Annotated in this window: 48 protein-coding genes, 1 tRNA gene, 1 pseudogene and 1 riboswitch (2 of these 51 running past the window's edge); of the genes and pseudogenes, 30 read left to right on the forward strand and 20 right to left on the reverse strand. The window is 68.9% G+C overall.

Annotation, left to right across the window (positions count from 1 at the left end; genetic code table 11):
* Positions 1 to 2,969: the 5' portion of a methionine synthase gene (metH, locus tag RHA1_RS04100; RefSeq protein ID WP_011594083.1), read on the reverse strand. It extends 601 nt beyond the left edge of the window; 2,969 of the gene's 3,570 nt are visible here — the first part of the coding sequence; it begins with the start codon at positions 2,967 to 2,969; the stop codon falls past the left edge of the window.
* Between the two features lie 51 nt (positions 2,970 to 3,020).
* On the opposite strand from metH, the gene RHA1_RS04105 reads away from it, so the two are divergent.
* The 6 genes and pseudogenes from RHA1_RS04105 to RHA1_RS04130 all read left to right on the forward strand — a co-directional run bounded on the left by RHA1_RS04105 (position 3,021) and on the right by RHA1_RS04130 (position 10,805).
* Positions 3,021 to 3,962 (forward strand): PAC2 family protein, encoded by a 942-nt coding sequence (locus tag RHA1_RS04105; RefSeq protein WP_009473532.1) that lies wholly within the window; start codon positions 3,021 to 3,023, stop codon positions 3,960 to 3,962.
* Positions 3,959 to 5,110, forward strand: coding sequence for an MFS transporter (locus tag RHA1_RS04110; RefSeq protein ID WP_011594084.1), 1,152 nt, complete (start codon positions 3,959 to 3,961; stop codon positions 5,108 to 5,110). The genes RHA1_RS04105 and RHA1_RS04110 overlap by 4 nt, the downstream gene beginning before the upstream one ends.
* 90 nt (positions 5,111 to 5,200) lie before the next feature.
* Positions 5,201 to 7,696 carry a nitrite reductase large subunit NirB gene (gene nirB / locus RHA1_RS04115; protein WP_011594085.1) on the forward strand — a complete coding sequence of 832 codons (2,496 nt, stop codon included), beginning with the start codon at positions 5,201 to 5,203 and terminating at the stop codon, positions 7,694 to 7,696.
* On the forward strand, positions 7,693 to 8,019 hold the full coding sequence (locus RHA1_RS04120; protein ID WP_011594086.1) for a Rieske (2Fe-2S) protein: 327 nt from the start codon (positions 7,693 to 7,695) through the stop codon (positions 8,017 to 8,019). Before nirB ends, RHA1_RS04120 begins: the two co-directional genes overlap by 4 nt.
* 124 nt (positions 8,020 to 8,143) lie before the next feature.
* A complete protein-coding gene (locus RHA1_RS04125) occupies positions 8,144 to 10,330 on the forward strand; it encodes an acyltransferase family protein (RefSeq protein WP_011594087.1) in 2,187 nt (728 codons plus the stop codon).
* Between the two features lie 165 nt (positions 10,331 to 10,495).
* Positions 10,496 to 10,805, forward strand: a pseudogene (locus tag RHA1_RS04130) (carboxymuconolactone decarboxylase family protein).
* A 14-nt stretch (positions 10,806 to 10,819) separates the two neighbouring features.
* Here RHA1_RS04130 and RHA1_RS04135 read toward each other — a convergent pair.
* Positions 10,820 to 11,260 carry a DUF3224 domain-containing protein gene (locus RHA1_RS04135; RefSeq protein ID WP_050787242.1) on the reverse strand — a complete coding sequence of 147 codons (441 nt, stop codon included), beginning with the start codon at positions 11,258 to 11,260 and terminating at the stop codon, positions 10,820 to 10,822.
* Between the two features lie 65 nt (positions 11,261 to 11,325).
* Here RHA1_RS04135 and RHA1_RS04140 point away from each other — a divergent pair, with 65 nt between their 5' ends.
* Positions 11,326 to 12,126 (forward strand): helix-turn-helix domain-containing protein, encoded by an 801-nt coding sequence (locus RHA1_RS04140; RefSeq protein ID WP_011594090.1) that lies wholly within the window; start codon positions 11,326 to 11,328, stop codon positions 12,124 to 12,126.
* A gap of 16 nt (positions 12,127 to 12,142) precedes the next feature.
* On the opposite strand, the gene RHA1_RS04145 is transcribed toward RHA1_RS04140, so the two are convergent.
* Together RHA1_RS04145 and RHA1_RS04150 are read right to left on the reverse strand one after the other, a co-directional pair.
* On the reverse strand, positions 12,143 to 12,355 hold the full coding sequence (locus tag RHA1_RS04145; RefSeq protein WP_009473542.1) for a helix-hairpin-helix domain-containing protein: 213 nt from the start codon (positions 12,353 to 12,355) through the stop codon (positions 12,143 to 12,145).
* 11 nt (positions 12,356 to 12,366) lie between these two features.
* Positions 12,367 to 12,948, reverse strand: a complete 582-nt coding sequence (locus RHA1_RS04150) for a helix-turn-helix domain-containing protein (protein ID WP_041811067.1) — start codon at positions 12,946 to 12,948, stop codon at positions 12,367 to 12,369.
* Between the two features lie 47 nt (positions 12,949 to 12,995).
* On the opposite strand from RHA1_RS04150, the gene RHA1_RS04155 reads away from it, so the two are divergent.
* The 6 genes from RHA1_RS04155 to RHA1_RS04180 all read left to right on the forward strand — a co-directional run bounded on the left by RHA1_RS04155 (position 12,996) and on the right by RHA1_RS04180 (position 23,785).
* Positions 12,996 to 13,847 carry a class I SAM-dependent methyltransferase gene (locus RHA1_RS04155; protein ID WP_009473544.1) on the forward strand — a complete coding sequence of 284 codons (852 nt, stop codon included), beginning with the start codon at positions 12,996 to 12,998 and terminating at the stop codon, positions 13,845 to 13,847.
* Positions 13,848 to 14,018: 171 nt separating this feature from the next.
* Complete coding sequence (locus RHA1_RS04160; protein ID WP_011594092.1) at positions 14,019 to 15,140, forward strand: helix-turn-helix domain-containing protein; 1,122 nt, start codon at positions 14,019 to 14,021, stop codon at positions 15,138 to 15,140.
* Positions 15,141 to 15,322: 182 nt separating this feature from the next.
* Positions 15,323 to 16,486: a hypothetical protein gene (locus RHA1_RS04165; protein ID WP_011594093.1), complete on the forward strand. Its 1,164-nt coding sequence runs from the start codon at positions 15,323 to 15,325 to the stop codon at positions 16,484 to 16,486.
* 302 nt (positions 16,487 to 16,788) lie between these two features.
* The gene (locus tag RHA1_RS04170) at positions 16,789 to 18,240 is read left to right on the forward strand and encodes a TIGR02677 family protein (protein WP_011594094.1); all 1,452 of its coding nucleotides are present in this window, start codon (positions 16,789 to 16,791) and stop codon (positions 18,238 to 18,240) included.
* A complete protein-coding gene (locus RHA1_RS04175) occupies positions 18,237 to 19,631 on the forward strand; it encodes a TIGR02678 family protein (protein ID WP_011594095.1) in 1,395 nt (464 codons plus the stop codon). Before RHA1_RS04170 ends, RHA1_RS04175 begins: the two co-directional genes overlap by 4 nt.
* Positions 19,628 to 23,785, forward strand: coding sequence for a TIGR02680 family protein (locus tag RHA1_RS04180; RefSeq protein WP_011594096.1), 4,158 nt, complete (start codon positions 19,628 to 19,630; stop codon positions 23,783 to 23,785). Before RHA1_RS04175 ends, RHA1_RS04180 begins: the two co-directional genes overlap by 4 nt.
* 112 nt (positions 23,786 to 23,897) lie before the next feature.
* Here RHA1_RS04180 and RHA1_RS04185 read toward each other — a convergent pair whose 3' ends face one another.
* The 6 genes from RHA1_RS04185 to RHA1_RS04210 all read right to left on the reverse strand — a co-directional run bounded on the left by RHA1_RS04185 (position 23,898) and on the right by RHA1_RS04210 (position 30,195).
* Positions 23,898 to 25,526, reverse strand: a complete 1,629-nt coding sequence (locus RHA1_RS04185) for a transposase (protein WP_423816273.1) — start codon at positions 25,524 to 25,526, stop codon at positions 23,898 to 23,900.
* Between the two features lie 90 nt (positions 25,527 to 25,616).
* Positions 25,617 to 26,864, reverse strand: coding sequence for a cysteine--1-D-myo-inosityl 2-amino-2-deoxy-alpha-D-glucopyranoside ligase (gene mshC / locus RHA1_RS04190; protein WP_011594098.1), 1,248 nt, complete (start codon positions 26,862 to 26,864; stop codon positions 25,617 to 25,619).
* A gap of 73 nt (positions 26,865 to 26,937) precedes the next feature.
* Positions 26,938 to 27,741, reverse strand: coding sequence for an Rv2133c family protein (locus RHA1_RS04195; RefSeq protein WP_011594099.1), 804 nt, complete (start codon positions 27,739 to 27,741; stop codon positions 26,938 to 26,940).
* 3 nt (positions 27,742 to 27,744) lie between these two features.
* Complete coding sequence (locus RHA1_RS04200; protein ID WP_005243068.1) at positions 27,745 to 28,338, reverse strand: Rv2134c family protein; 594 nt, start codon at positions 28,336 to 28,338, stop codon at positions 27,745 to 27,747.
* Positions 28,339 to 28,610: 272 nt separating this feature from the next.
* Positions 28,611 to 29,309 carry a histidine phosphatase family protein gene (locus tag RHA1_RS04205; RefSeq protein ID WP_011594100.1) on the reverse strand — a complete coding sequence of 233 codons (699 nt, stop codon included), beginning with the start codon at positions 29,307 to 29,309 and terminating at the stop codon, positions 28,611 to 28,613.
* A 40-nt stretch (positions 29,310 to 29,349) separates the two neighbouring features.
* Entirely contained in the window at positions 29,350 to 30,195 is an 846-nt protein-coding gene (locus tag RHA1_RS04210; RefSeq protein ID WP_009473554.1) for an undecaprenyl-diphosphate phosphatase, read from the reverse strand.
* Between the two features lie 234 nt (positions 30,196 to 30,429).
* Here RHA1_RS04210 and RHA1_RS04215 point away from each other — a divergent pair, with 234 nt between their 5' ends.
* The 5 genes from RHA1_RS04215 (at position 30,430) to RHA1_RS04235 (ending at position 35,126) form a co-directional block, all read left to right on the forward strand.
* Positions 30,430 to 31,359 carry an aldo/keto reductase gene (locus tag RHA1_RS04215; protein ID WP_009473556.1) on the forward strand — a complete coding sequence of 310 codons (930 nt, stop codon included), beginning with the start codon at positions 30,430 to 30,432 and terminating at the stop codon, positions 31,357 to 31,359.
* A 98-nt stretch (positions 31,360 to 31,457) separates the two neighbouring features.
* On the forward strand, positions 31,458 to 32,144 hold the full coding sequence (locus RHA1_RS04220) for a biliverdin-producing heme oxygenase (RefSeq protein WP_011594102.1): 687 nt from the start codon (positions 31,458 to 31,460) through the stop codon (positions 32,142 to 32,144).
* Complete coding sequence (locus tag RHA1_RS04225; RefSeq protein ID WP_041811072.1) at positions 32,141 to 33,181, forward strand: heme/hemin ABC transporter substrate-binding protein; 1,041 nt, start codon at positions 32,141 to 32,143, stop codon at positions 33,179 to 33,181. The genes RHA1_RS04220 and RHA1_RS04225 overlap by 4 nt, the downstream gene beginning before the upstream one ends.
* Positions 33,178 to 34,251: a FecCD family ABC transporter permease gene (locus RHA1_RS04230; RefSeq protein WP_009473559.1), complete on the forward strand. Its 1,074-nt coding sequence runs from the start codon at positions 33,178 to 33,180 to the stop codon at positions 34,249 to 34,251. Before RHA1_RS04225 ends, RHA1_RS04230 begins: the two co-directional genes overlap by 4 nt.
* Entirely contained in the window at positions 34,248 to 35,126 is an 879-nt protein-coding gene (locus RHA1_RS04235; protein ID WP_011594104.1) for a heme ABC transporter ATP-binding protein, read from the forward strand. The genes RHA1_RS04230 and RHA1_RS04235 overlap by 4 nt, the downstream gene beginning before the upstream one ends.
* Before the next feature lie 10 nt (positions 35,127 to 35,136).
* Here RHA1_RS04235 and RHA1_RS04240 read toward each other — a convergent pair whose 3' ends face one another.
* Positions 35,137 to 35,490: a hypothetical protein gene (locus tag RHA1_RS04240; protein WP_011594105.1), complete on the reverse strand. Its 354-nt coding sequence runs from the start codon at positions 35,488 to 35,490 to the stop codon at positions 35,137 to 35,139.
* Positions 35,491 to 35,674: 184 nt separating this feature from the next.
* Here RHA1_RS04240 and RHA1_RS04245 point away from each other — a divergent pair, with 184 nt between their 5' ends.
* Genes RHA1_RS04245 through RHA1_RS04255 form a run of 3 tightly spaced genes read left to right on the forward strand, consistent with a single transcriptional unit; the run spans position 35,675 to position 38,006 of the window.
* Positions 35,675 to 36,685, forward strand: a complete 1,011-nt coding sequence (locus tag RHA1_RS04245) for an NHL repeat-containing protein (protein WP_011594106.1) — start codon at positions 35,675 to 35,677, stop codon at positions 36,683 to 36,685.
* Positions 36,686 to 36,925, forward strand: a complete 240-nt coding sequence (locus RHA1_RS04250) for a DUF5703 family protein (protein ID WP_009473563.1) — start codon at positions 36,686 to 36,688, stop codon at positions 36,923 to 36,925. It abuts the gene before it with no gap.
* A gap of 10 nt (positions 36,926 to 36,935) precedes the next feature.
* Positions 36,936 to 38,006 carry a quinone-dependent dihydroorotate dehydrogenase gene (locus RHA1_RS04255; protein WP_009473564.1) on the forward strand — a complete coding sequence of 357 codons (1,071 nt, stop codon included), beginning with the start codon at positions 36,936 to 36,938 and terminating at the stop codon, positions 38,004 to 38,006.
* 77 nt (positions 38,007 to 38,083) lie between these two features.
* On the opposite strand, the gene RHA1_RS04260 is transcribed toward RHA1_RS04255, so the two are convergent.
* Both RHA1_RS04260 and RHA1_RS04265 read right to left on the reverse strand, forming a co-directional pair.
* The gene (locus tag RHA1_RS04260) at positions 38,084 to 38,614 is read right to left on the reverse strand and encodes a YbhB/YbcL family Raf kinase inhibitor-like protein (protein ID WP_009473565.1); all 531 of its coding nucleotides are present in this window, start codon (positions 38,612 to 38,614) and stop codon (positions 38,084 to 38,086) included.
* Positions 38,615 to 38,648: 34 nt separating this feature from the next.
* On the reverse strand, positions 38,649 to 40,001 hold the full coding sequence (locus RHA1_RS04265) for a M20/M25/M40 family metallo-hydrolase (RefSeq protein ID WP_011594108.1): 1,353 nt from the start codon (positions 39,999 to 40,001) through the stop codon (positions 38,649 to 38,651).
* 111 nt (positions 40,002 to 40,112) lie between these two features.
* On the opposite strand from RHA1_RS04265, the gene RHA1_RS04270 reads away from it, so the two are divergent.
* The 9 genes from RHA1_RS04270 to RHA1_RS04310 all read left to right on the forward strand — a co-directional run bounded on the left by RHA1_RS04270 (position 40,113) and on the right by RHA1_RS04310 (position 50,621).
* Positions 40,113 to 40,198, forward strand: a tRNA-Leu gene (locus tag RHA1_RS04270).
* A gap of 72 nt (positions 40,199 to 40,270) precedes the next feature.
* The gene (locus RHA1_RS04275; protein ID WP_009473567.1) at positions 40,271 to 41,725 is read left to right on the forward strand and encodes an SDR family NAD(P)-dependent oxidoreductase; all 1,455 of its coding nucleotides are present in this window, start codon (positions 40,271 to 40,273) and stop codon (positions 41,723 to 41,725) included.
* Positions 41,726 to 41,829: 104 nt separating this feature from the next.
* Positions 41,830 to 42,246 (forward strand): universal stress protein, encoded by a 417-nt coding sequence (locus RHA1_RS04280; protein ID WP_009473568.1) that lies wholly within the window; start codon positions 41,830 to 41,832, stop codon positions 42,244 to 42,246.
* Positions 42,247 to 42,323: 77 nt separating this feature from the next.
* A complete protein-coding gene (locus tag RHA1_RS04285; RefSeq protein WP_011594109.1) occupies positions 42,324 to 42,731 on the forward strand; it encodes a DUF2784 domain-containing protein in 408 nt (135 codons plus the stop codon).
* 36 nt (positions 42,732 to 42,767) lie between these two features.
* Positions 42,768 to 44,012 carry a saccharopine dehydrogenase family protein gene (locus tag RHA1_RS04290; RefSeq protein WP_011594110.1) on the forward strand — a complete coding sequence of 415 codons (1,245 nt, stop codon included), beginning with the start codon at positions 42,768 to 42,770 and terminating at the stop codon, positions 44,010 to 44,012.
* 262 nt (positions 44,013 to 44,274) lie between these two features.
* On the forward strand, positions 44,275 to 45,240 hold the full coding sequence (locus tag RHA1_RS04295; protein WP_011594111.1) for a sulfite exporter TauE/SafE family protein: 966 nt from the start codon (positions 44,275 to 44,277) through the stop codon (positions 45,238 to 45,240).
* Between the two features lie 122 nt (positions 45,241 to 45,362).
* A complete protein-coding gene (locus RHA1_RS04300) occupies positions 45,363 to 47,546 on the forward strand; it encodes a malate synthase G (RefSeq protein ID WP_011594112.1) in 2,184 nt (727 codons plus the stop codon).
* Between the two features lie 193 nt (positions 47,547 to 47,739).
* Positions 47,740 to 49,470, forward strand: a complete 1,731-nt coding sequence (locus RHA1_RS04305; RefSeq protein WP_237727002.1) for a substrate-binding domain-containing protein — start codon at positions 47,740 to 47,742, stop codon at positions 49,468 to 49,470.
* A complete protein-coding gene (locus RHA1_RS04310; RefSeq protein ID WP_011594114.1) occupies positions 49,467 to 50,621 on the forward strand; it encodes a metallophosphoesterase in 1,155 nt (384 codons plus the stop codon). Before RHA1_RS04305 ends, RHA1_RS04310 begins: the two co-directional genes overlap by 4 nt.
* A gap of 42 nt (positions 50,622 to 50,663) precedes the next feature.
* Here RHA1_RS04310 and gcvP read toward each other — a convergent pair whose 3' ends face one another.
* The 7 genes from gcvP to RHA1_RS04345 all read right to left on the reverse strand — a co-directional run.
* On the reverse strand, positions 50,664 to 53,516 hold the full coding sequence (gene gcvP, locus RHA1_RS04315) for an aminomethyl-transferring glycine dehydrogenase (RefSeq protein ID WP_011594115.1): 2,853 nt from the start codon (positions 53,514 to 53,516) through the stop codon (positions 50,664 to 50,666).
* A gap of 174 nt (positions 53,517 to 53,690) precedes the next feature.
* Positions 53,691 to 53,814, reverse strand: a riboswitch (glycine riboswitch).
* Positions 53,815 to 53,883: 69 nt separating this feature from the next.
* A complete protein-coding gene (locus RHA1_RS04320) occupies positions 53,884 to 54,504 on the reverse strand; it encodes a MerR family transcriptional regulator (protein WP_005243116.1) in 621 nt (206 codons plus the stop codon).
* Positions 54,505 to 54,788: 284 nt separating this feature from the next.
* The gene (locus RHA1_RS04325; protein ID WP_011594116.1) at positions 54,789 to 55,262 is read right to left on the reverse strand and encodes a bifunctional nuclease family protein; all 474 of its coding nucleotides are present in this window, start codon (positions 55,260 to 55,262) and stop codon (positions 54,789 to 54,791) included.
* A 142-nt stretch (positions 55,263 to 55,404) separates the two neighbouring features.
* Positions 55,405 to 56,145 (reverse strand): transcriptional regulator FtsR, encoded by a 741-nt coding sequence (ftsR, locus tag RHA1_RS04330; RefSeq protein WP_009473578.1) that lies wholly within the window; start codon positions 56,143 to 56,145, stop codon positions 55,405 to 55,407.
* Complete coding sequence (gene garA / locus RHA1_RS04335) at positions 56,142 to 56,642, reverse strand: glycogen accumulation regulator GarA (protein ID WP_009473579.1); 501 nt, start codon at positions 56,640 to 56,642, stop codon at positions 56,142 to 56,144. The genes ftsR and garA overlap by 4 nt, the downstream gene beginning before the upstream one ends.
* Positions 56,643 to 56,962: 320 nt before the next feature.
* A complete protein-coding gene (gcvH, locus tag RHA1_RS04340) occupies positions 56,963 to 57,367 on the reverse strand; it encodes a glycine cleavage system protein GcvH (RefSeq protein WP_005562897.1) in 405 nt (134 codons plus the stop codon).
* Between the two features lie 42 nt (positions 57,368 to 57,409).
* Positions 57,410 to 57,671, reverse strand: the 3' end of a protein-coding gene (locus tag RHA1_RS04345) for a DUF881 domain-containing protein (protein WP_005264198.1). It continues 485 nt past the right edge of the window; only the last 262 of its 747 coding nucleotides appear in the window; its start codon lies off the right edge, out of view — the gene reads right to left on this strand; the stop codon is at positions 57,410 to 57,412.

Here is a 57,671-nt window from a genome sequence, read left to right on the forward strand (position 1 = left end):
ACGACGGCGGCGTGCGCGAGGATTCCCTCGGTGCTCAGCCGGTCCAGCCAGTACCGCAGGCGGGGGCGGCCTTCCGTCTCCACCAGTTCCTCGTACGTGGGACCGTCGCCGGAACGTTGCCCGCGCAGACCCCACTGCCCGAGGAACAGGGCCCGCTCGTCCAGCAGCCCCGAGTAGTCCGACAGCGACACACCCTTGACGATCCGGTTGCCCCAGAACGGCGGGGTCGGGACCACGATGTCGGTGGCCACGTCGGATCGCTCGGGCACCTCGATCGGGGTCTCGGCGGCCTTGCGCTTCTCCGCGATCCGCTTGGACCGCTCGTGGCGTGCCTTGCGTTCGGCCGCTTTCTCGCGGGCCGCGATCGCTTCCGGGCTGTCCGGGTCGGGTCCGCCGCCACGCTTGACGGCCATGATCTCGTCCATCCGGTGCAGGCCCTCGAACGCGTCACGCGCGTAGCTGACGTCGCCCTCGTACACCTCGGCCAGGTCGTTCTCCACGTACGAACGGGTCAGCGCGGCGCCGCCGAGGAGGACGGGGAACTTCTCCGCGACACCCTTGGCGTTGAGTTCCTGCAGGTTGTCCTTCATCACCACGGTCGACTTCACGAGCAGCCCCGACATGCCGATGACGTCGGCCTTCTGCTCGATCGCCGCGTCGAGGATCGTCGCGATCGGCTGCTTGATGCCCAGGTTCACCACGTCGTACCCGTTGTTGCTCAGGATGATGTCGACGAGGTTCTTGCCGATGTCGTGGACGTCGCCCTTCACGGTGGCGATGACGATGCGGCCCTTGCCGTCCTCGTCGGTGGCCTCCATGTGCGGTTCGAGGTACGCCACGGCCGCCTTCATCACCTCGGCCGACTGCAGCACGAACGGCAACTGCATCTGCCCGGATCCGAAGAGTTCGCCGACGGTCTTCATACCGGACAACAGGGTCTCGTTGATGATCGCGAGTGGCGGCTTCTCCTCCATCGCGGCGGTGAGGTCGTCGTCGAGGCCGTTGCGTTCGCCGTCGACGATGCGCCGTTCCAGCCGCTCGAACAGCGGCAGCGCCGCCAGTTCCTGGGCGCGGGATTCACGCGCCGACGCCGCGGAGACGCCCTCGAACAGTTCCATCAGCTTCTGCAGCGGGTCGTAGCCCTCGCGGCGGCGGTCGTAGACCAGGTCGAGTGCCGTTTCCCGCTGTTCGTCGGGGATCCGTGCCATCGGCAGGATCTTCGACGCATGCACGATGGCCGTGTCCAGGCCGGCCTCGGTGCACTCGTGCAGGAACACCGAGTTCAGGACCTGCCGGGCCGCCGGGTTGAGACCGAACGAGATGTTGGACACGCCGAGGGTGAAGTGCACCCGCGGATGCCGCTTCTTGAGCTCACGGATCGCCTCGATCGTTTCGATGCCGTCGCGGCGGACCTCTTCCTGACCGGTGGAGATCGGGAACGTCAGCGCGTCGATGATGATGTCGGACTCGTCGAGGCCCCAGTTCGCGGTGATGTCGTCGAGCAGGCGCTCGGCGATGCGGACCTTGTGCTCCGCAGTGCGCGCCTGGCCCTCCTCGTCGATGGTCAGCGCGACGACGGCGGCGCCGTGCTCCGTGACGAGCCGCATGATCTTCTGGAACCGCGAGTCCGGGCCGTCGCCGTCCTCGTAGTTGACGGAGTTCACGGCGCACCTGCCGCCGAGATGCTCGAGTCCGGCCTGCAGGACCGCGGGCTCGGTGGAGTCGAGCATGATCGGCAGCGTCGACGACGTCGCGAACCGGCTCGCGAGGGCGGCCATGTCGACGGCACCGTCGCGTCCGACGTAGTCGACGTTGAGGTCGAGCATGTGGGCGCCGTCGCGGGTCTGGTCCTTCGCGATGTCGAGGCACTTCTGGTAGTCCTCGGCGATCATCGCCTCGCGAAATGCCTTGGAGCCGTTGGTGTTCGTGCGTTCACCGATCATCAGGATGCTGGCGTCCTGCTGGAACGGCACCGCCGTGTACAGCGAGGACGTCCCCGACTCGTGAACCGGGTTCCGCTCGGCCTTCTCGACCAGACGGACCGCTTCGGCCACCTGCCGGATGTGCTCGGGAGTGGTGCCGCAGCAGCCGCCGACCAGACCGAGTCCGAACTCGGTGACGAAGCCGCTGAGCGCCTCGGCGAGCTCCTCCGCGGTGAGCGGGTACTCGGCGCCGTTCGGGCCGAGCTGCGGCAGTCCGGCGTTGGGCATCACCGACACCGGAAGGGAGCTGTACTTGGACAGGTGGCGGAGATGTTCGCTCATCTCGGCGGGACCGGTCGCGCAGTTGAGGCCGATCATGTCGATACCGAGCGGCTCGAGCGCGGTCAGCGCGGCACCGATCTCGCTGCCGAGGAGCATCGTGCCGGTGGTCTCGACCGTGACGTGGGTGATGATCGGCAGCCGCGAACCCAGCGTCTCCATCGCCCGCTGACTGCCGAGGATGGCGGCCTTCACCTGCAGCAGGTCCTGGCAGGTCTCGACGAGGATCGCGTCGGCTCCCCCGTCGATCATGCCCATCGCTGCCTCCGCGTAGGCGTCGCGGAGGATCGCGAACGGCGCGTGGCCCAGCGTCGGCAGCTTGGTTCCCGGTCCCATCGAGCCGAGGACGAAGCGGCCCATGCCGTCGCGTCCGGGCCCCATCTCGTCGGCCACGTCACGCGCCAGCCGGGTGCCCTTCTCGGCCAGTTCACGGATACGGTCCGAAATGTCGTAATCGGCGAGGTTGGGTAGGTTGCACCCGAACGTGTTGGTCTCGACGGCGTCGGCCCCGGCCTCGAAGTACGCGCGGTGGATGTCTTTCAGCACGTCAGGGCGGGTGTCGTTGAGGATTTCGTTGCAGCCTTCGAGCCCGAGGAAGTCGTCGAGCGTGAGGTCCGCGGCCTGCAACATGGTGCCCATGGCTCCGTCGCCGATGACAACGCGCTGGTTCAACGCATCGAGCAGGGCAGAGTGAAATGGCGCAGACATGCCGTCCAGACTAGTGGGCGCGCGAACCAATGCTGGCCGTAGGCTGGGTGGGTGAGTTCCAGTGAGTTCCCCGTCACGCCTGCGGGCCGCGACGACGACACCCCCGACACCGAGGACGCCGGTGCGACGGACAGTGGCGTGCCCGTACTGCGTGACCCTGTCCTCGTCGCCGCCTTCGAGGGCTGGAACGACGCCGGCGATGCCGCGAGCGGAGCCGTCGAGCACCTCGAGTTGACCTGGGACGCCCAGCCGCTCGCCGAGCTGGACTCCGAGGAGTACTACGACTACCAGGTCAATCGACCCACGGTGCGGCAGGTCGACGGTGTCACCCGGGAGATCGTGTGGCCCGCCACCCGCCTGTCGGTGTGCTCGCCTCCCGGCAGCGACCGCGACGTGGTTCTGCTGCGTGGGATCGAACCGAACATGCGCTGGCGCAGCTTCTGCGAGGACCTCCTCGAGCTGATCGACCAGCTGCAGATCAACACCGTGGTGATCCTCGGGGCGCTGCTCGCGGACACCCCGCACACGCGGCCGGTCCCGGTGACGGGCAGCGCATACAGCAGTGAGGCCGCCGAGCGGTTCAAGCTCGAGCAGACCCGCTACGAGGGGCCGACCGGGATCACCGGGGTGCTGCAGGACGCGTGTGTCCGGGCCGGTGTGCCTGCCGTGTCGTTCTGGGCGGCCGTGCCCCACTACGTGTCCCAGCCGCCGAATCCCAAGGCCACGGTGGCGCTGCTGCAACGCGTCGAGGATGTCCTGGACATCGAGGTTCCCCTCGGAGAACTCCCGGCCCAGGCCGACGACTGGCAGGAAGCCGTCACCGAGATGACCGCGGACGACGAGGAGATCGGCGAGTACGTCCGTTCCCTCGAGGAGCGCGGCGACGCCGAGACCGACATCTCCGACGCCATCTCGAAGATCGACGGTGACGCGCTCGCCGCCGAGTTCGAGCGATATCTCCGCAGGCGTGGGCCCGGCAGCTTCGGGCTGTGACGAAGAACTCATCCGAGTCGCTTCGTTCCTCGCTCCAGCGCACGGCGCTCTACGCCGGCGGTTTCCTCGGTCCGTTCGGCGGCGGGGTCGTCGCGTCGATCCTTCCCGAGATCGGGGACGACCTCGGCGTGAGTGCGTCCGCCGCGGCGGGCTCGCTGACGGCGTACCTGCTGCCGTTCGCGTTGCTGATGCTCGTCTCGGGCACGCTGGGCGCGCGGTGGGGGCAGACGCGGACCGTGCGGATCGCGTACGGCGTCTACCTGCTGTCGTCGCTGGCGTGTTTCGTGGCGCCGACGCTGCCGCTCTTCCTCGGCGCCCGCGTGCTCCAGGGGTGTTCGAACTCGTTCACGACGCCGCTGCTGCTGGCGGCGCTCGCCGCCTCGACTCCGCAGAAGCATCTGGGCCGGGCACTGGGGGTCTTCGGCGCCTTCCAGGCCGCAGGAACGTCGAGCGCGCCGCTCGTCGGCGGGCTCGCGGCGGAGGTCGACTGGCGCCTCGCCTTCCTCGTCATCGCCCTCGTGGCCGCGGTGCTGGGTCTGGTCGGCGTTCCCGACAGCGCTTCCGCCGAGCCGGGGGCACCGCGCCCGCGACTGCGCGACGCCCTCACCCCGTCGGTGCTGAGAATCGGGGTGGTGGCACTCCTCGGCTGGGGTGCACTCGGTGGGCTGAGCTTCCTGGTGGCGTTCCGCGCCGAGGACGCCTTCGGGCTGAGCCCGACCCAGCGCGGGCTGCTGCTCACCGGGTTCGGCGTGGCAGGCATCCTCACCGCCCGCCTCGTCGGCGGTGTCATCGACAAGATCGGGGCCCGGGCCGCCGTTCTGATCGGCGCGGTCGGCGGGGCGATTCTCGTCGCGGTCGCCGGGACCGTGTCTCTCCTCGCGGTCGTGGCCGTGGCGTGGTTCGCGGCCGGAATCGCCGGTCAGTTCGTCCTGGTGGGTGTCAACGCCGCCGTGCTCGGGTCGCCGGGCCCGAACCGGGGCGGCTCGGTGTCCGTCGTGCAGGCGCTGCGGTTCATGGGCAACGCGCTCGCCCCGATCACCCTCACCCCGGTGTATTCGGTGTCGCCCGCGGCCGGCTTCCTGCTGCCCGCCCTGCTCCTCGCCGTGCTGGCCCCGCTGCTCATGCCCCGCGACCGCGCACCCGCCTGACACGACTTCCGGGAGGACTGTGAGGTGTTCCTGATTCCCACGTAACGTGCGCGCAGCCGTTACGACACTCCCGAGGCGGAGCCTCGACGCATGGCCAACACACCGAGTTCGAGCAAGCTGCTGGTCGTCGGCAACGGTATGGCCGGCGCACGCACCGTCGAGGAGATCCTGAACCGCGGCGGCGGCGAGCGTTTCGCGATCACCATGATCGGCGACGAGCCCTACGGCAACTACAACCGGATCATGCTCTCGCACGTGCTGTCCGGGGAGGCGGCCACCGACGACGAGGACCTCATCCTCAACCCCATGGGCTGGTACACCGCCAACGGCGTCAAACTCCACGCCGGCGACCGCGCGGTCGTACTCGACCGGTTCGCGAAGACCGTCACCTGCGAGAGCGGCCGCGTCGTCGACTACGACGTGCTCATCATCGCCACAGGAAGCAACACGTTTTTTCCCAACATGGACGGGTTGCGCGAGCACGACGGGCGCCTGGCCCGCGGGGTGTTCGGATTCCGGAACATCGCCGACACCAACGGCATGCTGCAGATGGCGCAGGCCCGCGACGACGTGTCCGCGGTGGTGATCGGCGGCGGCCTGCTCGGTCTGGAGGCCGCGTACGGGCTGCGCACACAGGGGCTCACCGTCAACGTCGTCCACTCCCCCGGGCACCTGATGAACCAGCAACTCGACGAACGCGGCGGCAGCGTCCTGCGCGCCGAGATCGAGAAACTCGGCGTCGGCGTCCACACCTCGATGCGGACCACTGCCGTGCTGCGCGACGAAGCGGGCCTGGTGACCGGGGTGTCGTTCGTCGACGGCTCCACCCTGGACGCCGACATGGTCGTCGTCACCGCCGGAATCCGGCCCAACACCGAACTCGCACGGGCCGCCGGGCTGGTGGTCGAACGCGGCGTCGTGGTGGACGACCAGATGCGCTGCGAGGACGAGGGTTCCGTGTACGCCGTCGGCGAGTGCGCACAGCACCGTGGGGAGACCTACGGCCTCGTCGCCCCGGTGTGGGAGCAGTCGGTCATCCTCGCCGAAGTCCTCACCGGCTCCAATCCCGAAGCGGCGTACGTCGGTTCGCGCACCACCACAAAACTGAAGGTCGCCGGTGTCGACGTGGCCGCGATGGGCGTCAAGGGACCGGAGACGGCGGACGACGAGTTCGTCCAGTACTACGAACCGCGCAGCGGCACGTACAAGAGCCTCGTCGTCCGCGACGGCAAGCTGATCGGCGCCACCCTGATGGGCGACATCAGCAAGGCGGGTTTCCTCACGCAGGCGTTCGACGGCAAGGTGCCGCTGCCCGAGGAGCGGATCAGCATGCTCTTCGACGTCGGATCCCAGAGCGCCGCGACGAGTGTCGCAGATCTCCCCGACGACCAGCAGGTGTGCAACTGCAACGGCGTGAGCAAGGGCGATCTGGTGGCGTGCGTCCATTCCGGCGCCAAGACCCTCACCGACGTCTGCGCACAGACCCGGGCCGGCAAGGGCTGCGGCTCGTGCAAGGGACTCGTCGCCGACATCGTGGCCTGCGCCGCGGGCGGCGAACTCGAGGCCGACCCCTCCGCGGACTGGTATGTGCCCTGCATCCCGATGACGAAGCCCGAACTCATCGCGACCATCCGGGAACGCGATCTCCGCGCCGTGTCCCAGGTGTTCGCCGAGCTTGCGACGGACGCGAAGGAGGACGCGTCCGCGAAGATGCCCCTGGCCTCGCTGCTCCGCACCATCTGGGGGCCCGACTGGGTGGACGAGCGCGGCGCGCTGTTCATCAACGACCGCGTGCACGCCAACATCCAGCGCGACGGCACGTTCTCGGTGGTCCCGCAGATGAAGGGCGGCGTCACCACGCCTGAGCAACTCCGCACGATCGCCGACGTGGCCGACAAGTACGGCGTGCCGCTCGTGAAGGTCACCGGCGGGCAGCGCATCGACCTGCTCGGCATCAAGAAGGAAGACCTCCCCAAGGTGTGGGGTGACCTCGACATGCCGTCCGGGTTCGCGTACGGCAAGAGCATGCGCACGGTGAAGACGTGCGTCGGAACCGATTTCTGCCGCTACGGTCTCGGCGATTCGACTAGCCTCGGCATCGCGCTCGAGGAACGATTCCAGGGCCTGGAAACGCCCGCGAAGCTGAAACTCGCGGTCGCCGGGTGCCCACGTAACTGCTCGGAGGCCCTGTGCAAGGACTTCGGTGTGGTCGCGGTCGGCGACGGCCGATGGGAAATCTACGTCGGCGGCGCCGCCGGAGCGCACATCCGCAAGGGCGATCTGCTGGCCACGGTCGAATCACCCAAAGCCGTAGTGGAACTCGGCGGCCGGTTCATCCAGTACTACCGCGAGAACGCGAAATGGCTCGAACGCACGTACGACTTCGTGCCGCGGGTGGGACTCGAACATCTTCAGGCGCTACTGGTCCGAGACGAGGAGGACATCGTGACGGGATTGGACGAGCGGATCCAGACGGCGGTGGACGGCTACCGGGATCCCTGGAAGGAGCGCAGCGCGCCGAAATCGCCCGCACAGTTCGCTCCGTCGCTCCCGCTGCTGCCGCTGCCCCAGGTGCCGGTCCGATGACCGCCCTGATCGAGGGGCCTTCCGAGGTCGCGGTGGGGCCGGTCAGCGACCTGACGCCGGGCGAAGGCCGGACGTACGTCGTGCTGAACCGTCAGGTGGCCGTATTCCTGTTGTCGGACGGCACCGTTCGGGCGATGGACGCGGTGTGCCCGCACAAGGGCGGTCCCCTCGCCGACGGACAGATCGACGCCACCGGCGTGATGTGCCCGCTCCACCAGTACACGTTCGCCTTCGACACGGGCGCCTGCCTATCCGAGGGTGTGGGCTCGGTCCGCACCTACTCCGCCTCGGTTCGCGAAGGGTCGGTGGTCGTGTACGTGTGAGAGGCCGCTCACCGGCGCTGTGTCCTGATACGGCGTGCCTTTCGGGAAAGTCCCGGCACCGCTGTCATCATGAGCTCAATGCTGCAGCTGAAGGAGCGCGTCGCATGGACAGATCGCTGGTCGCGTGAATACCGTCGCGAGTCCGGAACGGCGACGCCGGTCCGGTAGCCGCCCTCCGGTCGGTGTCCAGCCGGCCGAGACGAGGTTCCGCGCGGACATCGAGGGGCTGCGGGCCGTCGCGGTGCTGGCCGTGGTCCTCTTTCATGCGGGCGTACCCGGAATCGGCGGAGGGTTCGTCGGCGTCGACATCTTCTTCGTCGTCTCGGGGTTTCTCATCACGGGGCTGCTGTGGCGGAACGTCGCGACCACCGGCCGCGTGCGGTTGGCCGAGTTCTATGGTGCGCGGGCCCGCAGGCTGCTGCCCGCCGGGTGCATCGTGCTGGTGGCCACTGCGATCGGTGCGGCCCTGCTCCTGCCCCCTCTGCAGGCCCGCGCGGTCCTCGGTGACGGGATCGCCGGTGCGCTGTACGTCGGCAACTACCGGTTCGCCCTGCACGGCACCGACTATCTGGCCGCCGACGCGCCCCCGTCACCGTTCCAGCACTACTGGTCGCTCGGCGTGGAAGAGCAGTTCTACCTGCTGTGGCCGGCGCTGATCATCGGGGTCGCCTGGCTCGTCCGGCGCAGGACACGGCGCCTCGACGCGGATGAAACACCGTCGACGATCCCGTATCTGATCGTGCTCGCCGTGGTCGCGGCAGTGTCGTTCGCGGTCTCGCTCGACTGGACCAGCACACTCCCGCCGTGGGCGTTCTTCTCGTTGCCCGCCCGCGCCTGGGAACTGGCCGCGGGCGGGTTGGTCGCCCTGTCGGTTCGGCACTGGCAGCGGCTGCCGTCGGTGGTCGCCGCCGCAGCCGGGTGGACGGGTTTCGCGCTGATCGTCGTCGCCTGTGTTCGACTCGGTGAGACGACGCCCTACCCCGGAACCGCCGCGCTGGTGCCGGTCGCCGGCACGGTGCTGGTGATCGGGGCGGGGTGTGCCGCGCCCCGGCTGGGGGTCGGGCGGAGCCTGTCGCTGCCGCCGATGCGGGCGGTCGGTCGGGTGTCCTATTCCTGGTACCTGTGGCACTGGCCGGTGCTGCTGCTCGCGCCGATCGTGCTCGGCCGCTCGCTCGACCTGACCGATCGTCTGGCGATGGTCATGGTGTCCGCGGGTCTGGCCGGACTGACACTGGTCCTGGTCGAGAATCCCGTCCGCTTCGCTGCTCCGCTGCGTCGTTCGGCCTCGCGCAGCCTTGTACTCGGCGGCGCCGTCACCGCCATCGCTGTCTGTGCGGCACTGGTGCTGCTGATCGCGCGGCCGGTTCCGGTCGGACACGGAGCCGCGGCCACAGCCCTCACCGTCTCTGCGCCGGCCGAATCGGCGCCTACCGCAGTCGATCCGCGCGACGCGGCGGTGCAGGACATGACCGCGCAGGTGCAGACGGCGGTCGCGGAATCGGCAGGGCTGCAAGCGGTCCCGTCGAATCTGTCTCCACCGCTCGCCGACGCGCCGGCAGACAAGCCGGAGGTGTTCGTCAACGGCTGTGTGCGGTCGTGGCTCGAAGTGGGTCAGGGCGAGTGCGCGTCGGGGGACGTGGCGTCTCCGACGACGGTGGCGCTGGTCGGCGATTCGCATGCCGCGATGTGGGCCCCGGCATTCGAATCGGCCGCCGAGCAGAATCATTGGCGGCTCGAGACGATGGGCAAGGTCACCTGCCCGCTCCTCGACCTCCCACTCACCAGCCCCTACCTCGGGCGGGAATACACCGAGTGCGAGCAGTGGCGCGGCGAGATCGTCGACCGTTTGCGGACCGAACGGCCCCGGTTGGTCGTGCTGAGCATGTCTCGGCGGTACGGCGCCGATTTCGGTTTCACCGTCTACGGTCAGGCATGGCTCGACAGCCTGACCCGGCTGGTCACGGAACTGCGGGCCACGGGCGCGGCCGTCCTCGTCCTCGGACCGATCCCGGATCCGCAGTCGACCGTGCCGACGTGCCTGTCCGCCCACCTGGACGACGCGACCGCCTGCTCGCCGCCCCGGCCTGTCGCGGTGAACGACGCCGGCGTCGCGGCCGAGGCGGTGGCCACCGCGGCAGGCGGCGGACGGTACGCCGACCTCACCGCCCTGTTCTGCACCACCGAGCGCTGCCCCGTCATCGTCGGCAACGACCTCGTGTACCGCGACGACAACCACCTGACCCTCGAACACGCTCAGGCACTCTCGCCCGTCGTCGCCGCGCTGGCCGACCGGGCACTCGCACCGGGCTGAGCGGTAGCGAAAGTTCCTGCAATCACATCCGGTTCGGGTGACACATTCGGTTCCTGGACGGTGTCTCATGCCGAGAGCACAACAACTGGAGGAGGAATTGTAGCCGGCAATACCTGGATCCCGAAGGCCGAGCTGACCGGCATCTACGGCGCGGTCGTCAAGCGGATGTCCCGCAAGATGCTCGGCGAGGTGGCCGAGCCGGTCGAGGCCGATGGCGCCAATCGGACGTGTTCACGCCGCTGAGCGAGACGTGCTCGAGTACGCCGAAGCGATGACCCATACCCCGCCGACGGTCACCGACGAAACGTCAGCCAGGCTGCTCGAGGCGCTCGGCCCGGCCGCGCTGGTGGAACTGACCGCGTTCATCGCCCTGGCGAATCTCATGACACGCACCAACACCGCGTTCGGCATCGAATCACAGGGCTTCGCGACGGCGTGCGGCCTGAAGCCCCTCGCCGCACCCTCGACAACGTGAGCGACGTCGAAATGTCAGCCGACGTCGTACGACAGTACGAATTCGTAGCCGCTGTCATCGGGCCCCGCGATGGACAGGTCCGCGCTGCCGCGTAGGTCGACCAGACCGCCGGTGCCCATACCCGGCACCACCTCGATCCGGGCCGACACCGAACCCTGATCCTGGCTGCCGATGTGCTGGAACACGCACGTCCCGTCGTGCCCGCCGATCGAGCCCTCGAAACGCTCGAGACCGAGCACCGGCGCGGCATCGGCCTTGTACGCGATCAGATAGACCACGGTGCTCGTTCCCTCGATGTCCCCGGAGTACGAGTACGCGACGGTCGCTCGGTTGGCTCCGCGCGTGGGGTAGTAGGTGTCGCCGGCGGTCGTGCCTTCGCCGTCGATGTCGACGATCACCGATTCCGACCACGCGGCGATGGAGAACTTGCCTCGTGCAGTGTGTGAGTAGCTCATGACACGTGACTCTAGGTACGCGACAGCGTGCGGTTCTTGAACATTCGCGACACTAGGATGAGCGAATGCCGACTGTGCCGGGACACCCCGAGGCGATCGTCCGCCCGACGGCCGCCGCACCGGGGTTCGAGGTCGAACGGGTCGCTCCCCGAGAGGCTTTGGCCGAGTTCGTCGATTACCACTGGCTGGTGAGGTGGTCGGTGCCGACGCCCCATCGACAGCAGGTGGTGCCCCAGCCCCGCGTTCATGTCGCTGCCGAGGACGGACAGTTGCTGGTGCACGGGATCTCCCGGTCGCCGTTCTACCGAACATTGACCGGGAACGGTCACGTGCTGGGAGCCGCCTTCCACGCCGGAGGGTTCCGGCCTCTGCTCAACGGCAGTGTCGGCGCGATCTCGGGAACCGTCCAGCCCGGTCGGCATCTGCTCGCCGGTGACGATCGCCCGGTCGCGGAGCGGATCCTCGCCGGCACGGACAGCGCGGAGATGATCGACGCCTTCGAGCGATACCTTCTCCGCACCGATCCCGTTCCGGATCCGACGGGACGGGAGATCACAGCCCTGGTGGGCGACGCCCAGTGCAACCGCGACATCGTCCGGGCAGACCAGCTCGCCGCACATGCCGGCTGCAGTCTGCGCACCCTGCAACGGCTGTTCACCGAGTACGTCGGTATCGGCCCGAAGTGGGTGATCCAGCGATTCCGCATCCTCGACGCGGCCGGCGCCGCGCACTCGGGCGAGAGGATCGACTGGTCGGCGCTCGCCTACGAACTGGGGTTCAGCGACCAGGCTCACCTGACCCGTGTCTTCACTCACGTGGTCGGGACACCACCGGCCACCTATCAGCGCACTCACGGCCTGCTGTAGCGCGGCCGGGCTCGGTTCACTTCGCGAAGCCGAGCCCCCGCTCCGCGAGTTCCTCCTCGAGGATTCGGATCGCCTTCGGTCCGACGCCGTGGATCTTCAACAGTTCCTTGGCGGTGACCGTCGTCAGTTGATCGAAACGCGTATAGCCGTGGGACGCGAGCTCACGCCGGGAGACCTTCCCCATGCTTGCCGGAAACTCTGTCTGACCTGTGGTGTCGGAAGTCGACATGTCCGTCCTTTCTACTCGTTGCGCTCGGCGTGCAGGTGGGCACGCTCCCCGTCGTGGTCGAAGATCGTGAGGATCTCGACGGGACCGTCGTGGGCGCCGATGGAGTGCGGCACCATGGTCGAGAACTCCGCTGCGGCACCGGCTTCGACAAGTATGGTTCGCTCACCGAGCTGCAGGCGGGCCGTCCCAGACAGCACCGTGAACCACTCGTGGCCGGGGTGCACACTCACATGCTCGGGGCCGGCGGGCCGATCGGGGGTGATGCGCATCTTCGCCACGGTCGCGCCGTGGAGCGCGCGTTCGCGGGACAGCAGCCAGATCGTCAGGCCTCTCGTGTGTTCGGGCTGCGGCCGGATCACCACGTCCTCGTCCTCGACGGACTCGACGAGCTGATCGAGCGTGGTGCCGAGGGCCCGCGCGATCGGGACCAGTTGGTCGAGGGCGATCCTGCGGTGGCCGGTCTCGATGCGGCTCAGCGTGGACGGACTGAGAAAGCAGCGCGCAGCGAGCACGTCCAGTGACCAGCCGCGGGCCAGCCGAAGCCCCCTGATGCGTTGACGGATCACGCTGTCCAACCCGACTTCTTGCGTCATAGGCAAGAGTGTATGCGTGCAACGCAGGGTGTGGCTAGCCTGGAGCCATGACACAGCATTCCCATCACCACAGCAGTCACCACGGCGGGCACACTCCCGAGCACGAGGCGGCGCTCGCGGATCTACTGGACCTGGACGCCGAGGTGCTCGGGTCCTACCTGGATTCGGTGGCCGAATGGGTCGGACAGCGCACCCGAGACACCCCGCGGCGGGTCGTCGACGTGGGTGCGGGCACGGGCGTCGGCAGCCTGACCCTGGCTCGACAATTCCCCGCGGCAGAGGTGATCGCGATCGACAGGTCGGAGATGATGCTCACGCGCCTGCGCACGGCCGCGCACGGGCAGGGGCTGGCCGGCCGAGTGAGCGTCGTGCACGCCGATCTGAATGTCGCCTGGCCGGCAGTGGGCGCGGCGGACGTCGTGTGGGCAGCCTCCTCGTTGCACGAGGTCGCCGACCCCGACCGGGTGCTCCAGGACATGTACGGCGCGCTGAACACCGGCGGCGTGCTGGTGGTCGTCGAAATGGACGCGCTGCCGCGCCTCCTGCCGGACGACCTCGGCCTGGGCCGCCCTGGCCTGGAGACGCGCTGCCACGAAGCCTTGGCGCGATTGGACTGGAACGCGCACCCGAACTGGCGGACCCACGTGGAACGGGCCGGTTTCGTAGACGTCGAGGAGCGCAGTTTCACCAGCGAGGCAACCCCGGCCCCGCCGAGCACCGGACTCTATGCACAGAATTTCCTGCGCCGCATTCGCTCCGCGCTCGACGGACAACTTGCCGCCGACGACCGCGACACTCTCGATCACCTTCTCGCGGACGACAACCCCGACAGCGTCCTGCACCGAGGGGATCTGACGGTGCGGGGCAGCCGGACCGTCTGGATCGCCCGACGCCCCTGAACCGCCGGACGGAGTGGAACTCCCTCACGCCGTCCGTGCCTGCGGCAACCGGCTCACCTGGAAGTGGTGAGTTGCGGCGGGATCGGACCCCTCGGCGAGGCTCGGAACCTTGCCGAGATCATTCGGTGTATTTTGCGGTTCCGTCTCGGACCGATTCAGTAGACTGACGATGTGCCGAATCAGGAAAACGCCGAATTCGCAGGCAGCGAGCCGAAGGTGCCGTTCCCCAAGCCGGAACGCGACATCGATCTCTACCGCCGGGCGATCGCCACCCTCCAGGCCGCCCTCCCCCACGGCTGGACGTTGACGTCCGGAAAGTCCCGCTCCCTCGCCGACGCACCGGAACGGTTGCTGGTCGGCGCACCCAACGGCGAGGTGGCGTCCTTCTCCGTCATCCCCGCCCGGGGGGTGCTCGCCGGGGACGCCGCCCGGTTCGCCGACGGATTGTCCGGATCCGATCGCGGATTCGTTTGCGCCCGTTACCTTTCCGAGCCGGTTCGCCGTCAACTCGACGCCAGGGGTCTCTCCTACGCCGATGCGACGGGCAACACCTCCCTGGCGGCGGACCGGCCTGCGATCTGGGTGCGCGACCGCGGCGCGGACGCCGACCCGTGGCGTGGCCCCGGCCGTCCGGCCGCCCAGCTGACCGGCGATCCCGCCGCCCGGGTCGTGCGCGCCCTCGCCGATCATTCGGGTCAGCTGACGGTTCCCGAACTCGTCCGACTGTCCGGCGCGTCCACCGGCGCGACCTATCGGGTGGTGGAAACCCTGGAGGAACGCGATCTGCTCGAACGACTCCCCCGTGGCCCCATCACCAGCGTCCGGTGGCAGCAGATGCTGCGCGCCTGGAGCAGTGACTCGAGTTTCAAGGACTGCCCCACCGTCGGCTACTTCGCACCCGAGGGAGTGCAGTCGTTCGTCGCGAAACTCGGAAAGGTCTCCGGCCACCTCTACGCGGTGACCGGCTCACTCGCCGCGGCGGCGTTCGTCGAATACGCGCCGGCGCATCAGGTCCAGATCTACGCCGACCACGGCGAAGCGCTGGCCGGCGCACTCGAGCTACGCCCCGTCGATCAGGGTGCCAACGTCCTCGTCGCCACGCCCCGATCGGCTGCGGTCTTCGAGCGCACCCTGTTCCGCGACAACGTTCGTCTGGTCGCCCCGGCCCAGGCCTTCGCGGATCTTCTCGCCGGCACCGGTCGTCATCCGCAGGAGGCGGAGCACCTCCTCGACTGGATGACCGAGAACGTGACCGAGTGGAGAACAACCCTCGGCGCACCGACCGTTACCTGACCGATCACTCGCCGCGGGCGAAAACGCCCGAGTGTGCGCAACACGACCACGCCACGCCGCGCGTGATGGCGCGCACAAGCGTGCTCGGGTAGCAGGATGTACATCTTGTGGCCTCACCGAGTGAGTCGGAACGGGCCTGACGGAAGTCGCGATCCGTTCGCAAAACGAATAGGGGTACTTGCATGTCCATGGGAGTCGGGCTCAGGATCGGCAGTGTCGTGTCCACCGCGGTGGTGGCGTCGAACGATCCAGGATCCCCGGATCCGGTCGTCATCGTCCGGGACACCGTCCTGCACATGTGCCCGGACGGCACCGCAATTCTCGGCGGGTCGTCGCCACACACGATCGGCGACATCCACACCGTGTCGGGGTTCCTTCCCCGCGTCGGCGACCCGGCCGGTGTCGCGGTCGGCGACGGATCGCGGTACCGCGCCGAAGACCTGGTCGCGGGTGCGATGCGGTGCCTGCTCCGGGAGTGCGAACCTCTCCCCGACCACGGCGGCCGGACCGGCGGCGCCCCCGACATCATGGCCGCCTACCCCACCCGCTGGGACTCGGCCGCCGTCGCGGCGCTCCGCGACGCCCTGGACTACGCCGACATGTCCTACCTGTCCCTCGTCTCGGACGCCGAAGCCGCCGCAGCCTGGTTCGAATCCGAGATCGCGGAGCGTCCCGGGCAGCTGGTCGGCATCTATCACGTCGACGACACGGGCGCGACCGTCGCGCTGATCCGCTCGGGCGTCGAGGCAGGCAAGGCGTTTCGCTTCTCCTCGGGGGGTTCTCCCACGGCCCAGATCGCCACCGCGCTCGGGGCGTTCGGCTGGCTGCCCAGCAACCTCGATGCCGTGGTCGTCACGGGCGACGGCCTGATCGCGCGGGACTCCGCGGCCATTCACGGGTTCGCGAACACCGTCGGTGAGAAGTTCGGTGTGCGCTGTGTCGTCGGCCCGGGTCCCGAGCAGACCGCAGCGCTCGGTGCCGCCATCCGCGCCGCTGGATTCAACCCGACCACTCACAGGGTCACCCCGATCGGGCTGCCGCCGTCGTACGACGTCACCGAGGTGATCGACGCCGTAGTGGGCGAGCCGGTGCCCTCGACCTCGACAACCGCGAGCCGGCCGGCGACGCGCACGCACAACCCCGCGTCGGCCGCGGCGGTGGGCGCCTCCCCTGCCCGGGTGTCGGGCGGAACGGCGGTTGCGACACCGCCGGAACCTCGCGCGGTCGCGCAGTCCGGCGACGAATCCACCGCCGACTCGACGTCCCGGGCGTCCTGGCTGGTCGCCGCAGCAGTCGGACTGGCTCTCGTGCTGGTGGCGATCGTCTTCGTGCTGTTCGTCCTCTGAATGCCTGCCTCCCGGCATCGGTGCAGCGGTGGGGTGAGGCAGTCGAATCGCGACGATGGAACATCGGTGACGCGGGGTGGTTGGTACGCGACCGAGCACCTGAATTCGGTAAATTATGGAGTTCCGTCAGGTTCCGATTCAGATTGCACCGGTGGTGGTGCACGTCGGCACGGCGTTCGCTCGACGGCTGGGCGACCGCATAACCTGTCACGGTGAGTGAATCAGGCAGCGATCCCGGTCGGTCCCCCTCGGGGCTGCGCGCAGCGCGCCCGGCGGTTGCTCCCCCACTCCGGGACGACCGGTTGAAACTGTTCGCCTTCACCACGGCGGAGAAGCGCGCGGAGTACCTGTGGGTGCTGCGGGCCTTCGACCACGCCCGCGCCAACTACGTCGTCCTGCTCCACGCCGGCGACGTCGCCCGCATTCTGGACGGTCTCGCGGTCGGCGATCCGGCCGGACAACTCGGCGCCGGCGACGTCACCCCCCTGCTCGAGCAACTGCACGTCTGGGAAGTGCTCGAACGCAGCTACGACGGAACCCGCGCCGCGACGCTGGCCGAATACCGGAACCGGCACTTCGTCTATCAGTTCAGCCAGGCCGGCTACCAGGTGTTCCGAGCCGTCGAGGACGCGCTGGCGGCCCGACTCGACGACGCGTCGCTGTCCCGGCTGGCGCTGCCCGACCTCCTCGCCGACATGAACGACCTGGCCGCCGCCAACCGCGCGGCCGACAACGACCTCGTGTACCGGAAACTCAACCGTCTCGACGCGACGCTGTCGGACATGGCCGGACGCGCCGCCCAGTTCTACCTGACCCTCGGCGACCTCGTCCGCACCACGGAGATCACGCCCGAGACGTTCATGTCCCACAAGGACGCTCTCCTCACGCACATGCGCGAGTTCAGCTCCGACCTCTCGCGCTATGCACCGAAACTCGCGGCGGCCATCGCGCTCGTGGAAGACACCGGCGTCGAGACGATGGTGGCGCGGGCCGCCGCCAGCGACGAGCGGGTGTTCCTCTGCATCGAAGAGCGCGAAGCCGATTGGCGCGCGCGGTGGGCGGGATTGACGCATTGGTTCGTCGGGAGCGAGGCCGGTCTCAGCGAGTCGGAACGCCTCCGCGAGGGCACGATGAGCGCCATCGCCGCCGTCCTGTCGCTGCTGCGCCGCGTCACCGAGACCCGCAAGGGCGGTGTCAGCAGGGAGAGCCAATTACGCCACCTCGCAGGCTGGTTCGCCGCCACTCCGACCGAGGACGCCGCGCATGCACTGTTCCAGGCCGTGTTCGACCTCGGGCGTCCGCGCCACCTGTCGATGGTGCATCCGGACGCCGACATCATTCCCGACACGCGGTCGTGGTGGGAGGCCCAGCCCGTGGAGATCTCCCGCACGCTCGCCGAGACGGGACGTCCCCCGTCTCCAGGCCTGCCCGCACGGGTGCACCGCAACGAGGGCAGCGTGCGCCGCCTGCGGGAGGAACAGCTGACCGCGCAACGACTTCGCGCCGCCGCCGCCCAGTCGCTGGCCCGGGGCGGGGTCTACGAGCGGGAACTCGACGAGGCCGAAACCGACGTGCTGCTGAGTCTGCTCAACGCCGCGCTGACGGCGCGGGTTCCGGTCAGCGGCCGTGTGAAGAGCAGCACAGGATCGGAGAACGGCGTGAAGCTCACCCTCAGCCCGCACAGCGAATCGACGGTGGTGCGCACCGCCCGAGGACGTCTGCACCTCGACGGACTGCAGGTGAGCGTTCGGTGAAGGCACGGGAGATCTCGCCGCTCGCCCTCGATTCGTATCAGCGCGCCGCCCGCGTCATTCTGTCGAATCACCTGGTGACACAGACCTATCCGGATCGCATCGCACTCCCCCTGCTCCGCCGGTGGGCCACCGAATTACGCGACGATCTGATGACGCTCTTCGGGTACCGACTCGAAGTCACGGAGACGACCGCCCGGCTGTTCACGGTGAGCGACCGACTCGACGCCGGGACCCCGGCCAAGACGGCCACCGACCGCACGTTCGACCGGTACCGCTACGCCTACCTCGCGTTGGCGTTGGCCGCGCTCGGCCGCGCCGGAAACCAGATCACCCTGTCCGAGCTCGCCGATCACGTGGCCGCCGACGCCGCCCAGGTCGACGGTGTGGACCTGTCCACGGAACGCGCGTCCGACCGGGATGCGTTCGTCGACGCCGTCGGCTGGCTCGCCGCCCGCGGCGCGATCGCCCTCGCCGACGGCGACGCGGGCGGCTGGGCCGCCAATCCCGATGCGGGAGAGGCGCTCTACGACATCGACAGGTCCGTCGTCATCGCCCTGTTCCGGCCGCCGCGCGCACTGCAGCACCTCCGGTCCATCCGCGGACTGCTCGCCGGTGCGGACGCGGTGACCGAGGACGACACCTCCGAGTTCGGGACCGCCCGGCCGGTCGACGTGAAGGAGACCGCGCGGCAGGTCCGGCGTGCTCTCGTCGAACGGCCCGTGGTCTACGCCGCCGACCTCGACGATGACGAGCTGATGCAACTCGCACTCCCCCGCACCGCAGCCGATGTCGAGTTGCTCACCGGACTGGTCGCGGAGCGGCGTGAGGAGGGTGTCGCGATGATCGACTCCTCCGGACGTCTGTCCGACGTCCGGTTCCCCGGGACGGGAACGGTCGCGCAGGTCGCGCTCCTGCTCGCCGGCGAGATCGCCGATCGCGTACTGGATCCGGACGCTCCGGAGACGGCCCGGATGCCGCTGCCGCGGGCCCGGTTCGACGACCTGATCGAACAGGTCGACAGCGCCATTCCCCAGTCCGGGATCTTCGACAGCCTCGCCGGCCACGACGGATTCGAACCCGCAGACCCCGCCCCCGAAGACCGGCTGTTCCCGGTCATCGAGGACGACTGGATCGCCGGCACCGTCCGGACACTGACCGAACGGTTCGGGCGCACGTTCGCCGCCGGCTGGCAGGCAGACCCGGACGGTCTGGGACGCGCGGCGCTGGCGCTGCTCGAGCGGTTACGCCTCACCGCGGCCGTGCCGGGTGGCGTGCTCGCACTCCCGGCACTCGCCCGCTACCGGGGTGTGGTGGTCACGATCCGCGACCGCACACCCGAGATCGACCTGTTCCAGAGCTCAGCGAACGACAGCGAGGAAGTCACAGCATGACGAGTGCGCGTTTCCGGCCCACCCGCGCCGGGATCATCAACCTCTGGGACTACCGCGATCAGGAGTTCTCCTTCGCCGACGGTCGCCTCGTTCTCCGCGGTCCCAACGGTTCCGGCAAGACGAAGGCCCTCGAAGTGCTGTTCCCGTTCGTCTTCGACGGCCGGATCGAACCCCGGCGGCTCAATCCGTTCGCCGGCGAGGAACGCACCATGAAGTCGAACCTGCTGTACCGCGGGCAGGAGAGCGCGTACTCGTACGTCTGGATGGAGTTCTGCCGCGGCGCGAAGGACGACCCCGAGGCCGTCACCGTGGGCATCGGCATGCGCGCCACCCGCACCAACGACAAGGTCACACGCTGGTACTTCGTTGCCGACGGTCGCGTCGGCGTCGACTTCTCCCTACTCGGCAGCGACGACCGTCCGCTCACGAAAAAGCAACTGGGCGAACAGATCGGCACCGACTCCATCACCGACCGGCCGCTCGACTACCGCGCCGCCATCGACGCCCGGATGTTCGGGCTCGGCGTCCAGCGCTACGACCAGCTGATCAACCTCATCCTCACGCTCCGGCGGCCCCAGCTCGCGAAGAACCTCGACCCCAAGGGACTGTCGCAGGCACTCACCGACGGTCTGCGACCGCTCGACGAGCAACTGGTCCTCGAGGCGGCACGCTCGTTCAGCGACATGGAGGAGGTCGGCCGGGCGCTCGAGGGGCTGGCCGCGGCGGACCAGGCGGCACAGAGCTTCGTCGGCGTGTACGCGAAATACCTTCGCCAGCAGGCGCGTACGGACGTCGACCACCTCGCGACCCGTCTGGAGGCCGTCCGATCCGGTATCGCCGCTCTCCATGGGGCGGCAGCGGACCGGGCGCGCAGCCAGGAGAGCCGAGCGGCCGCCGAAGAACGCTTCACCGCCGCCGAACGCGCACTCGACCAGGCCAATGCCACCCTGGACGCACTGAAGCGGTCGACGGCGTACGAAGGGCGGACACAACTCGACGACCTCGCGCAGGCCGTCTCGACGCTCGAGAAGTCGACCGAACTGCAGGCCGAGAAGGCACGCAAGGCGAAGGTGACCCTCGAACAGCGATCCGAGGAGCACGACAAGGCCGGTGACGCCGTCGCCCGCGCCGTCGAGGCGCTCACCCATGCCGAAGACGAGCTTCACCTCGCCGCCGAGGACGCGGGAATCACCTGGACCGCACTCCCCGAGAACGCGCGCACCGACCAGCTGACCGCGGCGCTGCGCGGGCACACCGAAGAACGCGACGGCGACATCCGCGCGGTCCGGGCCGCACTCGCCACCGTCGAGAGGGCGGTCACCGAACGGACCAGGGCCGACGAGGCGGCACGCCGAGGCCAGGAGCAACTCGACACCGCGACGGTCGCCGTTCTCGAGGCCGAGACCGCGGTCGAATCGGCCCGCAGCCGCTGCGCCGGCGAACTCCGATCCTGGTGGACGGAACAGTCGGCCCTCTACGCCGAGATCGACGCGCCCGCTTCACTGTTCGACGTCCTGGACGCCGCCCTCGGCCGGATCGGCGACGACGACACCGCCACCCTGTCGGAGACGCTGACCGAACAGACGACGGACGCCGTCGACGCGCTCCGGTTGCGTCGTCAGCAGTACGACCGCGACGCCGCCGCCGCCGAGGAGGTGATCGCCGCACACGAATCCGCTCGCGCGGCCATCGAATCCGAGCACGACGACGCCCCGCCGCTCTCGACCGCCCGGCAGGACGCCCGGTCCCGGCTGACCGGTGCACCGCTGTGGCGTCTGGTCCGCTTCGCCGACAGTGTCGACGCTGCCGCGGCGGCAGGAATCGAGGCCGCACTGCAGGCCGCGAATCTCCTCGACGGCTGGGTGCCCGTCGACGACGCACTCCCCGATGTCGAATCCGAACAGTTCCTCGTGGCCCTTCCGGCCGGGGATCGGCCCACCGGCACGACCCTCGCGGACGTTCTCGAGGTCGAACAGGACACGGGCGTTCCCAACGATCGCGTGCGCGGGATCCTCGAATCCATCGCCCTCGAATCCCTCGACCTGTCCGAAGGTCCGGTCGGTGTCGCCGAAGATGGTGCGTACCGGCAGGGAATCCAGCGGGGACGCCACACGAAATCGGACGCGGAGTACATCGGAACCACCGCACGGGCCCGCAGGCGCGCCGTCCGTATCGCCGAACTCGACAGGATCCTCGAGGAAACCCGGGCGACCCTCGACGAAGCCCGGGCGTCCGCGGATGCGGCGGCGGCGCTGCTGTCGCGGACCACCGCGGCGGCGCAGGCCCTGCCCCGCACCGGATCGATCCTCACGGCGCTGAAGAAGGTCACCGAATCCGCAGGCGCACTCCGCAGCCGCTCCGACACGGCGACAGCGGTCGGTCGCGAACTCGACCAGGCCATCGCCGACCTGTCCGCGAAGGAGAAGCAGCTCCGGGCCACTGCGTCCACGCACCGGACTCCCCACGTCGCCCGCGAGATCGACTCGCTCGCCGCGGCCGTCCGGCATTTCGAGAAGCAGGGCGAGATGGTGCAACGGTGCAGGCGCGAACACGCCAAGGAGATGGAGCACACCCGCGAGTCCGAGGACCGACTGCACGAGGCGCGCGGCAGCGCGGAGGAGTTCGCGGAAGAAGCTGCCATCGCCGAAGAGGTTCTCGCGCAACAGGTCCAACGCCTCGAGACGCTGCGCGACACGCTGGGATCGGGGGCCGAGCAGTTGGACCGCCAACTCGAGGAGGCGCACGCGCGGATCGAGGCGTGCAAGAAGGAGCAGCGCGACGCCCGCAAGGCGGACAAGGACGCGGGTGAGGCCATCGGTAAAGCCGAGGGCGCGTACAACACCGCCGTCCAGACGCTCCGGCTGGCGCTCACCGAAACGCACGCCGACGCCGCCCGCCTCGCGCCGTATGCCCGGCGCGACCTACTCGAACTCCTCGGCGTCGACGGCGGCCACACCTGGCCGGCGAGCTCGGCGGCGTGGATGAGTGCCGAACAGCTGGTGTATCGGATCCAGAACGCCGACGACGACACCCAGATCCTGCCGCCCGAAGTGGATGCCCTGTTCCGCGCACTGGACGGCGCCACCGAATCGGTGCGGGTCAGCGACTCGGCGCGCAAGTCGACGCGCACCGCGCTCACCACCGCGCTGCAGGACTTCGACGCACAATTGGCGGCCGCCGGCCAGGACTACCGGTTGCAGTGGGACGCCCCGGACGGCGTGACCGTGGTGCAGGTGCAGGACGACGAGGGGTACTCGTCGATCGGCGAGTTCGCCGCCCGCATCGCGTCCGCTCGCTCCGATCAGGAATTGCTGCTCACCGAATCCGAGCGTCGCATCCTGGAGGACGCGCTGCTCACGGGTCTCGCACAGCAGATCCACGAACGGACCGTCGACGCACGCGAACTCATCGCCCGGATGGGCACCGAGATGCGGGAGCGCCGGATGTCGTCCGGCAACACCATCGGCGTCCACTGGGTGCTCGCCGACAACCTCGACGACAGCGCGAAGGCGATCTCCAAACTTCTCGAGCGCGACATCTCGGCGCTGGGGCCGGACGAGCTCGCCACGATGCGCGCCCACTTCGCCCACCAGATCAGGACTGCCCGCGCCGCCCACCCGGAGCGTTCGTACCCGGAGATCCTGGCGTCCGCCCTCGACTACCGGCGGTGGCGGGTGTTCTCGTTCACCCTGATCAGCGGCAACGGCAACGAAGACCGGCTGACCGTCGCCCGGCACAGCGCGCTCTCCGGCGGCGAGCAGTCCGTCTCGCTGCACCTGCCGCTGTTCGCCGCAGCGCACGTCATGCTCGATTCCGCCGACCCCCATGCGCCGCGACTGCTGGCGCTGGACGAAGCGTTCGCCGGCGTCGACGACAACGGCCGGGCCGAACTGCTCGGCCTCAGCGTGCAATTCGACCTCGACCTGTTCATGACCGGGTTCGACCTGTGGATCACGTACGGCGGCGTGCCGGGGTGTGCGCACTACGATCTGGCGCACTCGACAGCCGAGCAGAGCGTCAGCGCCACGCTGCTCGTGTGGTCGGATGGCGAACTACTCGCCGAACACGACGGCACCGACCTGGCGCAGGCGCTCGGTTCGCCCCTCCGCAGGCGCGTCCCGACGCCCGCGGAGGGTGCCCTCGAGTTCGCCTGACCCGTGAGTACTTGTTAACCGCGGGGGGGCTGTTGCGGAATTGAGTGAGGGCGGTCCGGGTGCGGGTGTCTCGTGCCGCGGTGGGTGCCGGTGCGGGGTGGCCCCCGCCGGGTCAGGGGGTGGCCGGGAGCGGGGTGCCTCCGGTCAGGTGGGTGAGGATCTTGCCCAGGTTGTGCACGGTGGCGTGGAACGCCCATTCGCTGCGGGCGCGGTCGAGGCCGCGGCTGGTGAAGCGGCGGAATCCGAGGTTGTGTTTGGCGTGCCCGAACACGGTTTCGGCGATGGGTGAGCGTTTGCGGTAGGTGGCGATACCGGCCTCGGTGCGCAGCCGGCGGGTCATGGCCTGGATCGGATCCGCTTGCGGCGGTGGCGGTCCGGTGACCGGATCAGCGGTGGCGGCGGCCTCGAGGTGACGGGATTTGCCGGTGGCGATCAACCGGTCCGGGCCCGGCGCGGTGAGGTTCTCGCGGGAGCAGTAGCCGGCGTCGAAGAGCATCACCCCGATCAGCTCCTCCGGGCTCGTGCCGGTCGGTTCCTTCCCACGTCGGGTGGCGTCGATCAGGTGCGCGGCCGCCCCGGCCTTGTCGACCATCTCGGGGAAATAGTCGTAGTCCGCCGGGCCGGTCCCGACCCCGGTGGCCAGGATCAACCCGTCCTCGCTGGTGAAGGCCTGGCAGTTGTAGCCCTGCACCCAGCCGCCGCCGCGCAGCGGCTGCAACCGCGAGTCGGGGTCGGTGGTGTTGCGGCGCCGCTGCCCGGCGGCAGCGGCGCGCTCACCCTGCTTGCGCAGGGCGGTGTCGAGTTCGGTGCGCCGACGCCGCACCAGGTGGTGCTCGTCGACCGGCTTCGGAACGAACCCGCCCCCGCCCCCGGCCGCGGTGCGCCCCCGGAACCGCTCGATCACCGCCTGCTGGGCGGCGACCGCCTCGGCCAGACGCCGCTCGGCGGCGGCGACCTCGGCCCCGACCGGCACCCGGCCCATCACCGTCTGGCCCGCGTCGAGCCGGGCCAGATAGTCCTGTGCTTTCCCCTCCCGCTCGCACTGTTCGGCGTCCTTCTCCGCGTCGAGCTGGGCCAATGCCTCGGCGATCCGGGCCGAGCGGGTGCTGGGATCGGCCAACTCCGCCGGCACCTGTCCCGGGCCCGAATCGTCCTCGCCGTAGAGGTCGTCCTCGGCGTCATCGGTGGCGGCGTGCGCGGCCACCGCGGCGGCGGCGATCCGCGCGGCCTCGGCCTCGGCTGCCCGGCGCAGCCCGTCCTCGGTGCGGTTGGCGTCCTTCGATGCGTTCGAGGCGATCTTCACCCCGTCCAACGCGATCGTCTCGAGTCGGCCCAGACCCAACCGTGCGGCCAGGATCAGGACCTGCGTGAACAGGGCCTCGCAGGCGGTGTGGTTGTCCTTGCGGAACCGTGAGATCGTCACGTGATCGGGGGTGTCGCCGGCGCAGATCACCCGGTAGGACACCACCTCCGAGCAGGCCCGCTCGATCTGCCGCGACGACCGCACCCCCCGCGACCACGCCCAGATCAGCAGGGTCACCAGCATGTCCGGGTCGTACCCGGCGCGCCCGGCACCCCCGGTGCGGCGAGAGCCGTGAAAGGCGCTGGTGTCGAGATGGGTGTCGACGATCTCGATCACCGTCCACACCGGATGCGTGGGCGGCACCCACTCCCGCATGTCCGGCGGCAACAAAAACTGCTGATCACGATTCACCGGTCGATACCCCTTGGCCACCAACACATTATCCAAGAAACATCAGGTCGGGGCGCCGCGGCACGCGGACACCCCGACCCGGAAATTTGAAACAGCCCCCGGGCGGTTAACAAGTACTCACGGGCGCCGGAGGCGCACACCGAGGAGGGCGTCCACGGCGGCGGCGAATTCGCTCGGCGCGTTCGTGTCGGAGCCACCGTGGTCGAGGGCGCGACGGGCCCAGCCGTCGAGGGCGTCGAGCGCCTTCGGGGTGTCGAGATCGTCCGCGAGATGCTGGCGCAGCCGGGCGATCGTGTCGGTGGCAGACGGCGCCGACTCGAGTGCGGCGGCGTCCTTCCACAGCTGCAGCCGGGTGTGGGCGTCGGCGAGAAGCTGCTCGGTCCAGGGGCGGTCCTGCCGGTAGTGCCCGGACAGCAGTCCGAGGCGGATGGCGGCCGGGTCGACTCCCTCGCCGCGCAGCTTCGACACGAACACGAGGTTGCCGCGGCTCTTCGACATCTTCTCGCCGTCGAGACCGATCATGCCGGTGTGCACGTAGTGGCGGGCGAAGCGACGGTCGCCCGTGGCCGACTCGGCGTGCGCCGCGGAGTACTCGTGGTGCGGGAAGATCAGGTCGCTGCCGCCGCCCTGCACGTCGAAACCCGAACCGATGCGGTTGAGGGCGATGGCCGAACACTCGATGTGCCAGCCGGGACGCCCGGGACCGAACGGAGACGGCCATGACGGCTCGCCCGGGCGGACCGCACGCCACACCAGGGCGTCGAGGGGATCCTCCTTGCCGGGGCGGTCGGGGTCGCCGCCGCGCTCGGCGAAGAACTTGTCCATCGTCTCGCGGTCGTAGCCGGACTCGTACCCGAACTGCTCGGTCGCGTTGGCACGGAAGTACACGTCGGGGAATTCGGGGTCGTCGACGACGTAGGCGGCGCCGGACGCGACGAACTTCTCGACCATCTCGATCACTTCGCCGATCGACTCCACCGCGCCGATGTAGTCGCGCGGGGGCAGCACCCGCAGGGCTTCCATGTCTTCGCGGAACAGCGCCGTCTCGCGCATGCCGAGGACCACCCAGTCCTCGCCGTCGCGGTTGGCGCGCTCGAACAGCGGGTCGTCGACGTCGGTGACGTTCTGGACGTAGTGCACGTCGTGCCCGGCGTCACGCCAGATCCGGTTCACCAGATCGAACGTCAGGTACGTGGCCGCGTGACCGAGGTGGGTGGCGTCGTAGGGGGTGATACCGCACACGTACATCGTGGCCGTGCGTCCGGGAGTGACGGGACGTACCTGCCGGTCAGCGGTGTCGAACAACCGCAGCGGAGGCCCCTGGCCTGGAACGGACGGGACAGCGGTTTCGGACCAAGACTGCATGAGAGCGAGCCTAGTGGACCCGCATTTCCGCCTCGGAGGGAGCCGCCGCCCCCACGGGCGCCGAACGGCTCCGTCAGAACGCGGGCCACGGAATCGGCCGGTGACCGTTCGGCCGGGGCATCACCGGCGCCGCGAGGAGGTCCACGGAACGCTCGTACAGCGCGGCGACCTCGCCGGACGTGATGTGCTCGCCCAGTCGCGCACCGAAGTCGCCCTCGAGCGAGGAGATCAGTTCCGCGATGTCGACGACGAGGGCGCCCGGCACCTCCGTCCCGGCCCACCCCCACAACACGGTCCGCAGCTTGTTCTCCGTGTGCAGGCAGATGCCGTGGTCGACGCCGTAAACGGAACCGTCGAGCCCCTCGAGTGCGTGGCCGCCCTTGCGGTCGGCGTTGTTGATCAGCACGTCGAGGACCGCCATCCGCTGCAGCCGCGGGTCGTCGGCGTGGATGAGCGCGACCGGTTCGCCGTCCATGTCGGTGGCGCGCAGGATCTCGAACCACCCCTCCGGGACGGCGTCGGGAGCGCAGATGTCGACCAGGTCGAGACCGCCGGTGTCGTCGGCGTGCCGGTCGGGGGTGTCGACCCACCGCTGCACCATGCCCGGGCCGAACGGACCGTCCCGCAGGAGAGTGCGGGGAATCACACCCCACCCGAGCTGTTCGGACACGAGATACGACGCGTATTCACGTCCGGCGAGCGTGCCGTCCGGGAAGTCCCACAATGGACGCTCCCCGCGGACGGGCTTGTACACGCAGCGGACGGTGTTCTCACCCTCGACTGCGTCGCACACGAGGGTGGCGTTACTGGCGTGGGTGATCTGGCCGATGAGGGTCAGCTCGCCGGACTCCAGAGGATCGGACTCCTCGGCAGGCACCCGTCAGTCCTCCTCGTCCATCTCCGGGGTGAGGCCGAAGCTCTGGCCGCGGCGGTACCCGTTGGTCCGGATGCAGATGTGCCCTTCCGGGGCCAGTGGCTCACCGCACAGTGGGCACGGCGCGCGCCCGGCGGCGATGACCCGTTCGGAGCGCAACGAGAAGTCCCGCGCCTGCAACGGGGTGAGGAAGACGCGCACGGCGTCCGGTCCGTCCTCGGAGTCGTCGAGAACGACGGACTCGTCGAACTCCGTCTCACTGACGGCGAGCAGTTCCACCACGACGGCTCCGGCGTCCGCGTCCCAGCCCAGGCCCATCGTGCCGACCCGGAACTCGGCGTCGATCGGGGTGACGAGGGGGCTCGCGTCGTCGAGTTCGGCCCCCTCCGGGGGAACCTCCGTCCCGAACCGGCGGTGCACTTCCTCGAGGAGGAGCCCCATCCGGTCGGCCAGTACCTGCACCTGCTGTTTCTCCAGCAGGACGCTGATCACTCGCGCCTCGTGTACGGCCTGGAGGTAGAACGACCTGTCGCCGGGCTCACCCACCGTCCCGGCAATGAATCGGTCAGGAGTGCGGAATACGTGAATTGCGCGTGACATTGCACCTCCTTCAGCTGGAGCCGGGCCCTACTGCGGCGCTGCCCACTCGTTGTTCCGTCTCGGACTGTTCCTCGCAGCATGTTGCGTTCATTATCCGTCAATCGTCACCGGCGGGGTCCGCCTAATCGTCACCGGCGGGGTCCGCCTAATCGTCACCGGCGGGGTCCGCCTAATCGTCACCGGCGGGGTCCGCCTAATCGTCACCGGCGGGGTCCGCCTAATCGTCACCGGCGGGGTCCGCCTAATCGTCACCGGCGGGGTCCGCCTAATACTCACAGCCGGACCTCCCCGCCGGGCACCGATCCGGATACTTCGGCGCGGGCCCCGTCTCCGGAGACGGGTGGCGTGTTGACTCCGGACAGATCGGCTCCGGTGTCGTTCATCTTCAGCACGTACGGACGGGTGGAGGTGTACCGGACGACGCTGATCGAGGCCGGCTCGGCGACGATCCGCTGGAATCCGTCGAGGTGCGCGCCGAGGGCGTCGGCGAGGACCGACTTGATGACGTCGCCGTGTGAGCACGCCACCCACACGACGTCTCGGCCGTGCAGTTCGGCGAGCCGCGCATCGTGCTCCCGGACCGCGGCGACGGCCCGGGCCTGGACCTGCGCCAGCCCTTCTCCTCCCGGGAACACTGCGGCGGACGCGTGCTGCTGCACGATCTTCCACAGCGGCTCCTCGAGCAGGACCTTCAGCTCACGACCGGTCCACTCGCCGTAGTCGACCTCGACCAGCCGATGTTCCACCACCGGGGTCAGGCCCCGGGCCCGGGCGAGCGGCTCCACGGTCTGCTCGCACCGCACGAGCGGCGAGTGCACGATCTCCTCGATCGCAACGTCCGCGAGCCGGGACACGATGGCCTGCGCCTGCTCGCGGCCGCGGTCGTCGAGTTCGACTCCCGGTGACCGGCCGGCAAGCGTGTGTGCGGTGTTCGAGGTCGACCGCCCGTGGCGCAGCAGCACAACTGTCATTGGCCCAGCCTAGTGTCGTGCACTCCCCGGCCGCCCGATCTCAGGTGGCCGACACGACGCCGGTCGCGAGAAGCGACAGGACGACCACGCCGAGGATGATGCGGTAGCCGACGAACCAGTACATCGAGTGGTCGACGACGAACCGCAGCAGCCACGCGATCGACGCGTAGCCGATGGCGAACGCGATGACAGTGGCGACGAGGAGCTGCGGGCCGCTCGCGTTGAGGCCTTCACCGGCCGGTTCGAATGCGTCGGGCAGGCTGAACAGCCCGGACGCGACGACCGCGGGGATGGCGAGGAGGAACGAATAGCGCGCGGCGGCTTCGCGGGTGAGTCCGAGGAAGAGTCCGGCACTGATCGTGCCGCCCGACCGGGATACGCCCGGGATCAGGGCGAGCGCCTGCGCCGAACCCATGATGATGCCGTCCTTGGCGCGCAGGTCCTCGACGGGACGCACCTTCCGCCCGTAGTACTCGGCCGCCGCGATGACCAACGCGAACACGATCAGCATGGTGGCGATCAGCCACAGGTTGCGGGCGCCCGTGCGGATCTGGTCCTTGAAGAGGAAACCGAGGACACCCACCGGGATCGTGCCGATGATCACATACCAGCCCATCCGGTAATCGAGGTCACCGCGATGCTCGGGGTGGAACAGTCCCCGGAACCACCCGGCGATGATCCGTCCGATGTCGCGGGCGAAGTAGATGAGCACCGCGGCTTCGGTGCCGAGCTGGGTGACGGCGGTGAAGGACGCACCGGCGTCGTCACCGAAGAAGACCTCCGACACGATCCGGAGATGGCCGGACGAGGAGATCGGCAGGAACTCGGTCAATCCCTGGACCGTACCGAGGACAATCGCCTGGAGCCAGGACATCGCCTCGCCCATCACTCACCGGTCCCGAGGTCGAATGTGCCGCTCTGACGCCAATTTCCCATGTCGCGTTCGTAATTCACCGGCGCCACGGTACCGGGGAGGGCGACCTCCGGCAGAATCCGGCGTGGCAGGACCCCTGCCCCGCGATACCCCACTACTCTGCACCTGTGGTGACCGGTCCCGGGGGGCACCAGCATCTTCGGGGGCGACGCCGGGTTGCAGCTACGGTACGAGACGCAGGCGGTTATGGAACAGAGATCGGTCGGAGCAAGCGGGCTACGAGTGTCACGACTCGGCCTGGGCACGCTCACGTGGGGTCGGGACACCGACGGCGACGAGGCCGCGGCGCAGATCGCGGCGTTCGTCGATGCGGGCGGAACGCTCGTCGACACCTCGCCCGCGTACGGCGACGGTGTGGCGCAGCGGATCCTGGCGGAACTGCTCGACGACGTGGTGCCGCGAACGGAACTCGTCCTGAGCTCGAGTTCCGGGATCAACCCGTCGGGTCCCTCACGGATCGACTGCTCGCGACGCGGTCTCGTCGCCCAGCTCGACGCCACCCTGCGCGAACTCGGCACCGACTACCTGGACATGTGGCAGGTCGCCACCTGGGATCCGTTCACGCCGGTCGACGAGGTCGCCGCCACACTCGATTTCGCGGTGGCGAGCGGCCGGGTCCGGTACGTCGGGGCGCGGGGTTACCTCGGGTGGCAGCTGGCCACCGCGGCAGGGGCGTCCCGCGGCACCACGCTCGTCGCCACCCAGGTGGAGTACTCGCTGCTCGCCCGGGGAGTCGAGGAAGAACTCGTTCCGGCCGCGGCGCATCACGGTATCGGTGTGTTCGCTGCGGTGCCACTCGCCCGCGGGGTCCTGACCGGCAAATACCGCAACGGGATCCCCGTCGATTCCCGCGGTGCCGACGACGCGCACGCGCAGGACGTCCAGAGTTACCTCGGCGACTCCTCCGTCCGGGTGGTCGACGCGGTCGTGACCGCGGCCGACGGGCTCGGCACGTCCCCGCTGGCCGTCGCGCTCGCGTGGGCGCGCGATCGTCCGGGTGTCGCGAGCGCGGTCGTCGGGGCGAGGGACATCGCACAGCTGACCGGAGTGCTCGTCGCCGAGGAGCTGGAGTTGCCCGCCGCGATCGCAGCGGCGCTCGACGACGTCAGCGCCTAGCGTGTGCAGGAGCAGGCAGACGTGCACCTGCAGTTCACGTGCAGGGCAGGCTAACCTGGTGCCCACCGGCCGACGCCCGTAGATCTGCAGGAGAGTCCATGACCACGCTGAACGAGGCCGACGCGGCCGATCGCCGAACCGTCGGCTTCGCCGAGCGCATCAAGGCCGGGACGGACGCCGCTCACCGGGAGACGGAGCAGTCCCGCTTCGTCGGGGCCCTCCTCGCCGGTGAACTCACCTCGGACGGCTACGCCGAACTGCTCGCGCAGACGTACCTCGTCTACCGCGAACTCGAGGACGCCGGGCGCACCCACACCGGCAACCCCGTCGCGTCGCCGTTTCTCCACGACGAACTGCTGCGGGTTCCGTCACTGGAAGCGGATCTCGAGTTCCTGCGCGGGCCGTCGTGGCGCGAGACGGTGTCCGCGCTGCCCGCCACCACCCGCTACGTGGAGCGGCTCCGCGAGGTGGCGTACGAATGGCCCGCCGGTTTCGTTGCGCACCACTACATCCGGTACATGGGAGATCTGTCCGGTGGGCAGATCATCCGGCGCATGCTCGAACGCGCGTACGGGTACACCACCGACGGTCTGCAGTTCTACATCTTCGACGAGATCCCGAAACCGAAGGTGTTCAAGGACACCTACCGCGCGAAACTCGACGCCGCGCCCCTGACTCCGGAGGAACAGCAGCGGGTGATCGACGAGGTCAACCTCGCCTACCGGCTCAACGGCGACCTGTTCGCCGCCCTCGAAGCGGACATCGACCGGTACCTCGCACGATGAGATCGGTGTTCCGGACCCGCACGGACAGGTCGCTGTTCGCCGTTCTCGTCCTGCTTCTCGTGTCCGCGGTAGCGGTGACGGCGTGCACATCCGGCGCCGGTGACAGCGCAGGCGGCACCGGCGGTGCGCGCACGGCGGTCCTCGACGACCTGAATCCCGAACCCCTCGAGTCCCCCGCCACACCGGTGCTGCCCGTCACGGTCCGCAGTTTCGACGGGGTGGACGTGACGATCACGGACGCGAGCCGGATCGTGACCGCGGACCGCTATGGAACGCTCACCGAGACGGTCTTCGCACTCGGACTCGGCGACAACGTGGTGGGCCGGGACATCGCCTCCGAGTTCCCGGCCGCGCAGGACGTGCCGGTGGTGACACCGGGCGGGCAGTCCCTCAACGCCGAGGCCATCCTCGACCTGGCGCCGACGGTGATCCTCACCGACACCAGCATCGGCCCGCAGGCCGTGCAGGATCAGCTGCGGGCAGCCGGTATTCCGGTCGTCTTCTTCGATCCGACGCGGACCCTGGAGGGCGTGCCCGATCAGATCACGGCGGTGGCGAATGCGCTCGGCGTGCCCGAGCAGGGTCGCGAACTCGCGGCCCGCACCGAGAGTGAGATCGCGGCCGCCCGGAGTCGCGCGCCCCAGGGCGACGATCCCCTGAAGATCGCGTTCCTCTATCTGCGCGGCACCGCGATCACCATGATCGGCGGCCCCGGGTCGGGCGCCGACTCGCTGATCGACGCACTCGGCGCAGTCGACGCCGGCACCGCATCGGGCATCACGCAGCAGTTCGCGCCGATCACCAGCGAGGCTCTGATCGCCGCCGCTCCCGACGTCCTCCTGATGATGACGGGCGGGCTCGAATCGATCGGCGGCATCGAGGGACTCGAGAAGATCCCCGGGGTGGCGCAGACTCCGGCGGGCAAGAACCAGCGCGTCGTCGACATGCAGGACGGGGTGCTGCTCAGCTTCGGCCCCAACACGGGGCGTGTACTCGGCGCGCTGGCCGACGCCGTCTACCCGACCGACAATCCATGACCGTCGAAGACCTCCACGCTCCGGGTAAGCCCTCCTCACGCACTCGAACCGGTGCCGTCCTCGGCGGTCTGCTGATCGCCCTTGCTGTCGCCGCCGTCCTGTCGGCCTGCATCGGACAGGTGCCGACCGGACCCGGAGAGGTTCTCGGCAGCATCCTGCACCGCGTCGGATTGGATCTCGGGCCGATGCCTGCGCATCCCAGCGGTGAGGTGACGCTGTGGGAGGTCCGGTTCCCGCGCGTGGTCCTCGCCATCCTGGTCGGGGCGGCGCTCGGATGCGCGGGAGCGCTGCTGCAGGGTGTGTTCGCCAACCCGCTCGCCGAACCCGGCGTCATCGGGGTGTCGGCAGGAGCCGCGGTCGGCGCCAGCGCCGCCATCGTGGTCGGCGGCGCGTTCGCGGCCGGGTGGACGGTGGCCGCGGCCGCCTTCGTCGCCGGACTGATCACCACCGTCGCCGTGTACGTCCTCGCCCGGCACGAGGGCCGCACCGAGGTGGTCACCCTCGTCCTCACCGGTGTGGCGGTCAACGCGTTCGCCGGCGGCCTCATCGCCTTCTTCACGTTCGTCGCGTCCCCCGCGGCGCGCGATCAGATCGTGTTCTGGCAACTGGGCAGCCTCAACGGGGCCACCTGGAACGCGGTCGCGGTGGTGGCGCCGATGACCGTCGCCGGGATCGCCGCCACGATGATGATCGCCGGGAAACTCGACCTGCTGTCTCTCGGCGAGAGCGCGGCCCGGCACCTCGGCCTCGACGTCGAGCGGCTACGTCAGATCGCCGTGCTGATCGTCGCCCTGCTCGTCTCGTCCAGCGTGGCCTTCACCGGCATCATCCTGTTCGTGGGCTTGGTGGTCCCGCACCTGATGCGCATCGCCGTCGGGCCGGGCCACCGGGCCCTGATCCCGGCGAGCGCGCTGTGCGGTTCGCTCGTGCTGCTCCTCGCCGACCTGGGCGCCCGGTCGCTCGTGGCGAACGCGGACCTCCCGCTCGGCATGCTGACGGCCCTGGTCGGCGGGCCGTTCTTCTTCTGGTTGCTGCGCCGCACCCGGGCCAGTCAGGGCGGGTGGGCATGAGTCCGGCATTCCACCCGCTCCGCACCCGGGTCGGCGAGGCCATCGAGCAGAGCCTGTTCCGACGGACCGACCCGGTGCCCCCGCCGCGCCCGTCGGGGGCGGTGACGCTGCGGGCGGACGGCATCGCGGTCACCCGCGGGGGCAGGCCCGTGCTCGACGACGTGTCCGTGGACGTGCGGATCGGCGAGGTCCTCGTTCTCGTCGGCCCCAACGGGGCGGGCAAGTCGACGCTCCTCGCGGCGCTGTCGGGCGATCAGGACGTGCACACGGGAACCGTGCACCTCGACGACCGGGACCTCGGCGAGTGGACGGCACTCGAGATGGCCCAGCGCCGGGCGGTCCTTCCCCAGCAGAACACGGTCGGATTCTCGTTCACCGCACGTCAGGTGATCACGATGGGCCGCTCACCGTGGGCACGCACCCCCCGCTCCGACGACGACGCCGTCGCGATCGCCGAGGCCATGCGGATCTGCGACGTCGTGGCGTTCGCCGACCGGCCGTTCACCGCGCTGTCGGGTGGCGAACGTGCCCGGGTAGCTCTGGCGCGGGTGCTGGCGCAGCGCACCGAGACGATCCTGCTCGACGAGCCCACCGCCGCCCTCGACCTCGGGCACCAGGAGACCGTGATGCGTCTCGCCCGCTCCCGCGCGGAGCAGGGCACCGCGGTGGTGGTCGTCCTCCACGACCTCGCGCTCGCCGCCGCGTACGCGGACCGGATCGTGGTCCTCGAGCAGGGACGTGTCGCCGCGAACGGCCCTCCCGCCGACGTCTTGTCCGAGGAATTGCTGACCCGGGTGTACGGGCACCCCGTCGAGGTCATCGAGCACCCGGTGACCGGTGCGACCCTCGTCCTCCCCCGCCGCGATCAGCGCTAGACCGCGGGGGTCACAACCCGTCGATGACGGCCCCGAGACGGCTGAGTACCGCACGGACGGTGATCCCGTCCTCCGGTCCTGCCAGGTGGGAATCGGGATCGGACACGGCATCTCTCACGACGGCGACGATGCTGCGTTCATCGGTCAGGTCGATCTCCCGGACCGAGCGTCGCGCAGACGCCACGATGTCGTCCGGAGCCGGGACCTCGGTTTCCACGTCGGCGCGGTAGACCTCGACGTGCATCGTGCTTTTGCGCACCCGGAATGCGTAGGAGTTACCTTCTGCGGTCCGGCCGAAGCCGTGTGCGTGCGGTCCTACCGTGACGTCTTCGACGGTGAACGTCGGTGTTTCGGGTATTTCCACGGTCTTCTCCTCGATGACCTGGGCCGGCGATCGGGAGACCGCCGGGCGCGGGGTCGATGTTTCTCACGGTATCGCCTCGGCACCCGCTCGGCACCGACCGCATTCGTGGGCGTTTCGCCGATCAGGGATGCTTGTGGGCAGTTGTACAGGTGTAGGTCGATGAGAGAACCCCGAGGAGCAGCACATGGGTAGACCGGGAGCGCGCGTCGTCGCCTCGTGTATCGGAGTGGCATTTCTAGTGGTCACGGGCTGTTCTTCGAACTCCGACGACGATCAGGCGATCACCATTGCGCCCGCGAGTGCCGCGCAGTCGCCGGCTCAGAACACCACGCCTGCCGGTGTCGTCCACCCTGTCGGTCTGCCGATCGAGTCCACCACCTTCGACCCCGAGACCCGCACGACCGTCGTACTGGGAGGCGAAGGCAACCAGATCCTGCTGTTCCCGGCCGGCGATTTCGCGGCGGCTGCGCGGGTGATTCCGTTGGACGCCACCGTCGCGCAGGTCTCCCTCGCCCCCGGTGGTGTGGCGCTGCTCGCCATGAACACCCAGGTAGGACGCCTGGACCTGCGCACCGGCGAGGTGACGTTCGTCCCCGCCGACGGCGACGTCCGGTCGGTGGCCCAACTGCCCGACGGACGGCTGGCGATGGGCCTGGGCAATGGCGAGATTCACATCGTCAACACCGAGACGAACGAGTCACAGGTGATCGGCGGTCTCACGTCCGTCGACGGACTTGCCGTCGTCGGCGACTCGCTCACCGCTCTCGACCGAGGGCAGACGTCCGTCACCGCCATCGACGTCCCCGGTGCCGCGCTCGGAGTCGCGCTGCGCGCCGGTGAAGGCGCGACTCAGCTCACGACCGATCACTACGGACGAATCCTCGTCACCGACACCACCGGCGACGAACTGCTCGCCTACACCACCGACACACTGATGCTCCGCCAGCGGTTCCCCGCCGGGCTCGCGCCGTACGCCGTCGCCTACGACGACACCGCCGACCGCGCGTGGGTCACGCTGACCGAGACCAACGAAGTGGTCGGATTCGACCTGTCGAGTGGTGTCGGCGTGGAAACGGCGCGGTATCCCACCGTCCGGCAGCCGAACTCTGTCACTGTGGATACCGTGAACGGTGACCTCCTGATCGGTTCCGCGACGGGAGACGGCCTACAGCAGATCCCGACGAGGAGTTCGTAGATGGCATCGCATTCACGTCGACTCCCCTCCGGGTGGGAGATCGAATCCGAGGACTACGAGTACGTGCCGCTTCGGCTGCCACCCGACGTCACCCGCATCAGCGCTTCGATGAGGTTGGCCATCCAGGCGGAATTCGGTGGCTGGGAGCTGTCCCGGGTCCGCCTGTACTCCGACGGAAGTCGCCGTGTGCTGCTCAAACGAAGGAAGACCGCTCACCATGTCCCCGACCCCGCAATCTAGGGAGACCTCCTTGTACCACCTGCTGTTACGGGTGATGTTCCGCCTTCCTCCGGAGCGGATCCATCACCTGGCCTTCGCTGCGATGCGCCTGGTCACGCGGTTCTCGCCACTGCGTCAGCTCGTCGGCAAGGTCCTCGTCGTGGACGATCCGGTACTGCGGAACACCGTGTTCGGACTCGACTTCCCGGCGCCGCTCGGGCTCGCCGCCGGGTTCGACAAGGATGCGACCGGCGTCGACGCGTGGGGGCCCCTCGGCTTCGGGTTCGCCGAGGTGGGCACCGTCACCGCCCAGGCGCAGCCCGGCAACCCGGCGCCCCGCCTGTTCCGGCTGCCCGCGGACCGCGCCCTGATCAACCGGATGGGTTTCAACAATCACGGCGCAGGCAATGCCGCCAATCATCTCCGTCAGCGCCGGGCCGGTGTCCCGATCGGCGCGAACATCGGCAAGACCAAGATCGTCGACGCCGCCGACGCGCCGGCCGACTACACGGCGAGCGCGCAACTGCTCGGCCCGCTGGCCGATTTCATGGTGGTCAACGTCAGCTCCCCGAACACCCCGGGACTGCGGGACCTGCAGGCCGTCGAATCTCTCCGGCCTCTCCTGCGTGCCGTTCTCGACTGCGTGACCGTCCCGGTTCTCGTGAAGATCGCACCCGACCTGTCCGACGACGACGTCGACGCGGTCGCGGATCTCGCGCTCGAACTCGGCCTGGCGGGCATTGTCGCGACCAACACGACGATCCGCCGAGACGGGCTGAACACCCCGGACGCCGAGGTGTCGGCGATCGGCGCGGGCGGGTTGTCGGGACCTCCGGTCGCCGAACGATCCCTCGAGGTCCTCCGCCGCCTGCACGCGCGGGTGGGTGATCGTCTGGTGCTGATCTCCGTCGGCGGCATCGAGACCGTCGACCAGGCATGGGAACGGATCCTGGCCGGGGCGTCCCTCGTGCAGGGTTACACCGGATTCATCTACGGCGGGCCGTTCTGGGCGCGCCGCATCCACAAGGGGCTGGCCCGGAAGGTGCGCGAGGCCGGCTACTCCTCCGTCGCCGATGCGGTCGGCGCCGGCGCCGTTCGCTGACACGGACCGCACACAGACCGGTGGCCGGCGAATCCAGAGGATTCGCCGGCCACCCGTGTCTTTCCGGAGTTGCCGAGCTACTGCTCGTATGTCCCCTGGATCGTCGCGCGAGCGATCGCATGCGAGAACAGGTTGAAACCCAGGAATGCCGGTGTCGAATCGGCCGTGACCCCGTCGAGGGTCTCCACGTCGAGCGCGTGGACCGCGAAGATGTAGCGGTGCGGACCGTGCCCTTCCGGCGGGGCCGCGCCGAGGAAGCGACGCAATCCGGCGTCGTTCTTCAGCGTGATCGCACCGCTCGGGAGCCCGGTTCCGTCGTCGTCGCCTGCACCGCTCACCAGCGTGGTCGTGTCGGCCGGAATGTTGGCAACAGCCCAGTGCCAGAATCCGGACGCCGTCGGCGCGTCGGGGTCGTACACCGTCACCGCGAAGCTCTTGGTCTCGGCGGGGAACCCCGACCACGACAGCTGCGGTGAGTTGTCGTAGCCGCCGGCGCCGAAGATCCCGCTGACCTGCTCCTTGTTCAGCGGCTGCCCGTCGGTGACGTCGGTGGAGGTCAGCTCGAAACTCGGCAGGTCGGGAAGTGCCTCGTACGGGTCGTGTGACATGCGTTTCCTCTCTTGTCGCGTATCGGTTCTCGGATCAGCTGTGGAGCAGAAAATGTTCCAGCACGCGTGTACCGAACAGTAGTGCGTCGACCGGTACCCGTTCGTCGACACCGTGGAACAACGCGCTGAAATCCAGGTCGGCGGGCAGCTGCAGCGGAGCGAACCCGAAGCACCGGATGCCGAGCTTCGCGAACGCCTTGGCGTCGGTTCCACCCGACAGCATGTAGGGCACGGTCCGGGCACCGGGATCGTGCGCGAGGATCGCGTCGTTCATGGCGTCGACCAGATGCCCGTCGAAGGTCGTCTCGTAGGAATCGAGCTTCGTGATCCATTCACGCTGGACGTCCGGTCCGATGAGCTCGTCGACAGTCGCCTCGAACTCGGCCTGCCTGCCGGGCAGGATCCGGCAGTCGACGACGGCCTCCGCGGTCTGCGGGATGACGTTGGCCTTGTAGCCGGCCGAGAGCATGGTCGGGTTCGCGGTGTCGCGGAGGGTGGCGCCGATGATGTTGGCGATGGTGCCGAGTTTCGCGAGGGTGCCGTCGAGGTCGGGCGACTTCGGGTCGAAGTCGAGTCCGGTCTCCGCACCCGCCGCTTCGAGGAATTCGGCCACCGAATCGGAGATGACCAACGGGAAGGTGTGCGCACCCAGCCGGGCGACCGCCTGCGCCAGGATGGTGACGGCGTTGTCGGTGTGCAGGAACGAACCGTGCCCGGCCCGGCCCTTTGCCGTCAGCCGCATCCATCCGAGACCCTTCTCAGCGGTCTCGACGAGATAGAGCCTGCGGTCGGTGCCGTCCGGTCGCGGAACGGTCAGGGAGAAACCGCCGACCTCACCGACCGCTTCCGTCACACCCTCGAACAGATCGGGACGATTCTCGACGAGCCACTGGCAGCCGTACTTGCCACCGGCCTCCTCGTCGGCGACGAAGGCGAACACGAGGTCGCGGGGAGGAACGATTCCCTCGGCCTTGAACTGGCGGGCCACCGCCAGGATCATCCCGACCATGTCCTTCATATCGACGGCGCCGCGACCCCACACGTATCCGTCCTCGACGGCTCCGGAGAACGGGTGGACGCGCCAGTCGGCCGGCTCGGCGGGAACGACGTCGAGGTGGCCGTGCAGCATGAGGGCGCCACGGTCGGGGTTCGAGCCCTTCAGCCGCGCGAACACGTTGCCGCGGCCCGGCGCACCCGACTCCACGTACTCGGTCTCGTAACCCACTTCCTGCAGCTGGGCCGCCACCCACTCCGCACACTCGCGTTCGCCCTTCGTCGTGGCGAGCTCTCCGGTGTTGGACGTGTCGAAGCGGATCAATGAACTGACGAGATCCACGACTTCGGCTTCGGCGCGACCCTGGCCTGCGGTTTCCTGTGTAGTTGGCACTCCACTTTCCTACCACCGCAGCAGCGGAAACGCTCAGGTGAGAGGGGCGATTTGGGCCGTGGCGGTTCATCGGTTAATCTTTTGCAGCACCCAGGAAATGGGGGCAGGCAAGTCCGAGTGGCGGAATGGCAGACGCGCTAGCTTGAGGTGCTAGTGTCCTATTAACGGACGTGGGGGTTCAAGTCCCCCCTCGGACACTCTGAGTTGAGACAGACGAAAAGGCCCCGGTTCATCGAACCGGGGCCTTCTTCGTGAGAGGGCGAAGTTCGATGGGTGAAACAGCGACGACGATCGATCCGGCGGATCTCGAAATCTGCCTGAAGGTTCTCGATCAGGCGGCGGAACTCGACGACGCGGATCCCGATGCCGTCACGGTCCAGCGCGCCGTCGGTCACCTCTTCAAGAAGTTGAAGAAGCGCAGGCGGATCGCGGCCCGCGACGCCGTCTCCGAGGCCGACCGTCAGGTCGTCGCCGCGACCGCCACCGGTTCCCCCGATCGGATCGACGACGAGACCGCGGGCATCCCCCTCACGTCGAACGCCGACGGCGCATCCGCGGGCACCCTGATCCGGCCCCGCCCGTGCTACATCTGCAAGCAGCGGTACACCCGGGTCGACGCCTTCTACCACCAGCTGTGCCCCGACTGCGCGGCGAAGAGCCGTGCCAAGCGGGACGCGCGCGCCGACCTCACCGGACGCCGGGCGCTGCTGACCGGCGGTCGCGCCAAGATCGGCATGTACATCGCGCTGCGGTTGCTCCGCGACGGAGCCCACACGACGATCACGACACGCTTCCCCAACGACGCCATCCGCCGCTTCAAGGCGATGGAGGACAGCAGCGAGTGGATCCATCGGCTGCGCGTCGTCGGTATCGATCTGCGCGACCCGGCGCAGGTCGTCGCGCTGGCCGACTCCGTTGCCGCGCAGGGCCCGCTGGACATCCTGATCAACAACGCCGCACAGACGGTGCGACGTTCCCCCGGCGCCTACAGCGCGCTCGCCGATGCCGAGTCCGGCGCCCTTCCCTCCGGCGACCTGCCCGACGTCCTGACGTTCGGCAAGACGAGCGACGCCCACCCGGCGGCACTCGCCGGTTCGCTGTCCGACGTGTCCGCGATGGCGGGCGCCGCACTGTCCCCCGACGCGGTGAGCTCACTCGCACTGGTCGCGAAGTCGGCATCCCCCGATCGCATCGACCAGGGTCTGGCGATCGACGCCGGCGGACTCCTGCCCGACCTCGCGCACACGAACAGCTGGGTCCAGACGGTCGAGGAAGTCGACCCGATCGAGCTGCTCGAGGTGCAGTTGTGCAACTCGGTCGCCCCGTTCATCCTCGTGTCCCGACTGCGGCCCGCGATGGCGGCCGCAGGCGCCCGACGCAAGTACGTGGTGAACGTCTCCGCGATGGAGGGCCAGTTCAGCCGCGCCTACAAGGGTCCGGGGCACCCGCACACCAATATGGCGAAGGCCGCGCTGAACATGCTCACCCGCACCAGCGCCAAGGAGATGCTCGACGACGGCATCCTCATGACCGCAGTGGACACCGGATGGATCACCGACGAGCGGCCGCATTACACCAAGATGCGCCTGGCCGACGAGGGTTTCCACGCCCCCCTCGACCTCGTCGACGGCGCCGCCCGCGTCTACGACCCCATCGTCCAGGGCGAGCAGGGCGTCGATCTCCACGGGTGCTTCCTGAAGGACTACGAACCCTCACCCTGGTGATCGAGCACCGCTCGGGTCCGCCTACGAGAGCATCGACACAGCCGCAGCACTCTCCGGCACGGGGATAATAGGGTCGTACCGATACCTGCAAATGGAGGCGCTTCATGGCGATAGCCGTTGTCCACCGAGACAGCCCGGAAGGCCGGGCGGCCATCGTCCACGCCGCCCGCGAGGCTGTGCAACGACGGGAACAGCTGCTCGTCCTCCACGTCCTCGACGACGACCCCGGGCAGGACGCCGAGTCCGACCGGTCCGCCTTGCGCGCCGAGATCCAGGCGACGCTCGAGGGCGGCGGGGTCGGCGAGTCGTCGTGGGAACTGCGCACCAACGAACACGACGGCGATCAGGTGAGCGCACTGTGCGCGCTGGTGGACAGCAGCGGTGCGGATCTGCTCGTCGTGGGTACCCGGCGGATGTCCCCGATCGGCAAGTTCCTCCTGGAACGGTGGCTGCAGCGCCTCCTGCTCGAGGTCGACATTCCGATTCTGGTGGTCAAGGAAGACGTGCGCGGCACCGCCTGAGCCCGTTACCCGGCGGATCCGGCCGGGCGACGCCTACGATGGCGTAGGGGGGAACTTCGGATGTCAGGGGTGCATCGATGGGGAGCGTCTTCTACGAGGTCGTCGCCGACGCCACTGCCGTCGCGCACCTGATCTTCATCCTCTACGTCGTGTGCGGCGGGTTTCTCGCCTGGCACTGGCCGCGCACCATCGCCCTCCACGTCGCTGCGGTGGCCTGGGGATTCACCGGTCTCCTCGTCGGCATCGACTGTCCGCTGACGCATGTGGAGAGCTGGGCCCGGGTCCGCGCCGGGCAGGACCCACTCCCCTCGTCCGGGTTCATCTCCCACTACCTCACCGGGGTCGTCTACCCGGAATCCGCCGCGGGAGCGATCCAAACTCTCGTCGCGCTCGGCGTCGTCACCTCGTGGGTCGGCTACGTCGTCCTGCGACTCCGCACCCGGGTGCCCCTCGCACCCACCCATCCGGGCGGCACCGGAGCCTGAGCGCGTCCTTACCCTACCGCCGAGTAGGGTCGTGCCATGACAGACAGCGCACGTGAATTGGACCTCGTCGTGTACGGGGCCACCGGCTTCGTCGGCAAGCTTCTGGCCGACTATCTCGCACAGCACGCACCAGAAGGCGTGCGGATCGCGCTCGCGGGGCGCACAGCCGCCAAGCTCGAAGCGGTGCGGTCCTCGCTCGGACCTCGCGCGGCCGAGTGGCCCGTCATCGTCGCGAACTCCGACGACGCCGCGTCACTCGCAGCGTTGGCGGCACGCACCCGCGTGGTCGCGACGACGGTCGGGCCCTACGCCAAGTACGGTCACGCCCTCGCCTCGGTCTGCGCCGAGGCGGGCACCGACTACGTCGACCTCACCGGGGAGGTGTTGTTCGTCCGCGAGAGCATCGACGCCAACCACGAACGGGCCCGCGAGACCGGCGCCCGCATCGTCCATTCCTGTGGATTCGACTCCATTCCGTCCGATCTCGGGGTGCACGTCCTGCACGAGAAGGTCCAGGAGGACGGCGCCGGCGAACTCACCGACACCACGCTGGTGGTCACGTCCGTGCGGGGCGGCGTCAGCGGCGGCACGATCGATTCGCTGCGCACGCAGGTGGACGTATCGAAGAAGGATCCGGCGCTACGCCGTCTCGCGGCTTCGCCGTACTCCATGAGCCCCGACCGCTCGAAGGAACCGGACCTCGGCAAGCAATCCGACATGAGCGTGGTCAAGGGCGAGGACATCGCGCCCGGTCTGAAGGGGTGGAAGGCACCCTTCTTCATGGGCCCCTACAACACGCGCGTCGTGCGCCGCAGCAACGCGCTCCGCGACTGGGCCTACGGCCGGAAGTTCAAATACCGGGAGGTCATGAATGTCGGGAGCTCCCCGATCACACCGGTGATCGCGGGTGCGGTGGCCGCGGGCCTCGGCGGGATGATCGTCGGAATGGCCCTCCCGCCCACCCGGTACGTCCTCGACCGCGTTCTGCCCTCACCGGGCGACGGTCCCAGCGAGGAGGCGCAACGCAAGGGCCACTTCACCATGGACGTGTACACGACCACCAGCACGGGCGCGCGCTATACGTCGCGGGTGAAGGCGAAGGGCGACCCCGGATACAGCGCCACCGCGGTGATGCTCGGCGAATCCGCGTTGAGCCTCGCCCTCGGCGGCGATGCACTACCGGACGCCACCGGTGTCCTCACCCCCGCGACGGCACTGGGCGACGTCCTGGTGACACGGCTGCGCGACGCGGGCTTCGAGATCTCTGCACGCAAACTGTGAGCGGTTGGGCGCGTGTGAAGATGACACGCGCCCACCCCTCCCGCTAATGTCGACCCTTGTGCGCGGACAGCCGCGCACGCGACGAGAGACACGGGAGTCCGAGTGAACGGCACGAGCGCGCAGGCAGGCCCCGCGGCCTCGCTCGCCCTCATGCCCTTCTGGCCCTCCCGCCGAGGCCATGCCTTCGACCAGGGATGTTGCTGACCAGCCTGCTCGCTGGTCTTTGCTGCCCTGACGGTTCGCTCTCTCGGTCGGAGTCTCGATGTTCAAACTCTTGATTTTCACGCTGGTCGGCGTGGGTGCCCAGCTGGTCGACGGCGCTCTCGGCATGGCCTTCGGCGTGACTGCGACCACCCTGCTCGTGTTCAGCGGCGTCGGACCGGCACACGCCAGCGCAGCAGTGCATTTCGCCGAGGTCGGCACCACACTCGCCTCCGGCGCGTCGCACTGGCGGTTCCGCAACATCGACTGGTCCCTCGTCCTGCGCCTCGGCGTCCCCGGCGCCGCCGGCGCGTTCCTCGGTGCGACGGTGCTGTCCCAGTTGTCGACGGCCGCCGCCGTTCCCGTGACGTCGACGATCCTGCTGGCGATCGGTATCTACGTCCTCCTCCGCTTCTCCATCCGTCCTCCCGCCGTCAACGACGCCCGGACGTCGCCGCACACGGCGAAGTTCCTGTCACCGCTCGGACTGTTCGGTGGATTCATCGACGCGAGCGGCGGCGGCGGCTGGGGGCCGATCACCACCAGCACGCTGCTCTCGCGCGGCAAGACCGCACCGCGCACCGTCATCGGTTCGGTCAGCGCGTCGGAGTTCCTGGTGTCCGCCGCGGCCAGCATCGGTTTCATCTTCGGTCTCGGCAGCGACTTCTTCGACAACATCCCCATCATCGCGGGGCTGGCCCTCGGCGGCATCATCGCCGCCCCGCTCGCCGCGTGGCTCGTCAGCCGGGTGCCCGCGACCCTTCTGGGTACCGGTGTCGGCGGCATCATCATCATCACCAACGCGCAGAAGCTGTTCAAGACGTTCGAGGTGACCGGCGTCGCCGCGACCCTGGGGTACCTCGCTCTCGTCGCGGTGTGGGCCGGACTGCTGGTCGTCGCCTGGCGCCGCTCGCGTCTCAGCGCGGCAGAGGCCGCGGGCGATCTGCACCGGATCGACTCCGAGAACGACACGCCGATCGAGTCGGAAGCCCCGTCGCTGGAGCCGTCCACCGGCGAGAAGGCCTGACCTCACCTCCCACCCTCCCCTCCGCAGGACATCTGCCACACCGCATCCTTACCAGCGGGTAACATTGGTTGCGGTTCGTGGCACCCGTCCGGTGCTCCAAGTGCGGAACAGTGAGGCATTTCATGACTGAGCGTGTTGAGGTCGGCGGTCTGCAGGTCGCGAAGGTGCTCTACGACTTCGTGAACGAGGAGGCGCTGCCCGGGACCGGGGTGGACGCCGACGGGTTCTGGTCGGGTGCGGCCACGGTGATCGACGAGCTGGCGCCGAAGAACAAGGCCCTGCTGTCCACCCGCGACGACCTGCAGGCCCGGATCGACGGCTGGCACCGCGACCGGGCCGGGACCGCGATCGACCCGGCCGAGTACAAGGCGTTCCTGACCGAGATCGGGTACCTGGTGCCCGAACCGGCCCCCTTCGAGGTGTCCACGGCGAACGTGGACACCGAGATCACCGCCACCGCCGGCCCGCAGCTGGTGGTCCCGGTCCTCAACGCCCGCTTCGCCCTGAACGCCTCCAACGCCCGGTGGGGGTCGCTGTACGACGCCCTGTACGGCACCAACGCCATCCCCGACGACGGCGGCGCGGAGGCGGGCGCCACCTACAACAAGGTCCGCGGCGACCGGGTCATCGCCTGGGCCCGCACCTTCCTCGACACCGCCGCCCCCCTCGCGCAGGGGTCGCACGCCGACGCCGCCCGCTACACCGTCGACGGCACCGCGCTGACCGTGCAGCTCGCCGACGGCACCGTCACCGGGCTGGCGGAGCCGGGTAAGTTCGTCGGCTACCTCGGCGACCCGGCCGCCCCGACCAGTGTGCTGCTGCGCAATCACGGGTTGCACGCGGAAATCCAGATCGACCCCACCTCCCCGATCGGGTCCACCGACACCGCCGGGGTCAAGGACGTGGTGCTCGAGTCCGCGGTCACCACCATCATGGACTTCGAGGACTCCGTCGCCGCCGTCGACGCCGACGACAAGGTGATCGGCTACCGCAACTGGCTGGGCCTCAACCGCGGCGACCTGACCGAGGAGATGACCAAGGGCGGCACCGCGTTCACCCGCCGCCTCAACCCGGACCGCACCTACACCGCCCCGGACGGGTCCGAGCTCACCCTGCACGGGCGGTCGCTGCTGTTCGTCCGCAACGTCGGGCACCTGATGACCACCCCGGCGATCCTGCACGGCGACGGCACCGAAATCCCCGAGGGCATCCTCGACGCCCTGATCACCTCCCTGTGCGCCGTCCACGGACTCAGCACGGGCGAGGCGACGGGGCCGTTGGTCAACTCCCGCACCGGGTCGATCTACATCGTCAAACCCAAGCAGCACGGCCCCGACGAGGTCGCGTTCACCACCGAACTGTTCGGCCGCGTCGAGCAGGTCCTCGGGCTGCCCGCCAACACCCTCAAGGTCGGCATCATGGACGAGGAACGCCGCACCACCGTCAACCTCGCCGCCTGCATCAACGAAGCCCGGGAGCGGGTGGTGTTCATCAACACCGGGTTCCTCGACCGCACCGGCGACGAGATCCACACCTCGATGGAGGCCGGGCCGATGATCCGCAAGGCCGAGATGAAGAAGCAGACCTGGATCACCGCCTACGAGGACTGGAACGTCGACACCGGACTCGCCTGCGGGCTGCAGGGGCGGGCGCAGATCGGCAAGGGCATGTGGGCGATGACCGAGCTGATGGCCGAGATGCTCGACCAGAAGATCGGCCACCCCAAGGCCGGCGCGAACACCGCATGGGTGCCGTCCCCGACCGGGGCCACCCTGCACGCCACCCACTACCACCAGGTCGACGTCGTCGCCGTCCAAAACCAGCTGAAGGGCACCCGGCGGGCCACCCTCGACGAGATCCTCACCATCCCCCTCGCCCCCAGCACCGACTGGTCCGACGCCGAGAAACAGGAAGAACTCGACAACAACTGCCAGTCCATCCTCGGCTACGTGGTCCGCTGGATCGACGCCGGCGTCGGCTGCTCCAAGGTCCCCGACATCCACGACGTCGCCCTGATGGAAGACCGCGCCACCCTCCGCATCTCCTCCCAGCTGCTGGCGAACTGGATCCGGCACGGCGTGGTCACCGCCGACCAGGTCGTGCAGTCACTGCAACGGATGGCCCCGATCGTGGACCGGCAGAACCAGAACGACCCCACCTACCGGCCCCTGGCCCCGGACTTCGACACCAACATCGCCTTCCAGGCCGCGAAGGAACTCATCCTCGACGGCACCACCCAACCCTCCGGCTACACCGAACCGATCCTGCACCGCCGCCGCCGCGAATACAAAGCAGCCAACGCCTGACCGGTAGTTTCCCCACGTGAGTGGCGAAGCGTCCCGCGGGACGCTTCGCCACTCACGTGTCAGGCCGGGGTGATCCTGCGCATCACTACACTGCGAGGGTCAACGTCGAACTCGTCGGACAGGGGCTGGATAGCACGTGGGGCAGCATCGCGGCGAATCGCGCGCCAGGGGTATCAGCAGGGGGCCTTTGATCGTGCTCGGTCTCGTCGTCGTGATCGCGGCGGGTGTGGTGGGCTGGTTCCAGTTGCGTGACCGGATTACCGATCAGGGCGTGGCTGCCGCGGGCGCCTGCGTCGAAGGCGAATCCGTGCTCGCGGTCGCGGCGGATCCGGACATCGCACCCCAGCTCCAGACTCTCGCCGACCATTTCACGGAGACTGCTCCGGTGATCCGCGATCAGTGCGTGTCGGTGACGGTCACTGCCGTCGCGTCCGACACCGTGCGCGACGCCTTGTCCGCGGGGCCGGACGGCCCGTGGGACGCAGCGGCACTCGGGCCTCGCCCCGCTCTGTGGATTCCGTCGAGCTCGCATTCCGTCAAGCAGCTGTCGGCGACCGGCGTCATCAGCGGCGAAGCGCGTCCCGTGGCGACCAGTCCCGTCGTGCTCGCGGTCCGGACGGCGTTCGCGAACGCGCCGGGCACACCGGCGATCGACTGGAAGGACTTGCCGTCGCTGCAGACCGGCCGCGACTCCCTCGCGACTCTCGGCCTGCCGGGCTGGGGCAGCCTGGGCATGGCGCTCCCCGTCGGCCCCGGCGCCGAGAGCACGGAGACGGCAGTCGAAGCGGTCGCAGCCGCGGTCACGGGAAGCCCCACGGGTCCGGTGACGGAGGAGCAGGCTCGTTCCGCTCCCGTCACGTCGGCACTCACCGGTCTGGCGCTCGGCTACGAGGCGTCGTCGGGGACGAAGCCCGCGACGACGCGGGAGGCGCTCACCGCGCTGGCCGAGCAGGGCGATCCTGCCACCTCCGGCATCCACGCGGTTGCGGCCACCGAACAGCAGGTCTACCAGGCCCTGCGCGACGCACCCGGAGCAGACATCACCGCATCGATGCCGAAAGGCCCGACACCCGTGGCAGATCACCCGGCGGCCGTCCTCGCGGGCCCGTCCGTCGACGAGACGCAGAGCCGCGCCGCCGCACAGTTCGCGGAGTTCGTCCGTCGACCCGAACAGGCGCAGGACTTGGCCGACGCCGGGTTCCGGGTCGAGGGACTGGCCCGGCCCGACGACACCGCGCTGGCCTTTCCCGGTTTCGAATCCACCCTCGTTCCCGCGGACGCGGCCGCTGCGGCCGAGCTGATGCAGGTGATCCGGAATCCGATCACCCCCCGCACCTCCACCGTCCTGCTCGACGTTTCCAGCTCGATGGGAGAGCGCGAGGGGACGGCGACGCGCCTGGCGAACACGACGGCAGCGCTCGCAGCCCACGTGGACCGTTCTCCGGACTCGTCGAACCTCGGGCTGTGGGAGTACAGCACGACGCTCGACGGGTCGCGGCCGTACACGACCGTGGTCGCGACCGGCCCCCTATCGGCGGGCGGTTTCACGGAGGGCACCCGCAGGCAGGCACTCGACGCCCGGCTCGCCGAGGCGACACCCGCTACCGGGTCCTCGACGTACACGTCGCTCGAAGCGGCGTACAAGAGCGCGGTCGACGGATACTCGCCGGGCCGGACCAACTCGGTGCTGCTCGTCACCGACGGCGCCAACGACGACTCCGTTGCGCGCGCGGATCTGCTGTCCGCTATCGCGGCGGCCTCGAGCACGTCGAAGCCGGTGCGCATCGACGTCGTGACGATCGGCGAGAACTCCGACCTCAACACGTTGCAGGCGTTGGCCGATCGCACCGGCGGGTCGCTGGAGAAGGTCGCGTCCTCGGACGGCGCGGCACTGCCGACCGCGATCAGTAAGCTGCTGTCGTGACGAGGCTCCTGGTCTTCGCGGTCTTCCTCGCACTCGTCACGTGGTGGCTCCATCGGCGACTCGTGCGGGCCACCGGGCTGGGCCGGCCCTGGTCGGTGGCCGTCGACGTGACCCTCGTGGTCCTGTGGGTTCTCGCGGTCATCGGCGTCGGCAGCGGCGAAGCCTTCGATCCGGGATGGGCGCGTCCCCCGGGGTGGGTGGGCTGGGTGTGGCTCGGCGCGATGTTCTATCTGGTGCTCGGGCTTCTCCTGGTCGCGTTGGTGTCGCTGCTGACGCGGCTGTTCGGCCGCCTGCGCGGCACCGGGAACGACGAACAGGTCGATCTGTCGCGACGGCGAAGCCTGCGCATCGCCACCACCGTCGTCGTGGTGGGTGCCGTCGGCGCCGCCGGTTACGGGGTGTCGGAGGCCGCGCGGCCTCGGATCGTGCGGGTTCGGGTGCCGCTGAAGCGTCTGCCCGCCGAGTTCGACGGTGTGCGTGTGGCGCTCGTGTCCGACCTTCACGTCGGCCCGGCGCGAGGAGTGGATTTCACCCGGCGGGTCGTCGACCTGGTGAACGCGGAGCAGCCGGATCTCGTCGCGATCGCGGGCGATCTGGTCGACGGGACCGTCGCCAAGGTGTCGCCCGATCTGCAACCGCTCGGCGACCTCGAGGCCCCGCTCGGAGTGTTCGGTGTCAGCGGCAATCACGAGTTCTACGCCGACGACGGTGGCCGGTGGCTGGACGTGTGGGACCGGCTGGGCATCCGGACGCTACGCAACGAGCGCGCGACGATCACCCGGGGCGGCGCCACCCTCGACATCGCGGGCATCCACGACTATTCCTCGCCGACCCCGTACGAACCCGATCTTCCGGCCGCGCTCGCCGGACGCGACCCGTCGACGTTCGTCGTGCTGCTCGCGCACGAACCGCGGCAGGCACTCGAAGCGTCCGACCTCGGTGTCGACCTGCAACTGTCGGGGCACACGCACGGTGGGCAGATGTGGCCGCTGCGTTATCTGGTGCCGCTGCAGCAGCCGTCGGTGACGGGACTGGACCGCATCGGGAACACCGTCCTCTACACGACCCGCGGTGTGGGCACGTGGGGTCCGCCCGTGCGGGTGGGCGCCCCACCGGAGATCACGATCCTGGAGCTGGTGCGCGAGGACTGAGCGAGCGATGCCCGCCCCGCGTGAGCGGGACGGGCATCTGTGTCAGGCGCCTTCGAATGCGGAGATCGGCGGGCAGGAGCACACGAGGTTGCGGTCGCCGTGTGCACCGTCGATGCGCCGCACCGCCGGCCACACCTTCGGCCGTGCCTTGCCCCGGGGGAACACCGCCGTCTCACGGGTGTAGGGGTGGTTCCACTCCGCGACGAGGCAACCGGACGTGTGCGGGGCACCGCGCAGCGGGTTGTCGTCCACCGGCCACTCCCCCGCGCCCACGCGGTCGATCTCGGCGCGGATCGCGATCATCGCCTCGCAGAAGGCGTCGATCTCTTCGAGGTTCTCGCTCTCGGTGGGCTCCACCATGAGGGTGCCCGCCACCGGGAAGCTCATCGTCGGTGCGTGGAATCCGTAGTCGGCGAGGCGCTTTGCGACGTCGTCGACGGTCACACCGGTGTCCTTGGTGATCGGCCGGAGGTCGAGGATGCACTCGTGGGCCACCATTCCGCCCTCGCCGGTGTAGAGGACGGGGAAGTACTCGTCCAGGCGGCGCGCGATGTAGTTGGCCGAGGCGATGGCGGTCAGGCTTGCGCGGCGCAGCCCGACGGCGCCCATCATCCGGATGTACGCCCACGTGATCGGGAGGATCGACGCACTGCCGTAGGGGGCCGCGGAGATCGGTCCGGCCGTGCCGAGTTCCGGTGCGAGCGGATGCCCGGGCAGGAACGGCGTGAGGTGGGACCGCACACCGATCGGACCGACGCCGGGGCCACCGCCACCGTGCGGGATGCAGAACGTCTTGTGCAGGTTGAGGTGGCTCACGTCGCCGCCGAACCGGCCGGGACGGGCCAGGCCGACAAGGGCGTTGAGGTTGGCGCCGTCGACGTACACCTGGCCGCCGGCGTCGTGGACGGCGGCGCAGATGTCGGCGATCTCGTGCTCGTACACACCGTGTGTGGACGGGTAGGTGATCATGATCGCCGCGAGGCGCTCGGCATGGTCGGCGATCTTCGCGCGCAGATCGTCCAGGTCCACGTCACCGTTGGGGCGGCACGCCACGACCTCGACGCGCATCCCGGCCATGACCGCGGATGCGGCGTTGGTGCCGTGGGCGCTCGACGGGATGAGGCAGGTGTCGCGGTGGTCGTCTCCGCGGCTGAGGTGGTAGTTGCGGATCGCGAGCAGCCCCGCGTACTCGCCCTGGCTACCGGCATTCGGCTGCAGGCTGACTGCGTCGTAGCCGGTGACGGCCACGAGCCAGTTCTCGAGGTCCTTGATGATGCGGAGAATTCCCGGTGTGTCCCCGGTCGGCGCGAACGGGTGCAGTCCGGCGAACGCGGGCCAGGTGATCGCTTCCATCTCGGCGGTGGCATTGAGCTTCATCGTGCAGGAACCGAGTGGGATCATGCTTCGGTCGAGTGCGATGTCCTTGTCGGACAACGCCCGCAGGTAGCGCAGCATCGCCGTCTCGGTGCGATACCGGGTGAAGGCCTCGTGCTGCAGGTAGTCGGATCCGCGGAGCTGCGCGTCGGGGACGGACGTGCCCACCTCCTCGGTCACGGCGCCTTCGCCGCCGAACGCCGCCAGAACCTGGGTGACGTCGTCGGCGGTGGTGGCCTCGTCGCACGCGATGGCGACGTGATCGGCGTCGACGAGCCGCAGGTTGATGCCGGCGTCCTTCGCCTTCGCCACCACGTCCGCGGCTCGGCCGTCCACTCGAACGAGGATCGTGTCGAAGTAGTGTTCGTGGACGACGACGGCCCCGGTCTTGCGGAGCGCGGCGGCCAGCGAGTGCGCCGTGTTCGCCACGCGCAGGGCGATCGCCTTCAAGCCCTCGGCGCCGTGGTAGCTGGCGTACATGGCCGCCAGAATCGCCAGCAACACCTGAGCGGTGCAGATGTTCGACGTCGCCTTCTCGCGGCGAATGTGCTGCTCGCGGGTCTGCAGCGCCAGCCGGTACGCCTTGTCGCCGTCGGCGTCGACGGAGACGCCCACCAGACGGCCGGGGAGTTGACGTGCGTGCTTGGTGTGCACGGCGAGGTAGCCGGCGTGCGGGCCACCGAAGCCCATGGGGACACCGAACCGCTGGGTGGTGCCGAAGCAGGCGTCGGCCCCGATCTCGCCGGGCGGGGTGAGGAGGGTGAGTGCCAGCAGATCCGCCCCGACCGCGACCAGTGCGCCGCGCTCGTGGGCGGCGGCGATCACGTCGGTGTAGTCGACGATACGGCCGGACCCGCCGGGCATCTGGGCGAGGACGCCGAAGAAGTCACCGTCCGGAAGGCCGACGGACAGGTCGGCCACGACGATCTCGATGCCGAGCGGCTCGGCCCGGGTCTCGACGACGGCCAGCGTCTGCGGGAACAGGTCGGCGTCGACGACGAACCGCGGGGACTTGCTCTTGCTCGCCCGGCGCAACAGCGTCATCGCCTCGGCGGCGGCGGTGGCCTCATCGAGCATCGACGAGTTGGCGACCTCCATGCCGGTCAGGTCGGCGACCATCGTCTGGAAGTTGAGGAGCGCTTCGAGCCGGCCCTGGCTGATCTCGGGCTGGTACGGCGTGTAGGCCGTGTACCAGGCCGGGTTCTCGATGATGTTCCGGATCAGGACCGGCGGGGTGAGGGTGTCGTAGTAGCCGAGACCGATCATGGACGTCGCCACGGTGTTCTGCGCGGCGAGTGTGGACAGTTCGGCGAGCGCTTCGTGCTCGGACACCGGCGCGGGCAGTGCGTCGAGGCCGTCGGCGATGCCGGCCGTGACCCCGTCCAGGATGACGGCGGGGACGGCCTTCGACGCGAGGTCGTCGAGCGAATCGGCTCCGACCAGTTCGAGAATGTGCGCGAGTTCCGCAGCGTTCGGGCCGACATGACGATCGGCGAATGTACGGCTTCCAGCGTCGATCACGACAACTCCCAAGCAGTTCGCAGGATCAGGACACGCCCCGCGTAGCGGAACGTCCCTCCCCCTCTGTCGCCTGCTCGAGTCGAGCGCCTGAGAGATTCGGTACCGTCGTTCGCGGTTGAAGACGGCCCTTTCCCCGTGGGCGGGTGGGTGCTCCCACCGCTTTCCAGAGACGTCGGAGCCCGCACGGTCCTGTCTGCCTGAGAGATTGACGGGGAGGTGTTGCTCCTTCGGCGCCCGAACTCCTGCACACACGATGTTTCTGTGCTTGCAGTGCCCGGAACTCTCCCGCACGGCGTCGACGCACCGCCAGTCTATGTCACGGCTACGGATGGCGGCGCAGGCAGCGCCGCGCTCCGATGGAGGCGGGCTAGCCCGTCTTGCGGCTCGCGCGGTTCTTGCGCCGCGACGCCAGTTCGTCCTCGGGGCTCTGCTCGCTCGCGCCGCCATCGGCGCGCTCGGCCGGGAAATCGGCGATGGTGCCGGTCAGTTCGCGCATCGCACCGCTCACCGCGATACCGAAGACGCCCTGCCCGCCCTGGAGCAGATCGACGACCTCTTCGGGGGACGTGCACTCGTAGACCGTGGTCCCGTCCGAGAATAGTGTGATCTTCGCCAAGTCCCGCACTCCGCGCTTACGGAGGTGGTCGACGGCCACGCGGATGTTCTGCAAGGATATTCCGGTGTCGAGCAGACGCTTGACGATCTTGAGGACGAGGATGTCTTTGAACGAGTACAGCCGTTGGCTGCCCGAACCTGCTGCGCCACGAATGGACGGCACGACGAGCGAAGTGCGAGCCCAGTAATCGAGCTGGCGGTAGGTGATTCCCGCGATCTGGCAGGCGATGGGGACGCGGTATCCGACGAGGTCGTCGGGCACGGAATCGTCCGGGAAGAGGCCCGGTTGGATCTCCTCGGAGCTGAATTCGGACTCGGCAACGTTGTCGCCGGGCGCAAGATTCAGCGCATTCTCCTGCGGCCGATCTCCCACTGACTACTCCCTCTCGCATGTTGCACTGAACCCGACGATCAGTGCGCCTGTGACGCGCGTCGCCAGTGCCCGCGGCACAGCCACAGCACATCGAGCGGCGCAAGCGCCACCAGTGACATCGAGCAAGCCCGTACCCTGAACCTACTCAGCGTACGCCCGATAGAATCTGCAGGGCAGAAAATCACTGCACTGAACGCTATGACTCCGAAGAGACGGGGTCAACGCAACGCGCCGGAGGAACCTCAACCGTTACTCCGCGCCCGAGGCTTTTCCGAGGGTGCAACCTAGCCGTCGGTGGCCTTGAAATCGTCCGGCGACACGGACTCGAGGAATTCCTTGAACTTCTCGACCTCGTCCTCGCGCTCGTCGGGCATGACCAGACCGGCCTCCGTGAGCACCGATTCCTCGGCGAAGATCGGCACCCCGATCCGCAGTGCGATGGCGATGGAGTCGGACGGGCGGGCCGAGACGCGGGTGTTCTGGTCGAACACGAGGTCGGCATAGAACGTGCCCTCGCGCAGGTCGACGATGCGAACTTCCTTCAAGGTGCGACCGAAGGCTTCGATCAGGTTCTTGATGAGATCGTGGGTCAGCGGACGCGCCGGCTCGACGCCCTGCTGTTCGAGTGCGATCGCGGTGGCCTCGGTCTGGCCGATCCAGATGGGCAGGTACCGCTCGCCGTCGGTTTCACGCAACAGCAGAACAGGTTGACTTTGGGGTTGCTCGACACGAACTCCGATCACGTGCATTTCGCTCATCGCGTCTGCCTCCACCCTGCAATGGTCCGTCCGCGGCACACAATGCCGTACCAGGATTCTATTCGATTCGTGTCTGCTCTTCGACCGTACAGCCGTTCGAGCGCAGCGTCGTTGGGAAGTGGGGACGGTCGGCGAGTTCACCTCACCGATCGAGCGCACCCCGGACTGCCGACTTCACCAGGCAGGTGTGCAACGTCAGAGACAAGGCGGCCAGTTCGCGCACCATCTCCTCGGCGCGATCACGTGCGCCGGCGTCGCGGCCCTTGGCGACGGGCCCGGCGATCTGCGCGACCAGCCCGGCCTCGCGGTCGGCCGCCAGCTTGAACGCCCTCAGGTGCCGCACTTCGAGTCCGAACTCGGACATCGCCCTCGCGGTGCGCGCCAGTGTCACCGCGTCTTCGTCGAAGAACCCTGCCGGCCCGGGAACGACCAGGCCTCCGCGGGTCAGTTCGCCGAGGAACTTGTCGTCGATCCCCGCCCGGGCGATCAGATCGTCGCGGCTGATCCGCACCTCGCGGTCGGTGAGGAACTCCTCCGGGGACACCTCGCCCGGGGCCACCGTGAGCGTGCGCGGCCGGCGCGGCGAAGAATCGCCTGCGCCGACCGTGGCCACACCTCTGTCGATGGCCTCGAGCTGCTCCTTGATGACCTTCAGCGGCAGATACTGATCCCGCTGCGCAGTGAGGACATAGCGCAGACGTTCACAGTCGGCGATCGAGAATCGCCGATACCCCGACGGAGTGCGCTGGGGGCTGATGAGACCCTCGGCTTCGAGGAATCGGATCTTCGAGATCGTCACATCAGGAAAATCGGGGCGGAGTCGATCCAGCACGGAGCCGATCGACATCCCCGATTGCGCCTGCTGCTGCCGCACCGCGGTCATTGGCTACCCGCACCAGCTGACGTCTCACCGATCTGCGAGCCACCGGCAGTGGTCCGGGGTCCGGTCAGAAAGACCAGTCGGAACTTGCCGATCTGGACCTCGTCACCGTTCGCCAGGACGGCCGAGTCGACCGGTTCCCGGTTGACGTAGGTGCCGTTGAGGCTGCCGACGTCGACCACCTGGAACTCGTCGTCCTCCTGACGGAACTCCGCATGACGACGGCTGACGGTCACGTCGTCGAGGAAGATGTCGCTGTCGGGATGCCGTCCCGCGGACGTCGTCGGCTGGTCGAGCAGGAAGCGCGACCCTGCGTTCGGTCCACGCTTGACGACGAGCAGAGCAGAGCCCGCGGGCAGTCCCTCCACACCCGACACCGGAGCTTCCGGAGCCTGGGTTGCCGAGGAGTTGTCGAGCTCATTGAGAAAGTCCGCGCGGAAGACCGACGTGGTTTCCGCCGGCGTCTCCCCATAGACCGCGTCGTTGCCGTTCTCGCTCACCGTTTCTCCTCCTAGTTCGATCATCCAGCAAGATTCGCTGGACTACGCAATGCCACTCGGTACTACATAATTCGGTTCCCGTGCACATTAACTTCTGTGCAAACTCCCACGATCACATTCAAACTACGGACCTGCGCCCCGACACGGCACATGCGTTCAACATCGACCGTACCCTGCGCACGCCGGTGCGTGTAGTGAGACAGGCCGCCAGCACATTACGAACCGGTATTCCGACAGCGGATTTTTCCGGCAACCCGGTTTTCCGGGCTGTCGGCACCTTCCGAACTTATCCGATTACCGCTTCGCGTGTTCTCGGGAAATTATCCTGCCGTGATGTCTGCATAGCCGGCGGCGTCCAGCATTTCGGCCAGTGCCGCGTCGAGGGTCGCCTCGTCGTCGACACCGAGGTCCACCAGCCACCCCTGCCCGTAGGGCGCGGAGTTCACAAGTTCCGGGTTGCCGTCCAGATCGGCATTGGCGGCAACGACTTTCGCCGTCAGCGGGGCGAAGATGTCGGAGACGCTCTTGGTGGATTCCACCTCGCCGAACGATTCGCCCGCCGTCACGGCCTCGTCGACCGCCGGAAGCTGGACGAACACGACGTCGCCGAGCTGGGACTGCGCGAAATCGGTGATGCCGACGCGTACCGTCGTGGGCCCCGTCCGCTCGACCCACTCGTGTTCGGCGGTGTACCGACGATCGGCGGGGATTTCGAGCTCACTCACAGTGGCTTCCTTTCGATGGCAATCCGCGGGCGGATGCGAAGATCAATTTCCGGGCTGAGCGTATTGGCGAGGTTTCGCCTCCCGCAAGGCGGAGATCGTGACCTGCTGCGATTGTTCGATCGTCAGCTGTCCGCCGCTGCGCGCGACCGTGTCGACCACCCCGCCGGGAATGTTCAGGGCCGCCGCCAGAGTCGGCGGATCACCGATGGCGACCACCCCGTAGGGGGCGTTCACCTTCCGGCCGTCCACCGACACGCCGCCGGCCGAACCGGACACCCAGGAGTCGACGCCGATCCGGATGGGC

This window comes from Rhodococcus jostii RHA1, from assembly GCF_000014565.1.
In the GTDB taxonomy this organism is placed as follows: domain Bacteria; phylum Actinomycetota; class Actinomycetes; order Mycobacteriales; family Mycobacteriaceae; genus Rhodococcus_F; species Rhodococcus_F jostii_A.

What these genes read in the sequence shown, in the direction of transcription:
- RHA1_RS04155 (WP_009473544.1), top strand. Translation starts at nt 12,996, where the DNA reads ATGACACAGCATTCCCATCACCACAGCAGTCACCACGGCGGGCACACT.
- RHA1_RS04290 (WP_011594110.1), top strand. Translation starts at nt 42,768, where the DNA reads ATGACAGACAGCGCACGTGAATTGGACCTCGTCGTGTACGGGGCCACC.
- RHA1_RS04210 (WP_009473554.1), bottom strand. Translation starts at nt 30,195, where the DNA reads ATGGGCGAGGCGATGTCCTGGCTCCAGGCGATTGTCCTCGGTACGGTC.
- RHA1_RS04260 (WP_009473565.1), bottom strand. Translation starts at nt 38,614, where the DNA reads ATGTCACACGACCCGTACGAGGCACTTCCCGACCTGCCGAGTTTCGAG.
- RHA1_RS04220 (WP_011594102.1), top strand. Translation starts at nt 31,458, where the DNA reads ATGACCACGCTGAACGAGGCCGACGCGGCCGATCGCCGAACCGTCGGC.
- ftsR (WP_009473578.1), bottom strand. Translation starts at nt 56,145, where the DNA reads ATGACCGCGGTGCGGCAGCAGCAGGCGCAATCGGGGATGTCGATCGGC.
- RHA1_RS04145 (WP_009473542.1), bottom strand. Translation starts at nt 12,355, where the DNA reads ATGTCGACTTCCGACACCACAGGTCAGACAGAGTTTCCGGCAAGCATG.
- RHA1_RS04235 (WP_011594104.1), top strand. Translation starts at nt 34,248, where the DNA reads ATGAGTCCGGCATTCCACCCGCTCCGCACCCGGGTCGGCGAGGCCATC.
- RHA1_RS04140 (WP_011594090.1), top strand. Translation starts at nt 11,326, where the DNA reads ATGCCGACTGTGCCGGGACACCCCGAGGCGATCGTCCGCCCGACGGCC.
- RHA1_RS04285 (WP_011594109.1), top strand. Translation starts at nt 42,324, where the DNA reads ATGGGGAGCGTCTTCTACGAGGTCGTCGCCGACGCCACTGCCGTCGCG.
- RHA1_RS04205 (WP_011594100.1), bottom strand. Translation starts at nt 29,309, where the DNA reads ATGACAGTTGTGCTGCTGCGCCACGGGCGGTCGACCTCGAACACCGCA.
- RHA1_RS04150 (WP_041811067.1), bottom strand. Translation starts at nt 12,948, where the DNA reads ATGACGCAAGAAGTCGGGTTGGACAGCGTGATCCGTCAACGCATCAGG.
- RHA1_RS04275 (WP_009473567.1), top strand. Translation starts at nt 40,271, where the DNA reads ATGGGTGAAACAGCGACGACGATCGATCCGGCGGATCTCGAAATCTGC.
- RHA1_RS04325 (WP_011594116.1), bottom strand. Translation starts at nt 55,262, where the DNA reads ATGAGCGAAATGCACGTGATCGGAGTTCGTGTCGAGCAACCCCAAAGT.
- RHA1_RS04225 (WP_041811072.1), top strand. Translation starts at nt 32,141, where the DNA reads ATGAGATCGGTGTTCCGGACCCGCACGGACAGGTCGCTGTTCGCCGTT.
- RHA1_RS04280 (WP_009473568.1), top strand. Translation starts at nt 41,830, where the DNA reads ATGGCGATAGCCGTTGTCCACCGAGACAGCCCGGAAGGCCGGGCGGCC.
- RHA1_RS04250 (WP_009473563.1), top strand. Translation starts at nt 36,686, where the DNA reads ATGGCATCGCATTCACGTCGACTCCCCTCCGGGTGGGAGATCGAATCC.
- RHA1_RS04300 (WP_011594112.1), top strand. Translation starts at nt 45,363, where the DNA reads ATGACTGAGCGTGTTGAGGTCGGCGGTCTGCAGGTCGCGAAGGTGCTC.
- RHA1_RS04215 (WP_009473556.1), top strand. Translation starts at nt 30,430, where the DNA reads ATGGAACAGAGATCGGTCGGAGCAAGCGGGCTACGAGTGTCACGACTC.
- RHA1_RS04200 (WP_005243068.1), bottom strand. Translation starts at nt 28,338, where the DNA reads ATGTCACGCGCAATTCACGTATTCCGCACTCCTGACCGATTCATTGCC.
- mshC (WP_011594098.1), bottom strand. Translation starts at nt 26,864, where the DNA reads ATGCAGTCTTGGTCCGAAACCGCTGTCCCGTCCGTTCCAGGCCAGGGG.
- nirB (WP_011594085.1), top strand. Translation starts at nt 5,201, where the DNA reads ATGGCCAACACACCGAGTTCGAGCAAGCTGCTGGTCGTCGGCAACGGT.
- RHA1_RS04135 (WP_050787242.1), bottom strand. Translation starts at nt 11,260, where the DNA reads ATGAGCTACTCACACACTGCACGAGGCAAGTTCTCCATCGCCGCGTGG.
- RHA1_RS04180 (WP_011594096.1), top strand. Translation starts at nt 19,628, where the DNA reads ATGACGAGTGCGCGTTTCCGGCCCACCCGCGCCGGGATCATCAACCTC.
- RHA1_RS04245 (WP_011594106.1), top strand. Translation starts at nt 35,675, where the DNA reads ATGGGTAGACCGGGAGCGCGCGTCGTCGCCTCGTGTATCGGAGTGGCA.
- RHA1_RS04230 (WP_009473559.1), top strand. Translation starts at nt 33,178, where the DNA reads ATGACCGTCGAAGACCTCCACGCTCCGGGTAAGCCCTCCTCACGCACT.
- RHA1_RS04295 (WP_011594111.1), top strand. Translation starts at nt 44,275, where the DNA reads ATGTTCAAACTCTTGATTTTCACGCTGGTCGGCGTGGGTGCCCAGCTG.
- RHA1_RS04165 (WP_011594093.1), top strand. Translation starts at nt 15,323, where the DNA reads ATGTCCATGGGAGTCGGGCTCAGGATCGGCAGTGTCGTGTCCACCGCG.
- RHA1_RS04120 (WP_011594086.1), top strand. Translation starts at nt 7,693, where the DNA reads ATGACCGCCCTGATCGAGGGGCCTTCCGAGGTCGCGGTGGGGCCGGTC.